The following is a 43,987-nucleotide window of genomic DNA, read 5'->3' as shown; positions in this document are numbered from 1 at the left end:
TGATTACTTTATATAAACCAAATGAAACAGATTTTACACATAACGGAATTGGTGTTTTAGATAAACATATTTATAGTGCAACTGTTGAGGAAGAACTCAACGGTTTATTTGTTTTTAATTTTAATTACCCTTTATTTGCTCCATATGGAACGAAGATTGACGGAATGAGCATCATAAAAGTTCCTACTCCTGATGGGGATCAGTTATTTCGCGTGGTGACTCCTAAAGTGAGCATGGGGGAAATCAAAGCGGTTTGTTATCACATTTTTTATGATTTAACGGAAAACTTGATTGAAGATATATTTATACAGCCCACAAATGGTAGTGGGGCTATGGCTAGGTTATCATCAGGTTGTCAGTATAAGCATCCTTTTACTTTTTATTCTGACGTAATGAATATATCCACCGCACGTATTGTTCGAAAGAATCCAGTGGAAGCAATGTTGGATACGAGTCAAGATAACTCATTCGTGAATCGATGGGGCGGGGAATTAAAAAGAGACAACTTCGATGTTAAGATGCTGAAAAGCCGAGGAGCTAATCGTGGAGTAGTAATAAGACATAAAAAAGATTTGTTAGGTTATGAAGGAAGTGTGGACTGGAAAAGCCCTACTACCAGAATTATGCCGCAAGGGTTTGACGGATTGTTATTACCAGAAAAATATGTAGATAGTCCACTGATTAATAAATATCCACATCCGAGAATACGAGTGATTGAATTTAATCATATAAAAGCAGCTATTGGTAAAAATGCAAATGATGAAGACGCAGTACCTGTAGAAGAAGCATATAAAAGGTTACGTCAAGCCGCTAAAGCTATGTTTGATATTCAGATGGTAGATCAACCGAAAGCGACATATAAGGTTGAATTTCAAGAGTTATCTCAAACAGAGGAGTATAAAGAATATAAAATTTTGCAGCGTGTCTGGATGGGCGATATTGTTACAGTTAAACATGAGGAAGACGGTATTGATATTCAAGCAAAAGTCATTGCGTATAAATATGATCCGATTAAAAAGGAATATATCAATATAACCATTGGTAACTTTAAAGAATCTTTTACAGACATGGCGGGTAAAGTAGATCAAATTCAACAAGATTTATCAAATATGCCAGGATCTTTACTCGATGCAGCGAAAGAAAATGCAACAAAACTAATCAATTCAGGATTTGGTGGAAATGTTCGTGTATATCCAGACCGAATTCTAATTATGGACACAAAAAATGAAATGACAGCTTCAAAAGTGTGGCAGTGGAACATAAACGGATTAGGTTATTCATCAAACGGGGTAAATGGTCCGTATGAAATAGCAATGACAAAAGATGGGCGTATTGTTGCGGATTTTATTACAACTGGAGTATTGAATGGAAATTTGATTCAAGGCGGAGAAATAACAGGAACTACTCTTAGAACTGCCAATGATTCTAATTATGTCTCTATTTCCAGACAGTTTATTAGGCTAATGGAATCGTATATTACTCGGATTTTCATGGGCTATTATATAAATCAAAGTAATGTCATGCAACCCACTATTGTATTAGGTGGCAACAATGATATAACAGCAACGCAGGGTGCAGTGTTAGTTTACCAACTCGAAAGTTCTCCAAAGTCAGGAGGAATCGGAATATCGAATGGATACCTAAATGGTGATCCGACAAGAGTCTATTTTTCAGCGGCTCTTGCGTTTAATCAAAATGGACATGCGGAACTAAAAGCGGATCAAAGCCTAGAACTAGAGTCAAAAGAATCCTATGCTTCTTTGAGAAGCCAAAATAATCTTTTTCTAGAAAGTAGAACAGGTGGTGCTTATTTCACTGCAAAAGAAGGGTTTAATTTCCGCCAAAATGGAGATCGAATTGTGGATTTGAAGTTGACACCTGGTGGAGATAGTGACATCGTATTTCAGAACATCTTATTACGGAATAACAGAAATTATGAAAGTACCTATGTGCAAGTGAAAAGTGGAGGAGGTACTTATTTCAATGGTGTTTTAGCAGCAGATTTTAAAGTATCTTCTAAAAAGAAATATAAAACGAATATACGTGATATTAAATTTGATGCGTTAGAGAAGGTAATGGGCTGGGAAATTAAACAGTATAACCTTAAGACAGAAGTAGCCGAGTTGTATGATATGCGTATGAAACGTAAAGAAAGAGATCCAATCCTTACAACAAAGGATATTACAACTCATTATGGAATTGTACTTCCGGATGAATCAAAAGAAAATGGTGTTGGCATATATGGAATGATTTCGCAGACTGTAAAAGCATTTCAGGAGTATGTAACTAAAACAGATGCTAGAATCGAAGAATTAGAGCCGATAAAGCCTAAAGGAAATATAAAACACAGAAAAAAAGTAAAACGTCAAAGAAGACCGCCTAGACGCGTGAAAAGGAATAGTTAGAGAGAGGTGTAGTCATGCGAAATGAGGAAATTATTATAGATTTAGCAGATCCTGTGTTTACCAAAACAATTCGTTCGAGGCAAAATGATAAAAACGGATTGAAGATTACTGTAAATGTAAGAGAAAAGGGGCAACTTGTTGATTTAACAGGGTATGCAGTAAAGTACGAAGCGATTAATCAAGTCGGACTGTTCGTTCGGGATGATGCCCAAATAGTTGATGCAAAGAATGGTGTGTTTTCATATACGTTGTCCTCGCAAGCTGTTTCCACATCGGATGATTGGACAGCTTATTTTGTGATGGAAAAAAGTACAGAACGAATGAGTACACCAGACATTCGGATTACATTAAGACGGGATGTAAAAGAAGGTAATATTAAAATCGAAAACTATATTTCTGAGTTTGAGATTATTAAGAAAACGTTAGACGAGTTACAGCAGAAATTAAATGCTATGGATGTTGTTAAGAAAAGTGGCGATACGATGCCTGGCAACCTCTTGTTTGACAGGGCGGGTATAGCCAATACTAACAAAATAGCATTCTCTACGGCAGGAGTTGAAGAGCTCAACTTCTACCAAACAGGGGATGGTTATTACGGGATTAGGGATGTTAAAGGAAATCAAGGCGTTTGGGATTATAATTGTAACAATAAAACGTTTAATGTTTCCGCTAATACAAACCTTGTTAAGAAAGCTGGCGACATCATAAATGGATTACTTGAATTTAAGATTGATAACGCAATTGTGCTGGGAAGTCGTTCTTATAAGACAGTCATTCACAAAGGGGCGCAGGGAGAGCTGATTTTTGCCCCTTCTACAAAGGAACAGGGGGATACTTGGGATTGGTCCAAAAGAGTAGAATTTCGAACAGATGGAACAATTAGACAAGCAAATGATACAGGTTGGATTAACCTTCCTACAACTGGGGTAGAGAATGTTGCTAATAGAGATATGAAATATAAGAGAAGTGGTGAAAACATTAGTGTAATTGGTTCAGTTCGAAATCCTCAAAATGAGGCAGTATTCGCTACACTACCAGTTGGATTTAGACCTGTACAGCACATTGCTTTTCCAGCACTGGCATATGGATATACACCCGCAGTTTGTGAAGTTACAATAAAACCTGATGGGGGGATTTTCGTGAATGGTGTTCCGAGCGGGAGTACTGTTCATATTGCAATGAACTTTTTAATTTAGATATTACAGATTAAGCGTGCATAAGCAGGCTTTTTTATTTTGTATAAAATAGGGCTTTTATTTGGAAAGGAGTTGAACCAATGCCAGAGCAAAAACATGATGATTTTAAAGAGCTATTAGTAGGATTAACAAGGGTAGAAACAAAGTTAGACACACTTGGTAACGTTAAAGATGTTGCGATTGAAGCGCAGCAGTCAGCGAAAAGTGCTCATTTACGAATTGATCGATTAGATAAGTTAGTATTTTGGATTGGTACTACAGTAGTTGGAGCTATTATCACTGGTGGGATAATGGCTCTTTTTAAATTCGCAGGAAAGTGATCGTATATACGGTCACTTTTTTTTGAAAGGAGGTGAGAATATGAAAAATCTTGATGTAGCATCAATTAGTCGCTATGTCGTATTGGTGATTGCTGTGATTAATAGTGTCTTAAATCTTGTCGGATACCAAACGATTGATGACAAAATCACAAACGATTTAGTAGCTGTAATTACAGGTGCATTCACTTTGTATATGGCGTGGAAGAACAATTATTTGAGCAATAAGGGACTACAACAAAAAGATGTATTAGAAAAAAATAACTTACACTAAAAGGAGATGTTCAATAATGGGACACGTTGTAGATATTTCAAAATGGAATAGTAATATTAACTGGCCTGTGGCAAAACAATACATTGATTTCATCATCGCTCGTGTACAAGATGGTTCGAATTATGTAGATCCATTATATAAGGGATATGTACAAGCTATGAAGCAACATGGTATTCCTTTTGGTAACTATGCATTCTGTCGTTTCGTTTCTGAGAATGACGCACGTGTAGAAGCTCGAGACTTCTGGAATCGTGGAGATAAGAGCGCAACAGTCTGGGTGGCTGATGTAGAAATGAAAACCATGGATGATATGCGAGCAGGTACACAGGCTTTTATCGATGAATTACGTCGATTAGGTGCTAAGAAAGTTGGTTTATATGTTGGTCATCATATGTATGCTCCATTCGGAATGGTAAATGTAAAATCTGACTTTGTATGGATTCCTCGTTATGGTGGGAATAGACCAGCTTATCCATGTGATATCTGGCAATACACTGAAACAGGAAATGTACCTGGTATTGGAAAGTGTGATTTGAATGAATTAATTGGAAGCAAGTCGTTAGATTGGTTTACAAATAAATCGTATAAAGAAGAAGGAGTGGAGATTATCGTGAACAAACATAATAAGGTGGTTTCTTATGAATTTGGTGTAAATTTAATTCCCGAAATGATTCAAATGATGGATAAGCTTGGATACACTTCAAAAATTGTTTCCCGAGGAGATCGTCAGGGGCTTGTTTATTTCGAGTCGGATTATCGTCAAGGTAGCGAGCTAGATAAAGCAACAGCATGGTTAGATGCTAAAGGATTAAATTATTACTATACAAAAGAATAATTTGGTGAGAAATAAAGTGCATAATAATAGCAAAGGTAAAGCATACTATGTAACAGCAAATGAAGCCTGTGTGTATGTAAAGTAATTAAAAAGCTGACAATAATTAGTCAGCTTTTTAATTACTATAATCTAGTATTTATCAGTCCGAAAGGCATGTTCTTTGCCTTTAAGTTGGTACTGAAAATCTTACCAATGTTTCTTTTTACAATGGCAACAAATAAAGAAACAGTTACAACGACACTTATTTCGATTGAACTTCCAATCATCATCACAATGGTGCTTGTCTTTAGATTTCCACCAATCGTCATCACAATGGCGCTTATCTTTAGATTTCCACCAATCATCACAACAATGATTTTTCTTAGAACTCCAGCAATCATTATTCCAGGACATTCTTTTATACCTCCCTTCAATTAGGGTTAGTATTATTCTATGTTTTAGTAAAAAAACTGCTTGTTTATTAACCTATTATTATACTTTTATATGATAGAGAGCTTTCTACTAGATATAGAATTCATAAAAACTATGCTAATTTTCATGGGAGAATAGAAGAAATAAAAAAGTGCTAACAAGTTTGCAAACGAACTTGCTAACACTTATACGAAATAGACATAAATTATCGCTGATATATCATCTTCAATAATAGCCATAATCAATTAATACACACTAACAAGAAATAATCATAAAAACAGTCTTAATATCAAGAATATAATCATCCAGATATTCCTTTACTTTTAAGACGGAAACGAGGCATGATATTGATTTCTACCTCAGAGTTTGCGTCAAATAATAAAAAAATACGGTTTGTAAAACTAAAAATACAACAAGCTACAACCGGTATGAAATGGATTAAAATATTTAGAAATTTAAAAGATGATTTTCAAATAGGGGGAGAGGTGGATTTAGACCATATTCTCCAATATCCGAAAGATTATATTGTAGGGGAAAATAAAAGGGTGTTATTTCCATACAATGAGAGAATTTATAAAGTTCAAGGTACTAAAATAGAACCGGGTATAAAAGTAAAGGAAAGAGAGTATTTATTTAAAGAATTTCAGCGTAAATTCTCTTATTTCACAATACTTCCAGAATGTAAAAAGATAGCAACAAATAACAAAAATGAATTATTTCCTTTATTTGCACCAAAAGGATTAGAGACATTAACATTAGAAGTTTGGTCTGAAAATATAGTGCTGGAAATAGAACAAGCATTACTTGAGAGTCAAATTGTTTTGACTAAAGTTGGTGAAAATTCTTATGTTTTGAATACAGATTTTCCAGTGTTATTAAAGATTGTGAGATACAATATTGAAAAGGTGTTACAAAATCCATATAAAATGCAATATTGCCAAAAATATAAAACAAATCTTGTAGATGATGTTACGAAAGCTGTCTATGCTACCGCGGGCGAGCGCAGTGATGCGACATTAGCATTAATCGCATTGAAAAATTGTGATGGACGAGAAAAAATTGATCCAAAACAAATCATTAGAGAGGGATTTGCACGAGCAAACCGTATTTCAACATTTATTAATTTATTTATAGGCCAAAGTGTATCTCGTAAAACAATTGTAAATAGTGTTTTTAGTTTATTAGAGCAAAAAGGATTTTTGAAGCGCAGTTGGAATAAGATAAATTTACCTTGTATATATGTTAATTTATCAATTGAACGAATATCGAAATTTGATTTCTTACCTATTCTTTCAAAAATAAAAGGAAAAGAAATTTTATATAAATTATATGGGAATACAGAATGGCAAACGATTGATTACGTATTATTAAATATAAATAAACATAATGCATTTTTACCACAACCATCAAAGAGAAATGATATGGGAGCTCTTTTTAAACAATATGTTTCCGAAACATTAATGGAAATTGTACAATATGCAAAAGAACAAAATGAACAAGTTTATTTCATTGTAGATGCAAATTTGAGAAGGTATTGGATAAAAGAGTTACAAAATAAAGAAATTAATACAGATATTTTACCTGAAATTGTTCCAGAGGTGTTAAAGGTTCCAAATTTAAATATTATTAGAATAAATACAGGTTTTGATGTACCAAGTTACGGTTTAATAGAATGTGATGATGCTTTAGATAGCATTGGCTTATATGCAGATCAAAAAGGGATGTATTATAGCACTGGTGAATATTCACTTAATTGTAGTGGGATTTTTCAGCGTTATATACTTGAAATTCTACCATTAGGTGTAAAACCTGTAGAAAGGGATTATATCGCTAAAATGATACATTACATGTGCTGTAATTCTAGTATGCTTTCGAAAAAGAATGTACACATGACATATTCCATGCATATGGAAAAGGTAATAAAGAGTTATATTACTGACATAGATGCAAGAGAGTTTAAAGAATTTGATGATGAATTGGATGTAGATGTAGTAAAAGTAGAAAAGAAAGATTCAATTATTCTACTTTAAATACTAGTAAACAAATCCTGCTCGTTATATCGATCAGGATTTGTCATTTTTTTATGTAAATAAGGATATCCTTTGTCAAGTATCTTTTCGTTTACATATTTACTTTATGTGCAGACAGGATTAATATGTTTTTTAGAAATACAAAAACTATTTCATATGGAAAAACGATTTTTATTAATTGAAAAAATTTGAAAGGAATGGGGAATTGTGAAGAAATTAGATGTGCTCTTAATGCTACTGAGCGGCCTCTTTCCAATTGCAGGACTTACAAAGCAAATCCCTCTAGAACAATCTATATATATTGGAGGGCTTTTATTTTTTACTAGTTTCGGTAGTTATTTTGCTAAAAAGATGTATTCACGTATATGCAGTTGGATAGCGTATGCGCCATTTATAACATTACTGTTAGTTATTTGGCATCAGGATATTTCAACAAGCTCAATCATAGCAAATGCGAAAATTGCTGCATGTGTCGCGTTAATTCCATGTTTATTCCGTTTTCGTACATATGGACTTACTTTGGGCTTATTCTCATTATGGGCCGCTTTACTATGGGATATAAAAGAAGTACAGTCGTTAGTCATACTTGAACGCATAACGAGTTTAATGACAAGCCATTATGTATATATATTACTATTAATTGGAGGACTTGTAATAGGAGGATTACTTGCGATGTTCATTCACCGCAAAGAGAAAGATAATAATAAAGAAAATATAAATCTACTTGGACCAAAAAAGAAACGCAAAAGATTATCATTTAAGATTCGTCTTCCAAGATTACCGAAATTAAGGATGAAACTATTTAAGTTTGGTGGGAAAGAATCTAAAAGTAAAATGCCAGAAAAAATCCATGAGTATAAGTACGAAGAACCAGTTGCAACATATGAAATGACAGAGCAAATAGATCCATACAAAGAAAATGCAGTTCAAGGTCAAACAAGGATGGAACGCCGAAGAAATAGATATAATGCATAATGAAGTTTAATAACCCCGTAATGACTTATCTTAATATTGATAAATCATTACGGTTTTTTTATGTAATGAAATGAAGGTTGCTATTGCGGAGGGGAATAGCATATTTTATAGATAGGAACTAAAATAAGGGGAGGATAAAATGCTTATCATTACATATATATCTGCTTGTATATTATTCTTAGTTAGCTTTTTACATGTATATTGGGCTTTCGGAGGTAATTGGGGGACAAATAGTGTTATTCCAACTAAATCAGTGGAAAAGGCGTTTACACCTCGCACCGGAATGACATTGTTCATTGCATTATTATTAAGTATGGCAGCAATAATTTTGTTGCAACAAGCAAATATTGTTCATTTTGCAGTTCCTAATGTTATTATTCAAGTCGGTTCCTGGATTTGTATGATTGTCTTTTCTATTAGAGTAATTGGTGAGTTTAACTATTTTGGTATCTTTAAACGACAAAAAGATACGCACTTTGCAAGAATGGATACGGGTTTATATATTCCACTTTGTGCATTTTTATCTTTATCTTTCTTATTAGCAATAATTTTGTGAGTGAATAATAGTAGTTTCTTTTCTCAACATATATGTAAACGTGAGAAATCTAAGAGTAAATAAAAAGGATGTAAGCGCCTTCTTGTCGAAATGTAAATTATTATGAAAGGCGGTGACACTATGAAGTATTTAAAAGTTAGTATGAATGGTGGAAGTGAACATAAATTCTCAATGACTTTAGATCGGTTTGAAGAACTTATTACTACAGAGAATGGGATATTAGAAAATAAATTAGTATGTATTGAAAATGTAATGATTAATCCTACTAATATATCTTCTGTAGTTGAAAAAATTGGTGTACCGGCTAAGTTTATGGAAGCTTAAAATGTTAGATAAAAAACATCCATTGGGGATGTTTTTTAATTTATAAATATGAAATTGTACAGTGAATATTTGAGTAGATTTTTTAGCAATGACTATGCATATATTAAGTACCTGAACATGGTGCTTAATATATGCACGAAATAATAAGTACAAGCATATATTATTAAGTAGGACAAGATCTTCGTGTCCTACTTAATACTCAGAAGAAACCTCTAATCACATAAGAGCATCCAATTGCAGGGTGCTCTTATTTTTTATGAAAATCTACTACGAGCCTTATTTTATAGTAGGATGCAATAATAAATAGCTATTTTGAAATAGTGTTTTTTAGCCTTTAATTTTAAATTTATCTTTAACGTTAATAAATATTAAAAATAATATGATAGCAGAAATTAAGTTAGATAAGTAGAAATTTTGATGAAACAGTAGTTCAAAGATGACATCGGAAGTAACGAATAAGGCAATAGCAGGTAGTATGCAAATAAATATAAATCTCCAATTTTTTAAGTAATGTTTATAATTTGTAAGTACTTTATCCATAAATATAGCTCCTATATTTTTGTTTTTATATAATTATACATTTAGATACAAGGATTTTCAAAGTAAAAATATTTAGCAATTCAAAAATATAAGGAGAGCTTTTGTTGAAAATCCAGATTGCTGTAGTAATCTGGATTTAACTTTAAAGAACTATACTAAAATGATACACTATAATCTACGTTATTTTTGAATTGAATAGAGGGATTTGTGTGATAGATAAAATTAAAAATGCTGTAGAGGATATGTACGAAGATGAGGCTAAAGATTTACTTCAAAGTATTCTCATACAGTTAAACTTATTAGAAGAAAACTATACTGAAGATACAATTAAAAATTTGATGGATATTCCGAAACAATTAACAAGTAATCCTACTTATAAAAGGAATGTAAAAGAAAGTACGCACGTACATATTGCTTTTGATGATTCAACGGCTGGTTGCTTAAAATATATGTTAAGTCAAGAAGAATTATTTGAAGAGAGTGTTGTTGCTTTTTCGGAATTCTTTTCAATTGGACCGATATATAGGTTGCATACGAATGAGGGGCAACTAGCAAGACAGAATTGGTTAATAAATAACTTAACAGCTTATGATAGTTATTTTGAAGAAGAATATTTATCAAGATTTATAGCAACTATAGAAGAACTACATACTATTCCTGTTGAAACGCCTATTACAATTTGGAAGGCTGATAATGCACATGAACATGTAGGCCTAAGTTTTGTAATGGCACAATTAAAGGATAAGAAAAACATTCGAGTTATTAATACGTCTGAAGCAAGTAGAGAAATATTAAAACAAGAGTATGATATTCGTGGAACGGGAGAATTACCACCTGAAAGTTTAGCTCTATTCCAAAAAAGTTTTATAAAGCTACCTTATTTAACTGAAGAGAAGCGCATGAAGTTTGAAAATGAGTGGGATAGATTATCGGAAAGCATAGAATGTTTAAGAGTGTGGAAAGAAAATGAAGTGCATTCTGTACAGGAAGATTATTTTGATCAATTTATAATTGAATGCGCGAAAAGTGTGGGTGCTGATCGAGAGTTCCTTAAAGCTCCTAGAGTAATTGGTGAAGCACTTGGTCTTGTTGAACAATTGGTTGGAGATACATTCTTAGAATATCGTTTGAAACAATTAATTAAACAAGAAGTATTTGAATTTGAAGGTTCGTTAGATGAAATGCGTTTTTATAGTGTGAAGTTAAGGAAATAATAAACACATTCTATTTTTGAAAGGCTCGTATTTTTAATAATACGAGCTTTTTAAGTTGAATTTGGGCTATACATAAGCTTCCCAGAGAGGGCATATCACATATGAATGGTAAAGGTAATGAATGAAAAGAAGGTGATTTGTTAATATGTATAACCAACAAAATTATCCATATGATCAAGCGATGTATTATAATCCACATGACTACGGGTATGAACCTACAAATGAAGTGAGAGATATTGAACAAGAAGATTACAGACCAGATGATGCGGAAGATGCTCCAACGTCACCACCACCGTCACAGGCGCCGTCGTTACCGTCTACATTTGCTTCTCCGGCTCAATCAGGTAATATGAAATCATGGATGTGTAACTGTCTAGGAAGATGGGGCTATTTACGCTTACATCGTCCTGGTCCTTTCGGAAGGGACTTATGGTTTTTTCCGACTGAAGTGAGAAGAAATGGAGTGTCAGGTTACACGTGGCAAGGTGGTCGTCGTCGTAAAGTAAGTTATCGCTATCAACAAATTAGTAATTTTATGTGCTTCGCATAAAGAGAAGTGGGAGAGTGAAACGATTTTACTCTCTCACTTTTTTATTTTTCAATATACGAAGTAAGATTTTGATTAAAAATTTACAATTTTCACGTTTTTATTAGAGTATAATGCATATGTTGGGTTGGTTTTCAAAAACAAATGAGAGTGAGGGAATACAATGTCAATGAAAAACAAAGTTGGGTTAAGCATAGAGGATGGCATTAATTTAGCTTCAGCTCAGTTTAAAGAAGATGCGTATGAAATTTATAAAGAATCGCGAAAAAAACAACCTATATTATTTGTAAACCAAGTTGAAATCGGTAAAGAATGGCTCATTACTAGATATGAAGATGCTCTGCCACTTTTAAAAGATAATCGTTTAAAAAAAGATTGGACAAATGTGTTTTCTCAAGATATAAAGAACATGTATCTTTCCGTTGATAATAGTGACCACTTAACAACACATATGTTAAATTCAGATCCACCTAACCATAATCGTCTACGATCACTCGTACAAAAAGCTTTTACACCGAAGATGATTGCACAATTAGACAAAAGAATTGAGAGAATAGCAGATGATTTGATAAGTGATATAGAGCGAAAAGGTACATTAAATCTTGTGGATGATTATTCATTTCCATTACCGATTATTGTGATAAGTGAGATGCTCGGTATTCCAAAAGAAGATCAAGCGAAATTTAGAATTTGGTCTCATGCTGTTATTGCATCACCAGAAACACCTGAAGAAATAAAAGAGACCGAAAAACAACTATCTGAGTTTATTACATATCTTCAATATTTAGTTGATATTAAACGAAAAGAGCCAAAAGAAGACTTAGTGAGTGCTTTAATACTTGCAGAGAGTGAAGGGCATAAACTTAGCGCTCGGGAACTGTATTCAATGATAATGCTATTAATTGTAGCAGGACACGAGACGACAGTGAATTTAATTACAAATACGGTATTAGCACTTCTTGAAAATCCAAATCAATTACAGTTATTAAAAGAAAACCCAAAATTAATTGATGCTGCTATTGAGGAAGGATTACGATATTATTCTCCAGTTGAGGTTACAACTGCAAGATGGGCAGCGGAACCTTTTCAAATTCACGACCGAACAATCGAAAAAGGAGATATGGTTGTCATTGCCTTAGCTTCTGCAAACCGTGATGAAACTGTATTTGAAAACCCAGAAGTATTCGATATTACTCGGGAAAATAATCGTCATATTGCCTTTGGTCATGGTAGCCATTTCTGCTTAGGCGCTCCACTTGCGAGGTTAGAAGCAAAGATTGCTATTACTACTTTGTTTAATCGAATGCCTGAACTACAAATAAAAGGCGATCGTGAAGAAATTAAATGGCAAGGTAACTATTTAATGCGTTCTTTAGAGGAATTGCCTTTAACTTTCTAGAATAGTTAAAAGGAGACATGCATACATCGAAAATGATTTACATAGAGTATGTATGTGTTATTTAAATTCGAAACGGAAGGGTGAAAACATCCCAATGATCAACTAATTCTATTTGTAAGAGATCTTCGTTAAAAAACGAAATATTCTTCTGAATAGGGTTAGTCTGTACATTTATAGAAAAGGGATGTATATCGCTCTGCGAATATATAGTCTTTTTATATGATTTGTGCTGCCTCCTGTTCAGAACATGAAATAGGAGGCTTTTTTATGTCGACAAATGTAGTAACGAAACAAAACAATGGGGTATCACAAGTATTAAAAAATCGGTTTGTTCAAGGGATTTTAGCATCAGCATTATTTTTACAAATAGGAATATGGGTTCGAAACTTTGCGGTATTACTATATGTAATGGAAATGACAAAAGGTGATGCTTTTGCTATTTCGATGATTTCAGTTGCTGAATTCGCTCCAATTTTTATTTTTTCATTTATTGGCGGTACTTTTGCTGATAGGTGGAAGCCAAAGAAGACAATGATATGGTGTGAAACGTTAAGTTCCATTTCAGTATTCGCTGTATTAATTACGCTTATGTTTGGAACGTGGAAAATTGTGTTTTTTGTGACACTCATCTCTGCAATCCTTTCACAGTTTTCACAACCATCTGGAATGAAGTTGTTTAAACAACATTTATCAACGGAACAAATTCAATTAGCAATGTCTATATATCAAACGATATTTGCAATATTTATGGTATTAGGACCAATACTAGGGACATTTATCTTTCATAGTTTTGGAATTTATATTTCAATCATCATAACAGGTATTTCGTTTTTACTTGCGGCAGTTGTATTGTTATTCCTTCCGAAAGATCTTGAAAACGACGTAGAAAAGAAGGATATCACTCTGTTGCAGGAGATGAAGGATGGTATTAAGTATGTCAAAAAGAAAAAAGCATTAACTTTGCTAGGGCTTTGTTTTATGGCTGCAGGACTAGGTATAGGATTAATTCAGCCATTAGGTATATTTATTGTGACTGAGCAGTTAGGATTATCAAAAGAGAGTTTACAGTGGCTACTAACAGTAAATGGTGCGGGAATGATTGTTGGCGGAGCATTAGCAATGGTATTTGCGAAAAACGTTGCTCCGCAAAAGATGTTAATTATCGGTATGCTTGGTCAAGCAATTGGTATTGGCATTATAGGATATTCTACAAATTTATGGGTGACACTTACAGCGCAGCTTTTTAGTGGTTTAGCTCTTCCTTGTATCCAAATTGGTATTAATACGCTTATTATTCAAAATAGCGATACCGATTTTATAGGTCGTGTAAATGGTATTTTAAGTCCGCTTTTTACCGGTTCAATGGTAGTAACGATGAGTATAGCTGGCTCATTAAAAGAGATGTTTTCATTAAGTATGATGTATGAAGGGACGGCTTTACTTTTTATAATTGGATTATTGTTTATTTTACCTATATACAATTTAAAGCCAGTAATAGCGGTAGAAAGTGAAATAAGTGGTAAAGGAAGTGCTATACAAAATGAATCCTAATCCAAATGTTAAATACCCTATTGAAGGCAATCAAAACGTTCAATTTATAAAAAATATAATAACAAAACCTAATATACTTGTTGGTGACTATTCTTATTATGATGCGAAAGATGGAGAAACATTTGAAGATCGAGTATTACATCATTATGAATTTCTTGGAGATCGCCTTACTATTGGAAAGTTTTGTTGTATTGCATCTGGAGTTAACTTTATTATGAACGGAGCCAATCATCGGATGGATGGATTTTCGGCATATCCATTTAATATATTTGGAAATGGGTGGAAGAAGTATACACCTAGTTTGTCTGATTTACCTTATAAAGGTGATACAGTTATAGGAAATGACGTTTGGATTGGTATGGATACAACAATTATGCCCGGAATAAAAATAGGGGATGGTGCAATCATTGCAGCTAAATCTGTTGTGACTAGAGACGTCGCACCATATACAATTGTTGGTGGAAACCCTGCAAATAAAATAAAAGAGAGATTTTCAAATGAAATAATTCAAGAATTATTGCAAATTCAATGGTGGCATTTTGATATTGAAAAAATAACTGGAAATATTGATGCTATTGTACGCGGAGATATTGAACCATTAAGAAAGCTAAAAAGGGAATGAAAAATGGATGACAAATAGTATCATACCTCCGAATTTTGTTAATGATAATAGAACAAGGAGGTGTGATACTATGGCACAAGACGTTTTATGTGAAGTAAACAACTGTAAATTTTGGGCGAACGGTAATAAATGTAGTGCAGAGGCAATTTACGTAGTAAGTCATAAAGGTAAACATGCATCTACAACGGAAGAAACAGATTGCAAAACATTCGATCCAGAAGTGTAAATTCTTTAAGGGTAGCCAAATCGTGGTTGCCCTTTTATTAATGATAGTATTGATAATAAATATCATTTTCATTCATTAATTTTAGCTTTTTTTGTTATTTTTTCATATTTTCTTCATAAGTGAAGTAATCCAACTCAATTCATGTTCAATTCGTGATTTACTAAATTCAATGACTTCAGTAATAAAGGGTGAGGTAACCTCTAGAGACTGAATAGCGGTAAGTTGACTATGTAGTACGTTTTGACGTACAGCCAAAATCTCTTTTCTAGCTTCATATTCAAGTTTTTCAAATAGCGCGATACGAACAAGAAATTCTGCATTATTTGTCGCAAGTTTTTCGGGAAACTCTCGTAACATTTCAGAAAAAATTTCTTCTCCTGTTTCTGTTATATCGTACATATTTCGGTTTGGTTTTCCAACTTGTTTATGTATTTTTTTCGTTATAGCACCCATATTTTCAAAGCGACGAAGGGCAGGGTAAAGCATGTTGTGATTTAATTCAAAATTCTCACCTAAACGATTTTGAACATTTTTTTTGATTTCATATCCATGTTTTGGTCCGGTCGTTAATTCTGCTAGTAGTAAAATGTCAACGTACATAAAAATCCCCCTTATATATTTCTCAAGTTCTCTAATGAAAAATCCCCTTTAGTATATGTTAAAATAACATATGATAGTTTATACAACTTTGAACTGCCGACCTATCACTTTTATTGTAAAAGAAAAGGGAGGAAAGAACTATGGCTTCACCTGAAAATGTTATTTTAGTTCATGAAATTTCAAAGCTGAAAACAAAAGAAGAATTATGGAATCCATATGAATGGTATCGTTTGATGAGGGATAATCACCCAGTTCATTATGATGAAGAGCAAGATGTATGGAATGTTTTTTTATATGATGATGTAAATCGTGTTTTATCAGATTATCGCTTATTTTCAAGTAGAAGGGAGCGCAGACAATTCTCAATCCCTCCTTTAGAAACTAGAATAAATATAAACTCTACAGATCCACCAGAACATCGCAATGTACGTTCCATTGTTTCTAAGGCATTTACTCCAAGAAGTTTAGAACAGTGGAAACCTCGAATACAGGTTATCGCAGATGAACTTGTACAACATATCGAAAAATGTAGTGAAGTTAATATCGTTGAACAGTTTGCTGCACCTTTACCTGTTACCGTTATTTCTGATTTATTAGGAGTCCCAACAACAGATCGTAAAAAAATTAAAGAATGGTCTGATATTTTATTTATGCCGTATAGTAAAGAAAAGTTTAATGATCTGGATGCTGAGAAAGGGATAGCATTAAATGAATTCAAAGCATACCTTCTACCGATTGTTCAGGAAAAGAGATATCATTTAACCGATGATATCATTTCTGATTTAATTCGAGCTGAATATGAAGGCGAAAGATTAACCGATGAAGAAATTGTAACCTTTTCATTAGGTTTACTAGCGGCTGGGAATGAAACCACTACAAATTTAATTATTAATAGCTTTTATTGCTTTTTAGTAGATTCACCTGGAATTTATGAAGAGTTAAGAAAAGAACCTAACTTAATTTCAAAAGCGATTGAGGAAGTATTACGCTATCGCTTTCCTGTTACATTAGCCCGGAGGATTACAGAGGATACAAATATATTTGGTTCTTTAATGAAAAAGGATCAGATGATTGTTGCGTGGGTTAGTGCAGCGAATTTAGACGAGAAAAAATTTTCACAAGCCTCTCAATTTAATGTACATCGAACAGGAAATGAAAAGCATTTAACCTTTGGGAAAGGTCCTCACTTTTGCTTAGGAGCACCACTTGCACGTTTAGAGGCTGAGATTGCATTAACTACCTTTATAAATGCTTTTGAAAAAATAGAGCTATCTCCATCTTTCTGTTTAGAAAAATGTATATTGGAAAATGAACAAACATTAAAATACTTACCTATTCGTTTGAAAGCTAAATAAAAATCTTAACAAGGTGCATACATTTGCATCTTGTTTTTTGTTTCTCAATTGTGAGTTTTCGGTAATCACCTTAATATGGAATTGTATAAAACGTAGAGGAGGTTCTTATGTTGACTTGTAATGGAAGTAAATCATTTCAAAAGTTTATTAAAGGTGTTACAGATCTTATGGAAAACGGTTTATTTGAAGAAGAAATAGTGTGTGGCATTGAAAAGTTACTAGAAGAACTTTTAGAAAAGAAAACATGGCTTCCGTTAGATAAACAGAAGGCCAATTTGACTCAATATGCACGACATTTATTGTATGAAGATCCGCTCAAACGTTTTGAAGTACTAGCTCTCGTATGGAAAGATGGACAATCTACACCTTTACATGATCATGACGGCACATGGGGAGTAGAAGGCGTTTTTTCAGGAAGGATTATGGTGCAGAACTTTATACAAACGAAACAACTTGGAAATTCACTTGTTTATTTAACACATACAGGAAATCTTTATTTGGGAGAAGGAGAAACAGATAAAGTAATTCCACCAGCGGATTGTCATATTCTTGAAATTAGCAAAAATGAAAGCGTTATTACGATTCATGTCTATGGAAAACGGTTAGAAAAGTTTAAAGTATATATCCCAACTGAAGAAAAAAATGTGTACATGTGTGAGACAAAATACATTAGTTATAATTCATAGTTTAAAATCCAAAGCTTTTTAAAAAGAAAAGCTTTGGATTTTATTTTTAATTATTTCTTGACCTGAAACGCTTTTCATAAATTATAAATAAGAAGTACCTCACGAGGATTGTATGAAAACGATACCTAATAATTAATTAGAACTCGTGTATTTATAGAAAGTGGTGAAGAAATAATGAAATTAATCGCAATTGATTTAGATGGAACTCTTCTTTCGGGGAATAAAATGATAAGTAAAGAAAATGCAGAAGCAATTCGAACATGTCAAGAAGCTGGCCATGTTGTAGCAATTTGTACAGGACGTTCTATTGTTGACATTGAGCGATTATTGTTAGAAGTTGATTTAGAGTGTCCAATCATTGCGGAAAATGGGGCTCTTATATATAAAGATAAAAAAATGATGAAGAGATATCCAATTCAAAATATGCAGGCACTTGAGATTGTAGAATATCTTGAAGAGAATGGTTTATATTATCAGCTCTATACTGATAAAGGTGTGTATGTACCGGATTATGGAGTAGAGAGTGTACGTAATGAAATTGAGTATGTAAAGAATTCAAAAGAAAATTTCGACTTGAAAGAGTTAGAAACAATCGCAGCATTATATCTTGAGCATACAGCGTTTCATAGTGCGGAAAGTTGTAAACCAATTGTAGAAACAGATATACATGTGCATAAACTATTACCATTTTCTTATGAAATTGAGAAATTAAAAAAACTCAAAGAAACATTTCTTCATAATACAGATTTAGCAATTACATCTTCATATTGGCACAATTTAGAGATTAATCATCGAGATGCTCAAAAAGGGAATGGATTATATACTTTAGCAGAACATCTTAATATTCCGGTTGAAAACACTGTAGCGATAGGTGATGGGCTAAACGATGTTTCTATGATGGAAAAAGCGAACATATCAATTGCAATGGGGAATGCAGTAGAAGAAATAAAAGCAATGTGTAAATACGAAACGTTATCAAATGAAGAACATGGTGTGGCACATGCTTTATATAAATATGTAATGTAATTAAAAAAGAAAAAAGAATCCAAGTGGATTCTTTTTTCTTTTTATTAGGGGTAAGGTATTCTATGAGATTCATAGAAGCCTTATTACATTTTATTATATAGAATATATTGGAATAAATGTTTATATTTTTCATAAAAATTGTGAATATTTTATGAACTTTATACTTATTGCATGTTTATACCGCTATTAGTAACGTGTATGACTCTCAAGTGAAAATTCAGTGAATGTAAGGAGGAATTCAAGTTACCTAGACAATAAGTGAGGCATCAACGAAATATATACTAATTAAAGGTATCTTCAGTATATATATTCTTTTCTTGTTTTAAGTGAAAAATAAAATTTGTTCGAATAATTATTCTACAGCTATATACCTACACTAGCTTTCTTCGTATAATGAAGAAGTATGAATTTTAGATTTGTATGAATTTTACATATTGAGGTGAAAAAGGAATGAATTCGCGGCTAATGGAACTTATTGATGTGAGTACAATAGAAACCATGGCAGAACAATTTTATCAATTAACTAACATATCACATCAACTTCTTGATGCTGAAAAAGAGTGTGTTTTTTCATTCGGAATGAATGAGATAAAAAAGAGTAAACTTCCAAAGATTGAAATCCCCATTTTCTTATACAATCAACATTTAGGATCTTTTGTTGTATGGTCCAAAAAAAGTGAAATTTTTAGTTGTCAAAAATACTTTGAAATGCTCTCAAGTTTAATTTTAGATGGCGCAATAAAAGTATTTCAAAGTAAAAATACAACGTTGCTTTCTCGGAAAGAGGAGGAACTACATACGATTTTACAAAACATGCCTGTTATGGTCGATGCGCTTGATTATAATGGAGATTTTGTTTTGTGGAATCGAGAATGTGAAATTGTAACAGGTTATACCGCTGAAGAAATAATTGGAAATCCCAATGCACTGCAATTATTGTATCCTGATTATAATTATCGCCATCAAATACAAAAGAAATTTTTAACTTGTGGAAAAAATTTCAGAGATTGGGAAATGCACTTAACATGTAAAAATGGTGAAGTCAAAACAATAATGTGGTCGAATATATCAGAACAGTTTCCTGTAACAGGATATAGTTATTGGGCTGTTGGTGTAGATATTACACATTTAAAAGCGATAGAAGAGCAGTTAAAACAACAAACATCTGAACTGGAATTAATTTTTAAAGCTTTACCAGATTTATGTTTCTTAACAGAAGATGACGGCACAATTATAGATTACAAGGCAGGATCTCCTACAAAGTTTTACGTACCCGCAGAAGCTTTTATGGGAAAAAAGTTTTACGAAGTATTACCATCTTCAGTAGCACAGCAGTTTCAGGAAGCCATTAATCAAGTGAAGGAAAAAGGAACGAATGTAATTGTAGAATATCCACTCACACTTAATGGAAGTATTGATTTCTTTGAGGCTAGGTGCTTACCATTATTACATGATAAAATTATGATTATTGTACGCGACATTACAGAGCGAAAAAAGACAGAAGAATTGCTAAATAAATCAGATACACTTGCAGCAATTGGTCAATTAGCAGCTGGCGTGGCTCATGAAGTAAGAAATCCTTTAACTGTAATTAAAGGTTTTATACAGTTATTCCAAATTAATAAAGAAGATCAAGAAAAATATTTTGATCTTATGCTTTCTGAAATTGAAAGGATAGAAGCAATCCTACAAGAATTTCTATCAATTGCCAAAACAGATGAGATAAACACAGAAAAGAAAAATATTTATCAAATTTTTAAAAATGTCGTATCGTTAATGAATACAAAAGCAATTATGACAAATATTCAAGTTGAACTATTTACAGATGACAAAGATATAATTATTGAATGCTCAGAAAATCAATTGAAACAAGTATTTATTAATATTTTGCAAAATTCAATCGAAGCTATGCCAAATGGTGGGGAAATTTCAATTCACATAAAAGAAATAAATGATGATGGTGTCATCATTCATGTAATAGATGAAGGAATAGGAATACCTGAAGAAAGAATTAAGAGATTAGGTGAACCTTTTTATAGTACGAAAGAAAAAGGGACTGGTATTGGATTAATGTTAAGTTATAAAATTATTGAAAGTCATCAAGGGACAATTAGTATCATGAGCGAGGTTGGTGTCGGGACAACAGTAACTATTTACTTACCGAAAGTACTAAGTAAACAATCTCTTTCTAATTGTGACGACAAATGTATAGCAATACGCAATAGTAGTAATTCTTAAATCAATTAATACCCAATAACAAAGCGATTAGTGAAAACTAAGCTTTTTGTTATTGGGTATTTTTTATATTTAATTTAGTAAACTTTACCTTTTCTTTACCTTTGTTTTAATTTCTATTAAGTTTTAAACACTATATTAATATTTGTACAAAGCAATGTATAGAAATTGTACATTACTTTTAATATAGAAATGTGATTATTATTTGGAATATTGTAAGGAGGAGATTATGACAAGGTGAAAAAGCAAGAGAAGAAAAGTGGTAGAGTAGTACCTCTCCGGTTAAATATTTTATTCCTTTGTGTATTTTTATTATTTTCTGGCATTATTATTCAGTTAGGGAAAGTGCAAATTTTTGATGGAGAAACATATAAAAATGAAGTAGAGAAGAGAGAAAATGCAACCGTGGGCCTTTCTGTACCACGTGGGAAAATATTTGATCGTGAAGGAAATCCAGTAGTTGATAATAAGTCTTTACGTACGATTACATATACAAAGGTGAAAGGTGTAAAACAAGAAGAAATATTAAAATCAGCAAGACAACTTGCAGATATTATTGAAATGCCACAAGAAGATATAGATAAGTTAACTGAGACTGATAAGAAAGACTTTTGGATGCAATTGAATCCAGAACTTGCTCAAGACTTAGTATCAAAAAAAGAAATAGATAAGTTCCGAGATAAGGATATTACCGGAAAAGAGCTAGACAAAAAAATAGAAGATTTAAAAAGGAAACGCGTTACAGACAAAAATCTTCAAGAACTAACGGCTAAAGATATAGAAGTGTTAGCTATTAAAAGTAAAATGACCTCAGGTTTTCAAATGGCACCTCAAATTATTAAAAAGGACGTTAGTGAACAGGAATATGCAGTGATTAGTGAAAATTTAGCGAACCTTCCAGGAGTAGACGCATCAGTTGATTGGGAGAGAATCTATGTAAATGATGGTCTATTCCGTTCTGTTCTTGGTAACGTTTCAAACGCTGATGAAGGATTGCCACGTGAACGATTAGATTATTATTTAGTGCGTGATTATAGCCGAAATGATAGGGTCGGCAAAAGTTATATCGAACAGCAATACGAAGATGTACTTCATGGTACAAAAAAAGAAGTAAGAAGCATTGCTGATAAACAAGGAAATACTATTAGAACGGAAACTGTTACTGAAGGGAAAAGCGGTAAAAATTTAACTTTAACAATAGATATGGAATTGCAAAAAAAAGTAGAGGAGAGCATAGAAAAAATATTAAAACAATATAAAGGATCAGAATCAATGTTAGACCGTGCTTTCGTAGTGATGATGAATCCTAAAAATGGCCAAGTATTATCAATGGCTGGGAAAAGGCTTGTAGAAAAAGACGGGAAAATGGAAGTAGAAGATTATGCTTTAGGCACGCTGACAAGTTCATATGAGCTTGGATCAACGGTTAAAGGTGCGACAGTGTTAACAGGGTTTGAAACAAATGCAATAACTCCTGGAACACATTTTTATGATGCACCTATGAAGTTTAAAGGAACTAAGGAAAAGAAGTCTTGGAAAAATTTTGGTGATATAGACGATCTAAGAGCGTTACAAGTTTCTTCAAACGTTTATATGTTTAATATAGCATTAAAAATTGCTGGTGTGGATTATGTGAAAAATAGTTCACTAGATATTAAACAAGAATATTTTGATAAAATGAGATATTATTTCAGGCAATTTGGACTAGGCGTACAAACTGGTATTGATTTACCGAATGAAACTGCAGGGCAAATTGGAAAAAAAGATAATCAGCCTGGTTTCTTATTAGATTATTCTATTGGGCAATATGATACGTATACACCACTTCAGCTTGCACAATATATTTCGACTATCGCAAATGGAGGATATCGAATGAAACCACAAATTGTTCAAGAGATTAGAGAACAAACCGTTCAAAAAGATGAGGTTGGTAAAGTAGTACAATCAATAGAACCCGTTGTTTTAAATAGAATCGATATGAAACAAGAATATATTAATCAAGTAAAAGAAGGATTTAGAAAAGTATTTCAAGAAGGAGATGGAACAGGAGTAAGAGCGTTCCAAAAAGCACCATATAAACCAGCTGGTAAAACAGGGACCGCACAAACTGTATATGGTGGAGAAAATGCAATTGGGCGAAATGCGAAAGGCGATCGTAGAGAATGTTATAACTTAACATTAGCTGGATATGCGCCATATGATGATCCAGAAGTAGCATTTTCTGTTGTAGTACCGTGGGTTGAAAATGATAAATCGGGCATTAACTCCGATATTGGAAAAGAAGTTTTAGATGCTTATTTTGATTTGAAGAATAAGCGGTTAACTGGTGAAGCGCCAAAAACAGATGCCTCTAAAGAGAATTAAAATGTACGAAACGTCTCTAGCATTCCTGTAAACTAGAGGCGTTTTTATCTGGGGATAGATTAGAAATGAGGTATATATGAAGCTGTTTATTCTAAAATATTGGAGGAACATATGTAGCTACATATTAATTATAATAGGGGTTATTTTTATTAATAAGTTCTTTTTATTTTGTATGGTAGAAGGAATTTCGATGCAACCTACTTTGAATGAAAAAGATTATATACTTGTTAATAAGGTAAACGTCTGTTTATCGTCTTTTCATCATGGAGATGTTGTCATTATAAAAAAAGAAGACGAGCCTACTTACTATGTGAAACGAATTATTGGATTATCGGGGGATAACATACAACTAAAAAAGGATGAGGTATTTATTAACGGTAAAAAGCGTGATGAGTCGTATATACATTTAGATATGTCACAAGTATCCAATCGTTTTTCCAATTTTAGAGAAATAAAAGTTCCTATGCATAAATTATTTGTGTTAGGTGATAATCGTAATCATAGTAAAGATAGTAGGAATACACTTGGACTTATTGATGAATCAAATATAATAGGTAAAGTAGAAATGGTATTTTATCCATTTGACCATATAAAATGGATAAAATAATTCTATTAACGATTCACATTTTATAAAATAAATCATATATTGATAGCATAGGACAAGCAGAAACGCTTGTTCTAACCTCACAGAACACTCCTTATCACGGTTAGGCATCTACATAGGTAGATGCTTTTTTTTATGTTGATGACTGAAAATTATTTATCAATATAATGTAGCAAGCATATTAGGACTATTAGGGGAAGATTACTTGTACAAATAACAGTATGCTTAATTAAAACAATGAAATGTAAGGAGTGAGGAATAAGTGCTAAATATTTTAGTGGTTAATTTTCCAGCAGAGGGACATGTAAACCCTACATTAAATTTAGTAAAAGCCTTTACTGAACGAGGGGATAATGTACATTATATTACAACGGCAAACTTTAAGGATAGAATTGAAGATTTAGGAGCTACTGTACATACTCATCCGGATCTATTAAAAGAGATTTCTATTGATGCTGAAACCTCATCTGGGTTAAATGCTTTTTTTCATGTGCATGTTCAAACTTCTTTATATATATTAGAAATTACGAAACAATTATGTGAAAGTATAAATTTTGATTTCGTAATTTATGATATATTTGGCGCAGGAGAGTTAGTAAAGGAGTATTTACAAGTTCCAGGTGTAGTGTCCTCACCTATATTTTTAATTCCGCCAGAATTTTTGAAGACATTACCTTTTCATCCAAATGCAGATATGCCATTCCAAACAGAGGAAATCTCTGAAAAATTACTAAATCAGATGGAACATAAATTTGGAGTAAAACCAAAGAATAATCTTCAATTTATGAATAATAAGGGTGATGTTTGTCTCGTATACACAAGTCGTTATTTCCAACCTAATAGCGAATCGTTCGGAGAAAATAACATTTTTATTGGACCGAGTATTTCAAAGCGTAAAACAAATATAAAGTTTCCACTGGAATCACTTAAAGAAAAGAAAGTTATTTATATTTCAATGGGGACACTGCTTGAAGGACTCGAACCATTCTTTAATACTTGTATTGATACTTTTTCAGATTTTGATGGGATAGTTGTAATGGCAATTGGTGATAGAAATGATATTTCTAAAATTAAGAAAGCACCAGATAATTTTATAATTGCTCCATACGTACCTCAATCAGAAATATTAAATGAAGCAGATGTTTTTATTACACATGGCGGTATGAATAGCGTACACGATGCCATTCATTATAATGTCCCATTTGTAATAATACCGCATGATAAAGACCAGCCAATGATAGCGCAAAGATTAACTGAGCTTGAAGCGGCACATAGACTATTGAAAGAACATGTTAATGTGCACACTTTAAAAGAGGCCGTAACAGATGTTCTTTCAAATGAAAAGTATAAACATGGTATAAGAAAACTTAATGATAGCTTTATAGAATGTGGTGGTTCAAAAGAAGCAATTGCAGTTATTGAATCTCTTTTAAATAAAGTAAAACTTTAATTGGTGGGGGCTTTACTGCCCGCAAATAGCGGGATAAATAGTCGTAACTATATACAAGCATAGAGGTTCTCACCTTTATGCTTGTATATTCTTATCCAGCAAATTGCACAGCAGTATTTGCATGTAAAAAAGCAGTATCAAAAACGGGAACAGTAAGATCATTTTGGGAGATGAGTAAAGGTATTTCAGTGCAGCCTAATAATATACCTTCAGCGCCGTTTTGAATTAATGATTTTGTAATTTGTAATAACTTTTCTTTAGATGTTTCTGAAATGATCCCTCTACTTAATTCATCTAATATGACATGGTGGATAAAAGTTCTTTCCTCGTCATTTGGGATAATTGTCTCAATGTTATATTTCGCTAATCGTGATTTATAGAAATCTTGCTCCATCGTTTGTTTTGTTCCTAATAGTCCGATACGTTTTATATTCTGTTCTACCATTTCTTTAGCACTTACATCACCAATGTGAAGAAGCGGGATAGATATTGCTTGTTCTACCTCCTCGGCAAATAGATGTACAGTATTTGAACACATTAATAAACATTCAGCCCCAGATTTTTCAACTTTTTTTGCAACTGTAACTAGTTCATTTTTCACTTCTTCATATTGATGGTTTTGTAATAAAGTAATTACTTCACCAAAGTCCATACTATATAAAATTAGCTTCGCATTTTGATCGTATTGAGAGAGTGTAAGTGTATTAATATGTTTATAGTATAATGATGTAGATTCCCAACTTAATCCTCCAATCAAACCAATAACTTTCATAATGCATTCCTCCCGAAACGATTTTGAATTTATTATTTCATAATTCCGATAAGAATACAATGATTTAAATGCACTATTTAATAAAAAAATAAAAATAGTAAGAAAAGTGTTGAAATTTACATTCTTTAGTGCCATAATACGAATTACAAATTAATACTTATCCAGAGAGGTGGAGGGAACGGCCCTAAGAAACCTCAGCAACCCCTATGCAATTTTATAGGAAGGTGCTAATTCCGCAGAGGACACGATGTGTTTTTTGAAAGATAAGAGGATTCTTGAACGTGAAAGAAAATGACCTCTTATGTAAGAGGTCATTTTTTTGTTGTATAGAAAGGGAGTGTCGATGCATAATTCATTTTTAAATTAAATATAGAGTAATAAAAGTTGACTAATATGAGAGGGGAATTGTCATGAACAAATTATCAACAAAGTTAGTAGTAGCAATCGGTATTGGAGCAGCATTATACGGGATATTAGGACTTTGGGGATTTTCTATTGCACCGAATACATTTATTAAACCAGCATTAGCTATATTAACTGTTTTTGGAGCATTATTTGGTCCAGTGGCAGGACTGTTAATCGGACTTATCGGTCATACCGTAACAGATACGATTGCTGGATGGGGGATTTGGTGGGGCTGGGTTATTAGTTCAGGAATTATTGGTTTTTCAATGGGACTTATTCAAAAAAGAGTTGGTTTTAGTGTGAAAAACGGGTCGTTTAACAAGGGGGATATTTCTTATTTAGCAATTACTGGGCTAGTTGGTATTGTCATTGCTATTATATTTGCTGGGGCATTCGATATTATTGTGATGGGAGAACCATTTGACAAAATTGTTATACAAGTATTAGGAGCAACAATTTCCGATGTCATCGTTTTCTTAGTACTTGGATTGCCACTTACAATTGGTTTGGCGAAATCCAATAAGAAACATACACATTTAAAAATTGAAAAGTAGGGATGTTAACATGCAACCAATTATTTCGTTTGAACAATTCACCTTTCAATATGGGCATGCTGCGCAGCCTACTTTAAGTGATATTACCTTTCATATATACCCTGGGGAAAAAGTGCTAATTGCTGGACGAAGTGGTTCAGGAAAGTCGACATTAGCTCATTGTATAAATGGGCTAATCCCATTTTCTTACGAAGGGAATAGCACAGGTAACGTTTTAATTGCCGGTAAAGACCCGAGGGAAGGAAGTATTTTTGAACAAAGTAAACTGGTAGGAACAATTTTGCAAGATCAAGATGCTCAATTTATTGGTCTGACAGTAGAAGAAGATGTAGCTTTTTATTTAGAAAATGAATGCGTAAAGCAAGATGACATGAAAAAGATTGTTTCGGACTCATTAAGAAAGGTGAAGATGCATATGTTTCATAAACAAAGTCCACATGAATTATCAGGAGGTCAAAAGCAAACAGTTTCTCTTGCTGGTTTATTAACAACAAATGCGGATATATTATTGTTCGATGAACCGTTAGCTAATTTAGATCCACTAAGCGCCTTACATACGATAGAACTTATGAAAGATATACATGAACAATATAATAAAACGATTGTTATTATCGAACATAGAATAGAAGAAATTTTAAAACTGGATTTAGACAAAGTTATATTAATTGATGAAGGTAAAGTTATTGCGATAGGAACACCAAAAGAAATCTTAGCGTCAAATATATTACCACGTATCGGCTTAAGAGAGCCTATTTACATCGAAGCATTAAAGAGATTACATTTTGATAGTAATAATGACGTAATATATCCAATGGAAAACCTTCAAAAAGAAAAGGTAAGCAACGTTATAAAAGAGTGGATGGAGAAACAAGTCATATTAAAAGGGAATACTAAAAACAAGGAATTACTTAAAGTGGAGAATTTATCATTTTCATACCCTAATAAACAAAAAATATTAGAAAATGTAAACCTTTCAATATATGAAGGAGAAATTGTGGCACTGTTAGGACATAATGGAGCAGGGAAATCAACATTAGCTCATAGTCTTATAGGCATAAACAAAATGAAAAATGGGAAAATCTTGTTAAAAGGTGAAGATATTAATTCTTGGTCTATTCGTAAACGTGGGGAAATCATATCTTACGTGATGCAAAATCCAAATCATATGATTACACAGCCTACTGTTTTTGAAGAAGTTTCATTTACATTAACATTACATAATTTTTCTAAGGAAGAAATTAAGAATAAAGTAGAAGGAACTTTAAAAATTTGTGGTTTATATCCATTTCGTAATTGGCCAATTCAATCGCTAAGCTATGGGCAAAAAAAGAGATTAACAATCGCATCTGTATTAACAACAAATCCTAAGCTTATCATATTAGATGAACCGACAGCGGGACAAGATTATTATCATTATAAACAATTTATGTCGTTTATTAAAACTTTAGCTAAAAAGGGTATTTCATTTGTTTTTATCACTCACGATATGAATCTCGTACTAGAATATGCAGACCGTGCAGTAGTTCTACATGAAGGGAAAATTATTGCGGATAATACAGTGTCTAATGTATTTGGTGATCAAGAAACGTTTCAAAGAGCCAACTTAAGAGAGAGTTCTTTAACCAAGCTTGTTAAATTTAGTGGGATTGCATCTCCAGAAAAATTTATGGAGCTTTATTTAGACAGTAATAGGAGGGAGGAAGGTGCATAGTACATATTTTCATCGTATGGATGGGGTAGTGAAATTGTTTTTATTTATTTTTTGTATGACGCTTACTTTTTTGTTTTTTGATTTTCGGGTGTTGCTAATATTATTTATTATTGGGTGTATCGGACTCAGCGTTGCTAAAATTCCATTTCGTAAAATTTTAATTGTTTTTAGTGTCATATTTACATTTAGTTTATTAAACTCTGTCATGATTTTATTTATTACACCAACTCATGGATCTGAATTAACTGAATCATATACCGCGTTTTTACATGTTGGATATGCAACGATTACATATGAAACATTATTTTATGCAGCTACACTTTCATTAAAGTATTTTACGTTATTACCATTTACACTTCTTTTTATTTACACGACAGATCCAAGCGAATTTGTAAGTAGCTTAAGTAAACTTGGTATTCATTATAAGATTACATATGCAATAAATATTGCACTACGTTATATTCCTGACATCCAGTCTGAGTATAAAATTATTAAACACGCGCAAGAAGCAAGAGGAGTGGCTTTTGAAAAAGGAGAAGCAAGTTTATGGGTTCGTATGAAGAACCGTGTTTTAATTTTCTGGCCACTGATCATTCATTCTCTAGAAAGAATAGATACGGTTTCAAATGCAATGGATTTAAGAGGATTTGGAAAGAAGGATAAACGTACATGGTTTTATACAAGTAAGGCGAAACGTGAAGATTTCATCGCTTTATTTGCCGGTGTTTTCATATTCATTGTTGCTGTATATTTAAAATTAAACGTATTTCAAAACTTTTGGTATCCATTTTAGAGCACTCTTACATGAGTGCTTTTACTTATTTTTATGTAGACATGCTCAAAAAAGGGATATACACATAATGTATAATACGAACCAGTTAAAATGATCAACTACCTATTAGTTTTCAAACCAAAAGGAGGAGAAAATATGAGTTACGGTGGTTCTTGTGGTTTTGGTGGAGGTTTCGCTTTATTAGTTGTGTTATTCATTCTATTAATAATTGTAGGATGCAGCTGCTGGGGCGGAGGATACTAATTTTTAATTAGTCTTCACAAATGTAAACTAAAAAAACATTGAAGATACTTATGTATCGAAACAAATAAAAAAGGAGCGACTATGCTCCTTTTTTATTTGTTTTAATGCGTATTCTTACTATATTTCGGGAACGTAATCGTTAAAGTCGTTCCTTTACTAACGATACTTCTGATTTTTAAACTTCCATGCATCGTCTCAATAATCTTAACAGCAACCATTGTACCTAAACCAGTTCCTTTTGTTTTTGTACTAAAATACGGTTCACCGAATCGATGTATTTGCTCCTGTGACATTCCAACTCCGCTATCTTCAATTCGTATTTCAACTTTACTATTATTGATAGATGAGGAAATACTTAAGGTACCACCATTAGGCATTGCTTCAATACTGTTTTTTATTAAGTTTAAAAAACATTGTTGAAAGTGCTGTTTATTACCAACAATGGTTGCCTCAGAAAAATCCTGTGTAATATGTATCGTATTCATATTACACAATGGCAATATCATATTAATAACTCGATTTAACTCTTGTTTTACTGAAATTTGATCTAATTTTTCTGGAGCAGGTTTGGCAAACGTTAAGTAATCATCGATAATTTCTTGGGCACGATTTAACTCTTCAAGTATATGTTTAATATATTCGTCTCTTGATTCAGGAGTTAAATTTTGTGTTTTTAAAAGCTGTGTAAATCCTTTTACAACCGTTAAGGGATTCCTGACTTCGTGCGATATACTTGCAGCGAGTTGGCTAACAATCTCCATTTTTTCCATTTTAATTAATTTTGAGCGCATTAATACAGCATCTTTAATAACTTCATTTATATAAACAATAAATAACATTAAAGTAGTCGGTAATACCATGAAATAAATAATATACAAATTATTCACTTCAAAATCTGATAAGGTTAATACAATTAAAGTTGTAAATATTGCTAGGAAAAAGGTTAAAAACATGGAAAAAGCTACTTTAAGTTTTCTATTATATGTATTAAATTTTGAAGATGCGAGTGCTGTAACGATGAACATTATTCCGTAAACAACAACTGTCAGCATGTTAAAGCCATAAAATAAAAATCTCGTAATTAATAAAATTGTAAACAATATGATACCGACAGGGAATCCACCATAAAGCGTACCTATTATGACCGGAATTTGTCTTAAATCATGAATACAACTTTCATCCATATAGATAGGGTATCGCATACATAAAATAAGCGGGATACTAGAACAAAGGGTAATCAGTAGTATTTTATATTTCTTTAAATAGTGCCGGCTATCATATATGAAATAAAAAACAAATATACTACATAAAATGTATAGAAGATTATTTAATACGTTTTGATTAATATAAACAAAGTCCATAATATTTGCCTCGTTATTCTGAATTTCCTTTTCATATGTATTATACATGATAACATGTGTTAAGCTGCACGAAACTTGTTAATAAAATTCACTTGTTTTCGCGGTATTTCTAGAAATAATATTTTATTTAACTGCTAGATTTAAAGCTGCTTTTACTATCCAATGCAATAGGAGTATGGAATTATTTAAAATACCATTATCTAGTGCTGATTTATACTATTCTTGAATGTGCATAACATTTAATTTCTGAAGTGCAATCATTCCTATGTTAGTTATAACATGGTGGGGCATGTTGCTACTATAAGAAACGTAGATATTCTTTTCTATACGTTTCATTTTAATTTCTAACCACTGAACCAGATAGTCTTTTAAAGCAAGCTTAGACGGCTCCACAAAAGTCCCTTTATTTAACTCCGTAATTTTTTTCGCCTTCTTTTTTGTCTTATAACCAGTAAACCACTTTTATCTTCTTTTTACTGTCTCTGGATCAGGACCGATATCAATAATGATGCAATATTTATTTCCTCTTTTTCGAATATGTCCTTTCACTTAAAACACTCCTTCATTTGTTTTGAATCATGTTGTATAAGTCTAGTTGTAATTTTGCTGCTATGAAAATTACATAGTTGGACATATCAGCGATGGATATATTTTACCATATATAAACTGAATTGATTATTTAATATATTAGTTGTTTTTTTACAAAAGTTAATTTTATAAAATGATTTTGTATATTTGAAGCAATATTTTTATTTAAAACACCTTATCTGGAATAGTACATCTTGTATATATCATATTTTGTACAATTAATATTTTCTTATTTTAGAAATGATTTTAATTTGGAGTGAGATATATGGAGAGGAAAAAGAAATGGGAAGGATTAAACTCTAAAAATCCATCTGCTGATTCACTGGATTCGAGTTTAATAGGACCGACATTGCCACCGATTTCTTCATTTACTCTACCAACGGGATTTGAATCTGCATTCAGAGCTTTCAAATCTACTGATCAGTCCGTTACTGCTAATACACTGTCTATAGTAACATTTGAAACTACACAATTCGATTTAAATGGTGAATATGATGGTGTATCAACATTTATACCGCAACAAGATGGAGTATATTTAATTATTACTACTATAATTTTTAGTCCTACTGATGATACTCTAAATTATGTGACGGAAGTATTTATAACAGTTAACAGTGCTTTAATAGCAGGAGATGATAGCTTTTTTGGTGGAAATACTGGGCTTTTAAATGCAGTAACAGTTTCTACCATTGTACAATTGAATGCAGGAGATATGGTGCAAGTCCAAGCCGGTAGTACCATAGATGGCGTTATTGCATCTCCGCTTCTTACAAATTTTCAAGCTGCGAGGTTTCCATTACCAGTTCCAAATACATTTTTCTTGTTAAATAATTTATCTGCAGATTGGAGTAAAAGGCCGTTTAGTAGAAAAACATAATTATGTTCATTTTAAAAATAGTGTGAAGAAAATGATGAATTTAAATTAATTTTGTCTATTAAGAATAAGAAAAGCCACTTAGATAAGTGGCTTTTCTTATTTTTAAATTATGGGATATACCTTAGAAGATATCACTCGAATGAATATTACTAAATTAGCAATAAGATACTCAGAGAGATTTAGTCGTGAAGCTAGTCAAATTCGTAATAAAAAAGAGCCATGAGTGGAAAGGTTCATAACTCTTTTTGTAAGGGTAATGATTTTATAGGTAATAATCATCATGAAACCCTAAAAATGTAAGTTGATTAATTTCTATAAAATTCGAATTTTATAGAAAAAGAGCGACTGACAACAGCTAACTGCTTAGCAGGTTCTTTAAGATAAAAAAGAAGAGAATATAGAGGTTCATTCTGATTGTTTGAAGGTAATGAAAGAAAGAATATCACATACTATCAATCTTAATAAAAACTATGTTTGTTTTTCATTTTATTCACAAATAGTTCCAGTTGCTATTCCTGTTGGAGCGAAACCTACTGGGACATTAGTGATAACAGTATTCGTGGCAATATCAATAACAGAAACAGTATTACTACCTTGATTTGTAACATAGGCACGAGTGCCATCAGGTATGATAGTTACCTGATCAGGGGATAAAGCAACAGGAATTGTATCAATCACAGTATTTGTCGCCACATTTATTACCGAAACATTATTGCTAACTTTATTTACAACGTAAATAAGATTTCCACCTGGTGTAATATCTATACCAACAGGTTCGGTACCTACGTTAATTGTATTAATTACGGAATTGGTAGCGGTGTTAATAACAGAAACAGTATTGCTGTTCTGATTCGTGACATACGCACGAGTGCCATCTAGTGTGAAAACGATTATTCTAGGGCGAATGCCAACAGGAATGGTAGCGGTAACTGTGTTAGTAGCAGTATTAATAACAGAAATTGTGTTACTTAATTCGTTTGCAACATATGCAAAGGCTCCGTTTGGAGAAACAGTTATTCCTTGCGGAGCGATACCAACAGGGATGGTAGTGATAACTGTATTAGTAGCAGCAGTAATAACTGAAACGTTATTACTTGCGTGGTTTCCAACATAAACAGTTGTGTTATTTGGAGAAACAGCTACGCCAATTGGATCAGCTCCAACGGGAATGGTAGCAATAACTGTATTAGTAGCAGTATCAATAACGGAAACGGTATCGGAAAAAATATTAGTAACATAAGCACGAGCCCCATTGGGTGAAACTGTTACTTCAAGAGGTGCATTATCTACAGTAATTGTAGCGACTACTGTATTTGTTGCGGTGTTAATCACTGATACTGTATCATCTGCAGGGTCATCGATTGCTCCTGCGTTAGTAACATATACAAGGAAATTACATCCAGGTCCAGGTGGTCCGGTTGGCCCGGTCGGCCCAGTTGGTCCAGGTGGACACTCACAGTCTCCAGTCGGCCCAGGTGGTCCAGGAATTCCCATTCCGGTTCCCGAACCAGTCGGCCCAGGTGGCCCTGGCGGTCCTTGAATGCCTTGCACACCTTGAGGTCCCTGAGGCCCTTCCGGCCCTTCCGGTCCCTGAATCCCTTCTACACCTTGAGGTCCTTCCGGTCCCTGAATCCCTTCTACACCTTGAGGTCCTTCCGGTCCTTGAGGTCCTTCAGGCCCTTGAATGCCTTGCACACCTTGAGGGCCTTCAAGTCCCTGAATGCCTTGCACACCTTGAGACCCCTGAGCTCCTCTAGGTCCAGGAATTCCTCTAGGTCCTGTTGCTCCAGTCGGCCCTGGCGTTCCGATGTTACTCAATAACGAACTATTCAAGATTCCTTGTAAAATTAGGTTGAATGTTTGCTGTAATAAGGGGTCTGATATATTTGAACAACTGATAAGTGAAGACAAGCTTTGGAATAGAAATTGGAGTAACGCTGAGATTTGAGTGAGAGATGCAGTAGGTAAGGAATTGATTAATTGATTTATAGTTCTTATGACTAAATTTCTATTTGGTGTACTTGGTTGTACTGCTATTAATAAATTATTTAATGCCTGTAATGCAGATTGGAGTATTTCTATAGTTGTTGAATTTGGTGTTGTGAAAAAAGAAAGAATAGCTTGATTTAATTGGCTTATTATTTGTAATAATTCTTGTTGTTGAGAAGTTGAGAGAAAAACAGGTGTACAGCAATTACTTTGATTACAAGGGGATATAGAAATAAAGCAGGGCTGCTGGAATTTATCACAAGGATTTGGTGAGTTTGATTTTTGATTATATCTCATAAGTAACCTCCTTTTTAAAAAATAAATGTTAGGTAAGTCTAGATAAATTATTTTAGCAACTATGTTTAAAATGTTTGTGGGTATATGTTTAATGTTTTTTTCTTCAAAGTATATGTAAACAAAATGGAGATGTTCTTAGGGGACGTATAATCAATGCTTAATTACTAATAAAGATTGTAATCATAGGAGGAGAAATGAAAGTTACAAAGTAAAATATACAAGCTATTAAATTTATCCCGCATTAACGGGTAGTAAGATCCCCACCTCAAAATTCAGCGGAAGCAAAGAAGTTAAGTGAGGGATCAACTGCCAATAAAAGCTCCATTGGTTCAACTAATAATAAGTGGGGATAAACACCCCACCAATTATTAAAGTTTCACTTTATAAAATCAATAAAAGCGTTATTTTAGAAAAAAAGGTGACTCAGCAATTCTGTCAGCCGAGTCACCCAGTACTATCGATCCAAATAATATTTTTTTATATGTAGTTATAGCGGTTTCTTAGCGGCTAACCCAAAATGGCGGTCGAAGAACAAAGAATTTTATTTTAGAAAGTATTAGATTTACTATGTTAATGCTATAACAGCAAGAGTTAAGCCCAATGTATTTAATGTATTAGAATATGGTCCTACATTAACAGTAAGAGTACTTGTTATACCTAAAGGTGTAGTGAAAATAGCGGGTGCTGATACAGAAGTGAATCCTGCAGTATATCCCAGAGAAGTACCAGAGCCAATGATTGGATTATTATTCAAATACATAGTGATACCTGCCGAATTACCTCCTGGTTGAATGATAACTTGCACTTCATAGATTGCCAAATAGGTTCTTCCACCTTCAAGTAAAACAGTTGTTGGTGGTGTGAATGAGATTGCCGTACCATTAGAATTTACCACGGTATCTAGTGGAATCGCAGAATTTACAGAGACTATTGATGGGGTAGTTTGAACAACATTTAAACTGTTAGCCGTGGGGGATGGACAAGTGCAAGGTTTGTGAATGTTAGAGTTATTATCATTTTGGTAATTCACAAATAATCAAGCTCCTTTGCGTAAGATAATTTTTATCCTATATAAAACGTAGCTTTTTTGTATCTAAGTTATTTTTAATAAATTTTTAAAAATAAATCGAATATTGTTGATCAGTCGACTCATAAAAGTATTCGATACTCTGGGATTTCAAAGTGCATCTGATAAATATATATGAATGTTTTTTAAGGACATTACTGTAAGTTAGGAAAACATAAATCTGGAAATAAAACTTGATATTCCGGGTTTAACCGAAGATCAGTAGTTGAGGTTGTAAAGTGTATATAATTTTTTTCTAATTTATCTAGTGTTGCCAGATGATGAGTACCTAAGCCACGCTGGATGCTATGTTTAGAAAGAGTAGGCCCAATTTGTAATTTTCGGTTTTTCATAGCTGTATTCCAGGGACTGTAAAAAAATTTTAAAATGAAAGCAGGATACATGTAAACGATAAATGGATGAGGTGACCAATGCCGCCCTGCCCAATAGTTACCATGCGGATAATGGTGGATTAATCTACCGCCATAGTATGGAGCAGGTGGATTAGGGGGGATTATTCTCCCATGATAACGCTGTTTGACAAGGGGAATTCCGTATCTCGGATTGGTATAACCGTGAGCAGGGTCATCCACCATCAGAATAGTCCTAATAGCATACATGTTTTGCCCTAAAGTGGCAAGAGATGAGAAAAAGGCTTCCTTATCAACACAGCAAAGAAATTCAGTGGTATTTAGCACCATTTTCCATCCCGTAATTTCTTTTTCTATGTTCATTACTTCTTGATCAACTAAAATGGCATCAAACTCTAATACCTTTGATTCACGGATTTCCCAATGAGGTGCAAATAATTTGCATAATTCAACCGAACGATCAGTAGACCCACGATTAATAAGAATGCCATGATCAAATAATTTTGTGTGGTGCATTAACCACCACGGAAGCAGATACTCTTCGTTATAAAAATGAGAAATTAAAGTTGTGTTAATAAAAATTCCTCCTTTCAAAATTTTGTGGAATATATCCTTATTTAGTAAGATATGTTACATGATCTAAAAAGAATGAAGAAAGATTTTTAACAAAATAGTTATTTTAATAAAAAACAGAAAAATGAGGGGAGTGAAAGGAAAAGAACCCTTTATATAAAGGGTTCTTCTGGTGATTTAATATATCAATTACATTCGTGGTAATATTCATCACATGAATCGTTATTATCTTTACAGCATATACAAAATGTTTTTTGAACAAATAAACTAACTACACTAGTAGAACCTTCCTGCTTTGTAAGAGTAAGACTTTGAAAATCTTCAACTTGAAATATTTTTGTTTGAACAGGTTGTAATGTAGTAGTAATTGGTACGCTAGATCTTCTTGTTAGAATAGTTACTTGAACAGGTGCACTCATACCGACAACGAATAACTGAATTAATGTTTTATTATGATTGTTTGTAAAATCCTCAAATACAGTTTGTGGAGCGGTGGTTTCAAGGAAAACAGATACAGGTATATTTCCATTTTCATTTTCTGCAGAACCAGCTATCGTATGAGTTTCAATAAAACAGTTGTTTTTTTGGTCGTTCGAATGCGATTGGTTTTTATAATATTTTTTACCATCTTTATAAAAGTAATCAGCCATATGAATTTAAAGCTCCCTTCTTTTAGATATCTATATAGTCTATTTAATAAAGCGAATTAGTGCTTGTACAACATAATAAAATCCGCTCTCGTAATTACCTGGAAATGTTATTTAAAAATTAAGGAGCGCCATTCAAGACGCTCGCGGATAAAAAATAATATTGAAAAAGAATACCACATTATATTTTATACATGTTCTTAATAAATGTGCAGTTTTTTAGCAAAATCCTTATTTGAAAACAAGAAGCCCTAGAGTTAGGGCTCTAGGGCTTCTTGTTTTGGTATTCTCACATGGTTTTTCAAAAAGAATAGAACATATTGAAGATAACATGTGAATGTTTCATAAATGTATCAAAAAAGTGAATAAAATTGCTATTACAGAAGAAGCAGAAATGAAGTTTCTAATACGTAAGTACGTGAAAGGTATTATTTCCAGTGGATAAAATGCGCATGGGACACCTTATCATTATTTTATCGAGGGAAAAGAATATGTTATGAACTTGGTTGAATGAAAAAATGAAAATAAACAAAAACGCTATTTTATTAAAAAGGAGAAAGCAGCTAGCTCAATGAACTAACTGCTTTGTCGTCCAACAATGACGATACCCACAATACTTTGTAACTTATGGTTACAACTATAGTATAAGCAGAAGCAAAAATGTTATGCAAGAAAGCAAAAAAATTTCTTTAAGCACAACAAAGCAGCTAGTTAATAAAACTAACTGTTCGTTGTACAAAAGAAATTTAGGCCCTACAAGTAAATGATATGTAACTTTAAGTTACAGCTATATTATAAGCAGAATTAAAAATATTATGTGAAAGTGAAAAAGAACTAAATAAAAACTTCATTTTGTATTAAGTTGGAATATAAAAGGGCACTTAGTAAAGTGCCCTCGTGACGAGATTCATTTTGTAATGACTATTTCAATTCATAAAGAAAGGAACTCAGGATAGTATATGTGCGCCAAGCTAATTCAGTACCTTGTACAAATAAAGAGCAGCTAGCAAAAGCTAACCGCTCTCCAGAAAAGAGTTAAGAAGGAAGTTCAGAACTCAAGTGCATTTATAGTATGGACAAAGCTTATGGAATTATTCAAGGAGGAATGGATATGGAAGTTATATATACAAAGTGGCATAACAATTACGACGAATTAACAATAGGCCAAAAATATAAAGCAAGTTTATATAAAAAAGATGGTTGCTTATAGAAATAGGATTGCAACGATCATTGTATCGAGAAGAAAGCTTTACTGTAGTTTCATAAAAAGAGCAGCTAGCAAAAGCTAACTGCTCGGTTCTCCAAAGGGGAACAAGGAGAAAAGATTACCGTGTCATCTATAGTACTGACGGAATATTGCGTTTTATTCAGGGTTGGTTCCAAAAAAACAACATACCACCAAAATATAAAATTATTAAAAGGATAATTACTATGAAAGCAATTAAAGAAACTTTCTTCCAGGATTTTTTCATTAGTAGACCTCCTTTATAGAAAATATTAACATCTATCGAAAATTTGAACAAAATAATCCTTTTGTTTAGGCGGTATAGAAAAATGCAGTTAGGAAGAAAAAATGATAAAATATTTGTTAATTAATGGATGTAGAAAGGAGAAATAATTAGGATGAATGAAGAGGAAAAGAAAGAACTGATCAAGAAATTGCAAAACTCGGATGTTTTAAGCGACTTTTTTGCTGATTTGAATGAATTGTATAAAAAAATATCTAGCGAGTCTATGAAGATTTTTCAAGATATTGATTGGACAGAAACAGAAAAAACTTGGAAAAATGCAGCAGAGTTGTTAGGGAAAAAGGGTTGGACACTTCCATTATTAATGGATGTAGAAGATAATATTAGACTATCTCAAGTAGAAGATTTAAGAGAACTTGATAAAGAAATCGTTGAATATCATTTAAATGAATTTCAAAATATGAAAAGAGAAATTCTGACACATGAGTTTGTGAAAGAATGGAAAGAATTGCTTGGGCAATGTTTTGATAACTATGAGAAAGGAAATTACTTAATTGTAATTCCTAATCTATTTATAGTTATTGAAAGTCTAGCTCATATGGTTATCACTCCAAAATTCCAAAAGTATATTACTAGTAATAAAAGAATATCATTAAAAGAGAAGTACAAGAAAGTAAAACCAGAAATTGAAAAAGATAGAACGAATATAATAATTTATATTTCTGTACACGAATTCTTAAAAAGTGTATTTAAAATGGGGAATTTTGATAAGAATAAAAATCGTTTCTCAATTATTAATCGAGACTGGGTTTTACATGGGCGCGATAATCCGAATAATTGGAATGAAGCAGATGTATTAAGATTGTTTAATGCTATACATACAATTACACAGTTGGATTTTTTGTTGGAAGAGCTAGAAGAACATGGTGATATGGAAGTTATTAAGTAAAAGTATCTTTATTTGAAAAAAAAGTCCGGCTAGAAAACTAGAGGACACCAATTCCTAAAACAGCAATTAAAGCTGTTTTAGGGATTGGTGTCCTTTTTATTTTGAAAAGGGAGATGGGGAAATGAAGGTGTTAAAGGATCAGCTACGTGAGTGGAAAAAGCAATTAAAACAAGCAAAGAGGAAAAATAAGAAAAAAAGAATAGAGAAATTTAGTGCTCGTGAAATTGAAGAGTTAATGGGAGTTCATGGACCACGTTATGAACGCAGACGTGGAGCTGTAAGGCAAAAATAATAACAATGGAGGAATTTAATATGAATAAACAATTATCATTTAAAATGCCAATCGTGGATGGAAAAAGAACAAAACAAGAAATTGAAAAAGTATTTAATGAGTATCGTACATACTTAGCAACAATGCCATGTGATATGTTGCCAAAAGTGACACCATCATATTTTATTGTTCCTCCATCAACTACAAATGAATTTAATAGTTCAACTGAAAATATTGCAATTGAAAGAATTGAGTATGAACAAGAAAGAAATAAATTTATGAGTTGGTTGTATGATGCTGTGAATCGCCTAAGAGATGATGAACGTGAGGTAATCGTGAAGTTTTATATGGAAGATGACATTGGATATGACCCAGATATCTGGATGGACTTAGGTATAGGTAAAACAAAGTATTACAAGTTAAAAGGTCGTGCGATATTGCGTTTAGCTTTCAATCTAAAGAAAGAGGTATTTCAAAAAAAATGTAGACAAAAAGAGGGGCAAAGTGTATGAACATTGTACAGCCGATTCGAGATAAAGAAATAATACAAGAAATAAAGGAATTCTATAAGAAGCAGAATGAGAGGAACTACATTCTGTTTCTTCTTGGTATTAATACAGGGTTCAGAATATCGGATATATTGCGTTTACGTGTTCGAGATGTTGAGGGATGGAATATTGTAATACGTGAAAAGAAAACAAAAAAGATTAAAGATGTGAAGATGCCTTCAGAATTAAAGAAAGCTATCAGGAATTATACAGAAGGAAAGCCGAAGAATGAATATCTAATTAAGAGTAGGAATGGAAAGAACAAACCTATTACTCGTGCTATGGCTTATTTAATATTAAATCAAGCTGCAGAGGAGTTTGGGTTAGAACGTATAGGGACTCATTCACTTAGAAAAACATATGGGTATCATCACTATAAGCAATTTAAAGATGTAGTTGCTTTACAAAAGATGTTAAATCATACAGATCAGAAAGAGACTTTAAGATATATAGGGATTGAACAAGATACATTAAATGATTATCAGAGGAAATTTAAGATTTAAGAATATATTTTAAATGTGATTTGTATTCTCAATATTTCGGTTATTTAGTTGCCAAAAACAACTGAAAAGGGTAAAATGGTTGCAAAGGGTAGAACCTTAAATTAAAAATGAGGTGTTGCTTATTATGGATATCGGTGTGCCAATCGATGTAAAGAAATTTATTGATAAAGAGATATCTAAAGGAGTTCGGAGACAAATTGTTCCGTTGATTCAGCAAGCCTATGAATTAGTGGATGCTTCCATAAAAGATATTTCTTTTTTACAATGGGCTTTAGGGAAAAAGCATATAGGATATCTTGACAATATAGCTGCTCAGTTTACTTTATATGAAGCAGCAAATAAGGGCATACTTAAGGACATTACAACTCAAATTGTACCTAATAAAAACAAATCAGCTTATCATGTCGAACTGCAAACAGAAAATGTAGTTATTACAATAAATAGAGTACAAAGTAAAGATAAGACGGCGAGAAAAGCGATGTACAGATCTCTATTACAAAGAGACAATCAGTATTATATTAATTTTGATAAACAAGAAATTATTGAGGAACCTGGTTATTTAGAGCTTACACACCATCAAATTAATAGAAGAGTTGCTTTTGTAAATTTAGGAGTTCCTGATGGAAGCGGAAAATGGTTTAGTTGTATTGATCTTACTAAAGAATTACATCTAGTTGGCACATCGGAAGAAGATAAACAGAAGAATGAAATTTCAAGAGAACAATTAGTTAGATTTAAAAATTTTGCCCAAGGAGTGCACGAAAATGGGGGTAAGAATTAACGTAAATAGATCCTTTTGTCCTGATAAGTTAAAAGAGGGCCGCGAATCAAGAGGATTAACAATAAGAGAACTATCAGAGAAAATTGGGTTGAGGACTCATCAAGCTCTCTCCAAATATGAAAATGGTAAATCAATACCGCCTGCTGAAGTTCTATTAAGCATCATGAATATATTAAATCTTCCATATGATTACTTCTTTGAAGATGGATATAGGCAAATAGAAAAAGAAATCGTGTATTTTAGAAGTAAAGCTAACGCAACAGCAAAGTTAAAAAGAATTCACGAAATCAAGATTTCATGGCTAATAAGTATATTTGATTATTTGGAGACAATATTAGAATTTCCAAAATCTGATCTTCCAGAAACGAATATAAACCATCAAGAACACTTTATGCCTACAGATTTTAATGATATTGAAAATATAGCATCAGAATTAAGAAGGCAATGGGATTTAAATGAGGGGCCGATTTCAGATATTACACATTTATTTGAAAAGCATGGAATAGTAGTAAGTCTGATAAAATCTGAGGACTTTGCAATAGATGCCTGCTCTAGGTGGATTGGAAATAAACTTTTTATACTTGTTGGTAATGAAAGGTCTACTCCTTCAAGAATAAAGTTTACATTAGCGCATGAATTAGGACATTATCTATTACACAAACATGTAAAAAAAGAAGACTTTAATAAAAAAGAAGTTTATAAGCGTATGGAGGATGAAGCTAACTATTTTGCATCTTCGTTTTTAATGCCTGCTAAATCCTTTTCAGAGGAACTTATTAGTCATACATTGGATTATTACTTACTTTTAAAAAAGAGATGGCAGATTTCTATACAAGCTATGATATATCGTTCAAGAGAGTTAAATATAATAAATGATTATCAAGCAAGTTATTTGTGGAAGCAAATAGCGAAAAAAGGTTGGAGAACTCAAGAGCCATATGATGATTTATTACAAAGTGAATCACCATTATTATTAAAAGAAGCAATTGATTTAATTATAGATAATCACGTTAAGACGAAGAAGCAAATTTGTGAGGAAGTTAGATTATGTCAATCAGATATAGAGGCTATAGTAAATTTACCTGTAGGATATCTAGATGAAAACAAAGGAAAAGGAACGGTTATTTCTTTTAAAAAAATTTAATCATGAAGATAAAGGAAGAGGATTGAATAAAAGGTTTATAATTTTATTCAATCCCCTTTTTATTGTGTAGATAATTTGGATTTATATAAACGTAATTAAAATTGAGTAAAGTTTGTATGTGCGCTTACTTTTTCGGAATTAGCTACAAAAGAAAAGTGTCAAATTCATTTTTATAAAATACGAAAAAGATTGATATCTCTAAGGTGAAACGGAATAGGTGAATTTAACACAATCCAGATTATAGCTAATTCATTTCCTAGGATTAAAGAACATATTTATTCAAAACTATGCGAAAAGAGGCTGAAAAACGATGTAAAAAAATGCATAAATAAA

General features: G+C 32.6%; 42 protein-coding genes, 1 pseudogene and 1 riboswitch. Of the genes and pseudogenes, 33 read left to right on the top strand and 10 right to left on the bottom strand.

Annotated features, from left to right (window positions below; genetic code table 11):
• The first annotated feature begins 2 nt into the window (after window positions 1-2).
• The 5 genes from EBQ15_RS29650 to EBQ15_RS29630 all read left to right on the top strand — a co-directional run bounded on the left by EBQ15_RS29650 (window position 3) and on the right by EBQ15_RS29630 (window position 5,027).
• Window positions 3-2,405, top strand: a complete 2,403-nt coding sequence (locus tag EBQ15_RS29650) for a phage tail spike protein (protein ID WP_241232445.1) — start codon at window positions 3-5, stop codon at window positions 2,403-2,405.
• A gap of 14 nt (window positions 2,406-2,419) precedes the next feature.
• On the top strand, window positions 2,420-3,601 hold the full coding sequence (locus EBQ15_RS29645; RefSeq protein WP_033693046.1) for a BppU family phage baseplate upper protein: 1,182 nt from the start codon (window positions 2,420-2,422) through the stop codon (window positions 3,599-3,601).
• A gap of 80 nt (window positions 3,602-3,681) precedes the next feature.
• Window positions 3,682-3,921 (top strand): hemolysin XhlA family protein, encoded by a 240-nt coding sequence (locus tag EBQ15_RS29640; protein WP_001115042.1) that lies wholly within the window; start codon window positions 3,682-3,684, stop codon window positions 3,919-3,921.
• A gap of 40 nt (window positions 3,922-3,961) precedes the next feature.
• A complete protein-coding gene (locus EBQ15_RS29635; protein ID WP_000792698.1) occupies window positions 3,962-4,192 on the top strand; it encodes a phage holin in 231 nt (76 codons plus the stop codon).
• Window positions 4,193-4,208: 16 nt separating this feature from the next.
• The gene (locus EBQ15_RS29630) at window positions 4,209-5,027 is read left to right on the top strand and encodes a GH25 family lysozyme (RefSeq protein ID WP_000510233.1); all 819 of its coding nucleotides are present in this window, start codon (window positions 4,209-4,211) and stop codon (window positions 5,025-5,027) included.
• A gap of 122 nt (window positions 5,028-5,149) precedes the next feature.
• On the opposite strand, the gene EBQ15_RS29625 is transcribed toward EBQ15_RS29630, so the two are convergent.
• On the bottom strand, window positions 5,150-5,407 hold the full coding sequence (locus tag EBQ15_RS29625; RefSeq protein WP_000560126.1) for a hypothetical protein: 258 nt from the start codon (window positions 5,405-5,407) through the stop codon (window positions 5,150-5,152).
• A gap of 378 nt (window positions 5,408-5,785) precedes the next feature.
• Between EBQ15_RS29625 and EBQ15_RS29620 the strand changes: the two genes are divergently transcribed.
• From EBQ15_RS29620 to EBQ15_RS29605, 4 genes are all read left to right on the top strand, one after another.
• Complete coding sequence (locus tag EBQ15_RS29620) at window positions 5,786-7,468, top strand: RNaseH domain-containing protein (protein WP_000626121.1); 1,683 nt, start codon at window positions 5,786-5,788, stop codon at window positions 7,466-7,468.
• A 207-nt stretch (window positions 7,469-7,675) separates the two neighbouring features.
• On the top strand, window positions 7,676-8,443 hold the full coding sequence (locus EBQ15_RS29615) for a DUF3959 family protein (protein ID WP_000732185.1): 768 nt from the start codon (window positions 7,676-7,678) through the stop codon (window positions 8,441-8,443).
• Window positions 8,444-8,582: 139 nt separating this feature from the next.
• Window positions 8,583-8,999, top strand: a complete 417-nt coding sequence (locus EBQ15_RS29610) for a DUF3995 domain-containing protein (RefSeq protein WP_000905576.1) — start codon at window positions 8,583-8,585, stop codon at window positions 8,997-8,999.
• 120 nt (window positions 9,000-9,119) lie between these two features.
• Window positions 9,120-9,323, top strand: coding sequence for a hypothetical protein (locus EBQ15_RS29605; RefSeq protein ID WP_000876255.1), 204 nt, complete (start codon window positions 9,120-9,122; stop codon window positions 9,321-9,323).
• A 327-nt stretch (window positions 9,324-9,650) separates the two neighbouring features.
• On the opposite strand, the gene EBQ15_RS29600 is transcribed toward EBQ15_RS29605, so the two are convergent.
• Window positions 9,651-9,863, bottom strand: coding sequence for a hypothetical protein (locus EBQ15_RS29600; protein WP_000362070.1), 213 nt, complete (start codon window positions 9,861-9,863; stop codon window positions 9,651-9,653).
• A 209-nt stretch (window positions 9,864-10,072) separates the two neighbouring features.
• Between EBQ15_RS29600 and EBQ15_RS29595 the strand changes: the two genes are divergently transcribed.
• The 6 genes from EBQ15_RS29595 (at window position 10,073) to EBQ15_RS29565 (ending at window position 15,422) form a co-directional block, all read left to right on the top strand.
• Complete coding sequence (locus tag EBQ15_RS29595; protein WP_000565692.1) at window positions 10,073-11,077, top strand: DUF1835 domain-containing protein; 1,005 nt, start codon at window positions 10,073-10,075, stop codon at window positions 11,075-11,077.
• Window positions 11,078-11,222: 145 nt separating this feature from the next.
• On the top strand, window positions 11,223-11,627 hold the full coding sequence (locus EBQ15_RS29590) for a hypothetical protein (protein WP_000282681.1): 405 nt from the start codon (window positions 11,223-11,225) through the stop codon (window positions 11,625-11,627).
• Between the two features lie 160 nt (window positions 11,628-11,787).
• Entirely contained in the window at window positions 11,788-13,023 is a 1,236-nt protein-coding gene (locus EBQ15_RS29585; RefSeq protein WP_000062120.1) for a cytochrome P450 family protein, read from the top strand.
• Between the two features lie 267 nt (window positions 13,024-13,290).
• Complete coding sequence (locus tag EBQ15_RS29575) at window positions 13,291-14,574, top strand: MFS transporter (protein ID WP_000106395.1); 1,284 nt, start codon at window positions 13,291-13,293, stop codon at window positions 14,572-14,574.
• Window positions 14,564-15,196 (top strand): Vat family streptogramin A O-acetyltransferase, encoded by a 633-nt coding sequence (locus EBQ15_RS29570; protein ID WP_001069252.1) that lies wholly within the window; start codon window positions 14,564-14,566, stop codon window positions 15,194-15,196. The genes EBQ15_RS29575 and EBQ15_RS29570 overlap by 11 nt, the downstream gene beginning before the upstream one ends.
• A 70-nt stretch (window positions 15,197-15,266) precedes the next feature.
• Window positions 15,267-15,422, top strand: a complete 156-nt coding sequence (locus tag EBQ15_RS29565; protein WP_000046095.1) for a DUF1540 domain-containing protein — start codon at window positions 15,267-15,269, stop codon at window positions 15,420-15,422.
• A 102-nt stretch (window positions 15,423-15,524) separates the two neighbouring features.
• On the opposite strand, the gene EBQ15_RS29560 is transcribed toward EBQ15_RS29565, so the two are convergent.
• Window positions 15,525-16,022 (bottom strand): PadR family transcriptional regulator, encoded by a 498-nt coding sequence (locus EBQ15_RS29560; protein ID WP_000289120.1) that lies wholly within the window; start codon window positions 16,020-16,022, stop codon window positions 15,525-15,527.
• A gap of 140 nt (window positions 16,023-16,162) precedes the next feature.
• Here EBQ15_RS29560 and EBQ15_RS29555 point away from each other — a divergent pair, with 140 nt between their 5' ends.
• The 7 genes from EBQ15_RS29555 to EBQ15_RS29525 all read left to right on the top strand — a co-directional run bounded on the left by EBQ15_RS29555 (window position 16,163) and on the right by EBQ15_RS29525 (window position 25,742).
• Window positions 16,163-17,377 carry a cytochrome P450 gene (locus EBQ15_RS29555; protein ID WP_000168022.1) on the top strand — a complete coding sequence of 405 codons (1,215 nt, stop codon included), beginning with the start codon at window positions 16,163-16,165 and terminating at the stop codon, window positions 17,375-17,377.
• A gap of 107 nt (window positions 17,378-17,484) precedes the next feature.
• The gene (locus EBQ15_RS29550; protein WP_000954437.1) at window positions 17,485-18,063 is read left to right on the top strand and encodes a cysteine dioxygenase family protein; all 579 of its coding nucleotides are present in this window, start codon (window positions 17,485-17,487) and stop codon (window positions 18,061-18,063) included.
• 174 nt (window positions 18,064-18,237) lie between these two features.
• Complete coding sequence (locus EBQ15_RS29545) at window positions 18,238-19,089, top strand: Cof-type HAD-IIB family hydrolase (protein ID WP_000766387.1); 852 nt, start codon at window positions 18,238-18,240, stop codon at window positions 19,087-19,089.
• A 450-nt stretch (window positions 19,090-19,539) separates the two neighbouring features.
• Window positions 19,540-21,327, top strand: a complete 1,788-nt coding sequence (locus EBQ15_RS29540; RefSeq protein WP_001088569.1) for an ATP-binding protein — start codon at window positions 19,540-19,542, stop codon at window positions 21,325-21,327.
• A gap of 234 nt (window positions 21,328-21,561) precedes the next feature.
• Window positions 21,562-23,688, top strand: a complete 2,127-nt coding sequence (locus EBQ15_RS29535; RefSeq protein WP_033693044.1) for a peptidoglycan D,D-transpeptidase FtsI family protein — start codon at window positions 21,562-21,564, stop codon at window positions 23,686-23,688.
• A 76-nt stretch (window positions 23,689-23,764) separates the two neighbouring features.
• Window positions 23,765-24,295 carry a signal peptidase I gene (gene lepB / locus EBQ15_RS29530; protein WP_000765191.1) on the top strand — a complete coding sequence of 177 codons (531 nt, stop codon included), beginning with the start codon at window positions 23,765-23,767 and terminating at the stop codon, window positions 24,293-24,295.
• 259 nt (window positions 24,296-24,554) lie between these two features.
• The gene (locus EBQ15_RS29525) at window positions 24,555-25,742 is read left to right on the top strand and encodes a macrolide family glycosyltransferase (RefSeq protein ID WP_000932148.1); all 1,188 of its coding nucleotides are present in this window, start codon (window positions 24,555-24,557) and stop codon (window positions 25,740-25,742) included.
• A 91-nt stretch (window positions 25,743-25,833) separates the two neighbouring features.
• On the opposite strand, the gene EBQ15_RS29520 is transcribed toward EBQ15_RS29525, so the two are convergent.
• Entirely contained in the window at window positions 25,834-26,514 is a 681-nt protein-coding gene (locus EBQ15_RS29520; RefSeq protein ID WP_000864371.1) for an aspartate/glutamate racemase family protein, read from the bottom strand.
• A gap of 154 nt (window positions 26,515-26,668) precedes the next feature.
• Window positions 26,669-26,784: riboswitch (SAM riboswitch) on the top strand.
• A 140-nt stretch (window positions 26,785-26,924) separates the two neighbouring features.
• Between EBQ15_RS29520 and EBQ15_RS29515 the strand changes: the two genes are divergently transcribed.
• The 4 genes from EBQ15_RS29515 to EBQ15_RS29500 all read left to right on the top strand — a co-directional run bounded on the left by EBQ15_RS29515 (window position 26,925) and on the right by EBQ15_RS29500 (window position 30,220).
• Window positions 26,925-27,473 (top strand): ECF-type riboflavin transporter substrate-binding protein, encoded by a 549-nt coding sequence (locus EBQ15_RS29515; RefSeq protein ID WP_001038210.1) that lies wholly within the window; start codon window positions 26,925-26,927, stop codon window positions 27,471-27,473.
• A 10-nt stretch (window positions 27,474-27,483) separates the two neighbouring features.
• Window positions 27,484-29,184, top strand: coding sequence for an ABC transporter ATP-binding protein (locus EBQ15_RS29510; RefSeq protein ID WP_001182505.1), 1,701 nt, complete (start codon window positions 27,484-27,486; stop codon window positions 29,182-29,184).
• Entirely contained in the window at window positions 29,177-29,977 is an 801-nt protein-coding gene (locus EBQ15_RS29505) for an energy-coupling factor transporter transmembrane component T family protein (protein ID WP_000556379.1), read from the top strand. The genes EBQ15_RS29510 and EBQ15_RS29505 overlap by 8 nt, the downstream gene beginning before the upstream one ends.
• A gap of 135 nt (window positions 29,978-30,112) precedes the next feature.
• Complete coding sequence (locus tag EBQ15_RS29500) at window positions 30,113-30,220, top strand: YjcZ family sporulation protein (protein WP_000120182.1); 108 nt, start codon at window positions 30,113-30,115, stop codon at window positions 30,218-30,220.
• A gap of 101 nt (window positions 30,221-30,321) precedes the next feature.
• Here the strand turns inward: EBQ15_RS29500 and EBQ15_RS29495 are convergent, their stop codons facing one another.
• Together EBQ15_RS29495 and EBQ15_RS31945 are read right to left on the bottom strand one after the other, a co-directional pair.
• The gene (locus EBQ15_RS29495) at window positions 30,322-31,581 is read right to left on the bottom strand and encodes a sensor histidine kinase (protein WP_016118000.1); all 1,260 of its coding nucleotides are present in this window, start codon (window positions 31,579-31,581) and stop codon (window positions 30,322-30,324) included.
• A gap of 126 nt (window positions 31,582-31,707) precedes the next feature.
• A pseudogene (locus EBQ15_RS31945) lies at window positions 31,708-32,130 on the bottom strand (tyrosine-type recombinase/integrase); the annotation flags it as partial.
• A 304-nt stretch (window positions 32,131-32,434) separates the two neighbouring features.
• Here EBQ15_RS31945 and EBQ15_RS29480 point away from each other — a divergent pair.
• Window positions 32,435-33,046, top strand: a complete 612-nt coding sequence (locus EBQ15_RS29480; RefSeq protein ID WP_000440007.1) for an exosporium leader peptide-containing protein — start codon at window positions 32,435-32,437, stop codon at window positions 33,044-33,046.
• Window positions 33,047-33,532: 486 nt separating this feature from the next.
• Here the strand turns inward: EBQ15_RS29480 and EBQ15_RS29475 are convergent, their stop codons facing one another.
• The 4 genes from EBQ15_RS29475 to EBQ15_RS29460 form a co-directional block, all read right to left on the bottom strand.
• Window positions 33,533-35,332 carry a YVTN family beta-propeller repeat protein gene (locus EBQ15_RS29475; protein WP_001270188.1) on the bottom strand — a complete coding sequence of 600 codons (1,800 nt, stop codon included), beginning with the start codon at window positions 35,330-35,332 and terminating at the stop codon, window positions 33,533-33,535.
• Between the two features lie 565 nt (window positions 35,333-35,897).
• Window positions 35,898-36,362: a hypothetical protein gene (locus tag EBQ15_RS29470; RefSeq protein ID WP_016118003.1), complete on the bottom strand. Its 465-nt coding sequence runs from the start codon at window positions 36,360-36,362 to the stop codon at window positions 35,898-35,900.
• A 191-nt stretch (window positions 36,363-36,553) separates the two neighbouring features.
• The gene (locus tag EBQ15_RS29465) at window positions 36,554-37,285 is read right to left on the bottom strand and encodes a hypothetical protein (RefSeq protein WP_000546546.1); all 732 of its coding nucleotides are present in this window, start codon (window positions 37,283-37,285) and stop codon (window positions 36,554-36,556) included.
• A 242-nt stretch (window positions 37,286-37,527) separates the two neighbouring features.
• On the bottom strand, window positions 37,528-37,992 hold the full coding sequence (locus tag EBQ15_RS29460) for a hypothetical protein (RefSeq protein WP_000796385.1): 465 nt from the start codon (window positions 37,990-37,992) through the stop codon (window positions 37,528-37,530).
• Window positions 37,993-39,612: 1,620 nt separating this feature from the next.
• Between EBQ15_RS29460 and EBQ15_RS29450 the strand changes: the two genes are divergently transcribed.
• The 6 genes from EBQ15_RS29450 to EBQ15_RS29430 all read left to right on the top strand — a co-directional run bounded on the left by EBQ15_RS29450 (window position 39,613) and on the right by EBQ15_RS29430 (window position 43,654).
• Window positions 39,613-40,407 carry a hypothetical protein gene (locus EBQ15_RS29450; protein ID WP_001001336.1) on the top strand — a complete coding sequence of 265 codons (795 nt, stop codon included), beginning with the start codon at window positions 39,613-39,615 and terminating at the stop codon, window positions 40,405-40,407.
• A gap of 121 nt (window positions 40,408-40,528) precedes the next feature.
• Window positions 40,529-40,699, top strand: a complete 171-nt coding sequence (locus EBQ15_RS31355; RefSeq protein ID WP_000866141.1) for a hypothetical protein — start codon at window positions 40,529-40,531, stop codon at window positions 40,697-40,699.
• Between the two features lie 20 nt (window positions 40,700-40,719).
• On the top strand, window positions 40,720-41,190 hold the full coding sequence (locus EBQ15_RS29445; protein WP_001041472.1) for an ArpU family phage packaging/lysis transcriptional regulator: 471 nt from the start codon (window positions 40,720-40,722) through the stop codon (window positions 41,188-41,190).
• Window positions 41,187-41,729: a tyrosine-type recombinase/integrase gene (locus EBQ15_RS29440; RefSeq protein WP_001028516.1), complete on the top strand. Its 543-nt coding sequence runs from the start codon at window positions 41,187-41,189 to the stop codon at window positions 41,727-41,729. The genes EBQ15_RS29445 and EBQ15_RS29440 overlap by 4 nt, the downstream gene beginning before the upstream one ends.
• Before the next feature lie 124 nt (window positions 41,730-41,853).
• The gene (locus EBQ15_RS29435; RefSeq protein ID WP_000351127.1) at window positions 41,854-42,510 is read left to right on the top strand and encodes a hypothetical protein; all 657 of its coding nucleotides are present in this window, start codon (window positions 41,854-41,856) and stop codon (window positions 42,508-42,510) included.
• Window positions 42,494-43,654 carry a helix-turn-helix domain-containing protein gene (locus tag EBQ15_RS29430; protein WP_000538961.1) on the top strand — a complete coding sequence of 387 codons (1,161 nt, stop codon included), beginning with the start codon at window positions 42,494-42,496 and terminating at the stop codon, window positions 43,652-43,654. Before EBQ15_RS29435 ends, EBQ15_RS29430 begins: the two co-directional genes overlap by 17 nt.
• Window positions 43,655-43,987 lie beyond the last annotated feature (333 nt).

This window comes from Bacillus sp. 2D03 (genome assembly GCF_003946765.1).
GTDB lineage: Bacteria > Bacillota > Bacilli > Bacillales > Bacillaceae_G > Bacillus_A > Bacillus_A cereus.
This window is presented reverse-complemented; position numbering and strand designations above follow the sequence as displayed.

Bases quoted from the DNA above. Each gene is read 5' to 3' on its own strand.
- EBQ15_RS29645 (WP_033693046.1), top strand. From the start codon at position 2,420: ATGCGAAATGAGGAAATTATTATAGATTTAGCAGATCCTGTGTTTACC.
- EBQ15_RS29640 (WP_001115042.1), top strand. From the start codon at position 3,682: ATGCCAGAGCAAAAACATGATGATTTTAAAGAGCTATTAGTAGGATTA.
- EBQ15_RS29635 (WP_000792698.1), top strand. From the start codon at position 3,962: ATGAAAAATCTTGATGTAGCATCAATTAGTCGCTATGTCGTATTGGTG.
- EBQ15_RS29630 (WP_000510233.1), top strand. From the start codon at position 4,209: ATGGGACACGTTGTAGATATTTCAAAATGGAATAGTAATATTAACTGG.
- EBQ15_RS29625 (WP_000560126.1), bottom strand. From the start codon at position 5,407: ATGATTGCTGGAGTTCTAAGAAAAATCATTGTTGTGATGATTGGTGGA.
- EBQ15_RS29610 (WP_000905576.1), top strand. From the start codon at position 8,583: ATGCTTATCATTACATATATATCTGCTTGTATATTATTCTTAGTTAGC.
- EBQ15_RS29605 (WP_000876255.1), top strand. From the start codon at position 9,120: ATGAAGTATTTAAAAGTTAGTATGAATGGTGGAAGTGAACATAAATTC.
- EBQ15_RS29600 (WP_000362070.1), bottom strand. From the start codon at position 9,863: ATGGATAAAGTACTTACAAATTATAAACATTACTTAAAAAATTGGAGA.
- EBQ15_RS29590 (WP_000282681.1), top strand. From the start codon at position 11,223: ATGTATAACCAACAAAATTATCCATATGATCAAGCGATGTATTATAAT.
- EBQ15_RS29585 (WP_000062120.1), top strand. From the start codon at position 11,788: ATGTCAATGAAAAACAAAGTTGGGTTAAGCATAGAGGATGGCATTAAT.
- EBQ15_RS29575 (WP_000106395.1), top strand. From the start codon at position 13,291: ATGTCGACAAATGTAGTAACGAAACAAAACAATGGGGTATCACAAGTA.
- EBQ15_RS29570 (WP_001069252.1), top strand. From the start codon at position 14,564: ATGAATCCTAATCCAAATGTTAAATACCCTATTGAAGGCAATCAAAAC.
- EBQ15_RS29565 (WP_000046095.1), top strand. From the start codon at position 15,267: ATGGCACAAGACGTTTTATGTGAAGTAAACAACTGTAAATTTTGGGCG.
- EBQ15_RS29560 (WP_000289120.1), bottom strand. From the start codon at position 16,022: ATGTACGTTGACATTTTACTACTAGCAGAATTAACGACCGGACCAAAA.
- EBQ15_RS29555 (WP_000168022.1), top strand. From the start codon at position 16,163: ATGGCTTCACCTGAAAATGTTATTTTAGTTCATGAAATTTCAAAGCTG.
- EBQ15_RS29550 (WP_000954437.1), top strand. From the start codon at position 17,485: ATGTTGACTTGTAATGGAAGTAAATCATTTCAAAAGTTTATTAAAGGT.
- EBQ15_RS29545 (WP_000766387.1), top strand. From the start codon at position 18,238: ATGAAATTAATCGCAATTGATTTAGATGGAACTCTTCTTTCGGGGAAT.
- EBQ15_RS29540 (WP_001088569.1), top strand. From the start codon at position 19,540: ATGAATTCGCGGCTAATGGAACTTATTGATGTGAGTACAATAGAAACC.
- lepB (WP_000765191.1), top strand. From the start codon at position 23,765: ATGAAGCTGTTTATTCTAAAATATTGGAGGAACATATGTAGCTACATA.
- EBQ15_RS29520 (WP_000864371.1), bottom strand. From the start codon at position 26,514: ATGAAAGTTATTGGTTTGATTGGAGGATTAAGTTGGGAATCTACATCA.
- EBQ15_RS29515 (WP_001038210.1), top strand. From the start codon at position 26,925: ATGAACAAATTATCAACAAAGTTAGTAGTAGCAATCGGTATTGGAGCA.
- EBQ15_RS29510 (WP_001182505.1), top strand. From the start codon at position 27,484: ATGCAACCAATTATTTCGTTTGAACAATTCACCTTTCAATATGGGCAT.
- EBQ15_RS29500 (WP_000120182.1), top strand. From the start codon at position 30,113: ATGAGTTACGGTGGTTCTTGTGGTTTTGGTGGAGGTTTCGCTTTATTA.
- EBQ15_RS29495 (WP_016118000.1), bottom strand. From the start codon at position 31,581: ATGGACTTTGTTTATATTAATCAAAACGTATTAAATAATCTTCTATAC.
- EBQ15_RS29480 (WP_000440007.1), top strand. From the start codon at position 32,435: ATGGAGAGGAAAAAGAAATGGGAAGGATTAAACTCTAAAAATCCATCT.
- EBQ15_RS29475 (WP_001270188.1), bottom strand. From the start codon at position 35,332: ATGAGATATAATCAAAAATCAAACTCACCAAATCCTTGTGATAAATTC.
- EBQ15_RS29465 (WP_000546546.1), bottom strand. From the start codon at position 37,285: ATGCACCACACAAAATTATTTGATCATGGCATTCTTATTAATCGTGGG.
- EBQ15_RS29460 (WP_000796385.1), bottom strand. From the start codon at position 37,992: ATGGCTGATTACTTTTATAAAGATGGTAAAAAATATTATAAAAACCAA.
- EBQ15_RS29450 (WP_001001336.1), top strand. From the start codon at position 39,613: ATGAATGAAGAGGAAAAGAAAGAACTGATCAAGAAATTGCAAAACTCG.
- EBQ15_RS31355 (WP_000866141.1), top strand. From the start codon at position 40,529: ATGAAGGTGTTAAAGGATCAGCTACGTGAGTGGAAAAAGCAATTAAAA.
- EBQ15_RS29445 (WP_001041472.1), top strand. From the start codon at position 40,720: ATGAATAAACAATTATCATTTAAAATGCCAATCGTGGATGGAAAAAGA.
- EBQ15_RS29440 (WP_001028516.1), top strand. From the start codon at position 41,187: ATGAACATTGTACAGCCGATTCGAGATAAAGAAATAATACAAGAAATA.
- EBQ15_RS29435 (WP_000351127.1), top strand. From the start codon at position 41,854: ATGGATATCGGTGTGCCAATCGATGTAAAGAAATTTATTGATAAAGAG.
- EBQ15_RS29430 (WP_000538961.1), top strand. From the start codon at position 42,494: ATGGGGGTAAGAATTAACGTAAATAGATCCTTTTGTCCTGATAAGTTA.